Here is a 57671-nt window from a genome sequence, read left to right on the forward strand (position 1 = left end):
CGATCTGAAAAATCCATTCCGGCTGTCTCCTGTTACATTAAATACGGTAAAGCACGGTATGACGGGCACTGCCGGTCACGCCGTTGTGTTGCATTGCGGATCACAAAACCGATGTCATCCATGCTGCCTGTGCAGCCTCGCATTGCAGGGATGAGATCAATTCTGAATAAAAAAATGGCGGAACAGAGGGCGCTCCGCCATATCAAGGCTCACTCACAAGAAGCCGTTAAGACACAGGTTTCAACAACTCAGATTTTTGCGCGGATACCAAAATAAATCTGGCGACCGTTTTTATAGAACGCACGAGGCTGATCTGGTGTTGTGGCATAAGACTTGAGCATAGGATTGTTCAGATCTTTTCCTTCGAGAGTCAGGCTGATGTTATCAGTCAGGTTGTATCCCAGCGATGCCGAGATAGTACCGATAGCGTCCTGATAGATCGCAGAATTACGATCGAGACCATTCAGGAAAGCAGAGCGGTAGTTGTACTGAATACGTGCATTGAACTTGCTGTTTTCAAAATACGCACCGAGGTTGTACGAGTTTTTGGATGTGCCGACCATGCTGCAGTCACCGGTTGTCGCGCAGGCAGATCCCGGTGCTTTACCGGTTTCTTTGCCATCTGCGTAAGTGTAGTTGGCAGTCACACCAAAGCCGTTACCGAAATCCTGGGTGTAAGCAAGCTCAAGACCCTTGACTTCTGCAGTCGTGTTCAGCGCTGCACTCATCTTGTAGTCGGTATTGGCTTTCTGTGCGTAGTTATAGAAAGACTGTACGTAAGAACCATAAGTCACGTAGGAGTCCATCGACATATTGAATACACCGAGAGACAACATGGACTTAGGTGCAAAGTACCATTCAATACCGGCATCAAAGTTATTGGAACGGATTGGCTTCAGGTTAGGGTTACCACCGGAACCGGTCATCTGCGTATCGAGCAGGCTTAACGCTGCCAGCTGACCGAAGTCAGGACGCGCCATAGTACGGCTGACTGCAAAACGGCCGACCACTTTGTCAGAGATATCCACACGGAAGTTTGCGCTTGGCAGGAAATCTGTGTAGGTATTTTCTGTCACGATCGGTGCCCAGACTGCATTCTGAGAACCATTCTCGACGTGCTCTTTGGTGCTGACAACCCGTACACCGAAATTGCCGGATACCCGCTCAGCATTGAAGTTAGCCATTGCATAGGCAGCCTGCACATCTTCCTTCACACGGAATTCAGACTGATAAGCATGCGTATTGAAAGTCACATACTGATTTGCCCATGCTGTCACAGAGTCGCCCGTCAACGTCCAGGTGCCGTTCAACACATTCGGCAGGCTGGAATTGAGTGTTGTCACGCCGTTTGGCGCGCTGGATGTCAGTGTGCCGGCAGCGGCAACAGTACCAGCCAGGTTCGTCAGATTACGTTCATGGGAGGCAAAGCGCGCACCGAATTTGATACTGTGCAGCACGTCATTACCGGTCTTGAACAAACCATCAAACTGGCCGTAGGATTCTTTATCTGTCGCCGTCACATCCGAAGCCCAGCCACCGATAGGGTTATTCGGACGGAAGGTCAGCTGATTAGAACCCGGCACGATGATCTGTGCGGGCTGACTCAGGCCATACACGGAAATGCTGCCGCCAGAATAGGCATTCCAGACTTCATAACCGATATCGCGTGTATAACCGGTGCCTTTTGTCTGCCCCACTTTACCGGTGAAAGACAGATCTTTGTTTGCCTTGTAAGAGACATCCAGATTGACAAAACGGGAATCACTGTAAGAACCCGGACGAACAGCGATATCCTGTACCGTTGTGGACATCGAGGAGCAATCCAGTCCGCTCGGGCAGGTGTTCGGCAGCGTCAGCGATGTGATGGTGTTGCCAACGATAGTCCAGGCAGATGGTGCTACGCCGTTTTTACCGGACCAGCCATTCGTCATTGCCGAATAGGGCGCAAACATCATGTTGCGGTTAACATTCGATGCTTCCAGCTTGGAGTAAAAACCGCTCAGATCAAACATCAGATCCGGATTGATCTTGTACTGCAGGTCCATCATGCCACCCTTGGTTTCGCGCTCTTGCGAAAACTGGGCAGTACCGGTCAGCAGAGAGATATTCTTGCCAAGCACTTCCGGATGCGCCTGCACCCAGCCTGAGCCGTCATAGCCAGGCACCATTTTGTCCCACCACAGGAATTCCTGGCCATCGCGCAGCAGCGAACGCTTCTGGTCGAATGCCTGCACCATGATGCCCATGCTGTTATCGTCATTTTTCCAGTTCACCAGACCGCTGAGTTGCGCATTGTTTTTACCGGACAGGCTGGAACGCACACCTTCCACGGAACCCATTGCGGACAGTTGCTGCTTGAAGTCCAGCGGCTTGCGGGATTCAATGTCTACGCTACCGGCAGCACCACCTTCAATCAGATCGGCCTGAGAGGATTTATGCACCGTCACGCGGCCAATCAGTTCAGAAGGAAACAACGAGTAGCTGACGCTGCGGCCACCGCCGGAGATATTGGCCGCATACCAGTCACCACTCGATACTGTGTGGCCGTTGAAGGTAGTCAGCGTCAGTGCAGATGGCGTGCCGCGCAGGGAAACACGGTCGTTTTCACCGAATCCGCCTTCGGTACCGCCAGCAGTCGCAACGTTTACGCCGGGAATGCGCTGCAGCGAATCTGCCACATTTTTATCGGGCATCTTGCCCACGTCTTCTGCCGTAATCACCTCAACCAGCGACTCCGCATTCCGCTTCTGATTGATCGATTGTTGAAGCGAAGCACGAATACCGGTCACAACCACTTCCTGCGGCGTGGACTGATCCGCCTGCTGCGCCTGCGCCGACATGGATGCGCCCAGGACCAACAGCGCCACTGCTGACGCGATGGGCGTCAAACCAGGTTTTGAATTATGTTTCATTTACTCCCCCAAGATTTTCTAAATCAATTTCAGTCTGCTGATAACCGATTGCAGCCAACATCAGAACTGATCTCTCACCGATTAAAAAATACCAACGCTTTACCACAAAAAAAATCCACTTCAAATCCACTTTTGCTGAATATCCATGGTCTTACTTTTGCCGTCACTGACTTCCTGAGCATACTGAAAGCCAGCGGATACAACGGGTACAGGTACTGCAAAATCCCCTTCAGAGAAAAGAACATCACAGCATCAGGCAGGCTGTTTAATTATTGTCACTCCACCCTTCCCCTGTTTTCTGAAGCCCCCCTGAATCATCGTGAAACTGACCGGTGATATTCAGAAAACATCGGATGAGGCTCACTTTAAGTAGCCCAAAAGTGGTTGTCAAGCGGTATCTACGTGGTATTAACAATGCCAATATTGGTATTAATTATATGCCTCAAATAACATCAATAACCCCTTGTTTTAATTTAATTATTTTGTAAATTTTTAATTTTCATTTTCCAAGTGGTCTGTTTAGTTTTTCCAACAGATGGGTATCCATAGACATCCGCTGCATATCACCTGGCGGCATTTCTGCTGCATGTCCGGCGAACAGCAAAAACCTTGGCTGCCACACGAATAACGGTGTGCCCAAAGGTAGTATGCAAGTCGGCGGCAGAACGATTTGCGCACCGTGCCGGCAAATGTCCGGACTCATGCCATGAGAAAAATTTTGTAGTGAAAGAGGACTGCGCCACGACCCATCAGGAAAGCTTCAGAGCACCTATATGGCATTTATATTTCAAGTGGCATTAATGTGTTTTTGCAGATTCACTGCAAATCAATCTGACAGAATCTGCATCATGAATGCGCTCTCGGTTACACTGAAACTGAAACAGGACTTTTATCAGAGATAACATCATGCCCATTCACTATCTGGCGAAACTGACCTCTCCGAAACGCACCCCGCAATCCAATATGCATCTGGGCATTACGCTCGCATTTGTTGCCGGCGCCATAAACGCCGGTGGTTTTCTGGCGGTCGGACAATACACTTCCCACATGACCGGCATGCTTTCCAGTGCAGCGGACGATCTGGCACTGGGCAGGCTGATGCCGGCGTTTGCCGCCCTGTTTCTGCTGGTGACCTTTGCATGGGGTGCTGCCTGCACGGCCCTGATGGTGAATTACGCCAGACGCAACCACCTGCGCTATCTGTACACGCCGGTACTGTTGCTGGAAGCGACACTGCTGCTGGTTTTCGGTCTGGTCGGCACGCGCCTGCAGGAGCATGCTGTGGTCACCGTTTCATTCACCGCAGTCTTACTGAGCTATCTGATGGGTTTGCAAAATGCGCTGATCACTAAAATTTCCAGCGCTGAAATACGCACTACACATGTGACGGGTCTGGTAACGGATATCGGGATCGAACTTGGAAAACTGATTTACTGGAACAAGAACAAAGATGAATTTCATCCTGAGCAGGAAATCGGCGCCAATATGCAAAAGCTGCGTTTGCATCTTCGCCTGGTCATCGCCTTTTTTGCAGGCGGCGTACTGGGAGCGACCGGGTTCAAGCATCTGGGATTTATCTCCACGCTGCCATTAGCCATCGTACTGATTATTCTGTCGCTGGCACCCAGTATCAAGAAGCAGCTCTATACCTGACGCAACAAACAGGTGATCCAGCGCAGCCTCTGGTACTACGAAAAACACCCATAAAAAAACGCCTGCATCCCGGCAGGCGTTCAGTTAGTGGCGGCAGACTGATAAGCGCGTCGCCCCGCCTTCGTTTCAGAAGGAAGGTAAATCAGCCAGACGCGGACGACCATCTGCCGGTTCTAGATCCAGCCCCTGCATGCCGTCGGCATACCTTACTCCTGTGACTTTAGGTCCCAGTACAATGCCCTGATCTCCATTCAGTTTGATGATGACTTCATCACCGTTCGCAATGGTATTGAGCACTGTTCCGACATCCACTTCCTGCGGCTCATCCACCATCGCAGGCGGCATCACCTGTCCGCCTTTACTGCGCCCCCAACGTACTCTGGCAACACGTTCACCACTCTCATCAAACCGGACTGCCTCAATAAAAAATAATGCCATGATGAACCTCCTTGCCTGTTTTCAGAAAAAGTACCCAAAGCGGATTGGCATGAAATAGCCTGCTGTGAAAATATGACCAGGCTATGACATGCTGGCAGCAAAAAACTGTGCCGCACTCAATGCATAGTAGCAAAGAAAAACAAATTTTGAAGCGCATTCTATAAGCCCAGTCAGCAAGCGGCCCGCAGCGAAAAACTCCTCTGCGGGCCGCATGGAAAGCCGCAGATGCTGCGGCACATTGTCAGGGTTATGCCAGTTTTGCCGCGTGTTCCCGTGTGGCATGGAACACTACGCCGGGCCAGCGTTCCTGAGTCAGTTTCAGATTGACGCCGGACGTCGCCAGATATGCCATATTACCTGCTGCATCGTAAGCAAGATTGGCACCTGCGCTGGATTTCTCGAAGTCCGCCAGCATCTTCTTGTCATCGCAGGTGATCCAGCGTGCACTGGAAATGCTGGTGCCTTCAAACACTGCGTCGACGCCGTATTCATTTTTGAGGCGGCTGGCAACCACTTCAAACTGCAGCACGCCGACCGCTCCCAGAATCAAATCACTGCTGACCACCGGCTTGAAGACCTGCACCGCACCTTCCTCCCCCAGCTGCTGCAAGCCTTTTTGCAATTGTTTGATCTTCAGCGGATTGAGGATGCGTGCAATCCGGAAAAAATCCGGGGCAAAGTAAGGAATGCCGGTAAATTGCAGCATCTCACCTTCCGAAAAACTGTCGCCGATCTGCATGTTGCCATGATTCGGCAAACCGATAATGTCGCCTGCATACGCCTCTTCCACCTGTTCGCGGGAAGACGCCATGAACGTCACCACGGATGAGACCTTGATATCGCGGTTCAGACGCAGATGTTTCAGCTTCATGCCACGCTCAAAGCGACCGGAACAGACGCGCAGAAAGGCAATGCGGTCACGGTGCGCCGGATCCATATTGGCCTGGATTTTAAACACAAAACCAGAGAAAGCCTGCTCATTCGGCTCGACTGCCCGCACTGTCGCATCGCGGTCGCGCGGCGGCGGCGCCCAGTCCAGCAGCGCATTCAGAATTTCGCGCACACCGAAATTATTAATCGCCGATCCGAAAAATACCGGCGTCTGGACACCTGCCAAAAAATCTTCAAGACTGAACGGATGCGACGCACCATGCACCAGTTCCACTTCCATTTTCAGTTGATCCATTTCCAGCGGGAACATTTCCTGCAAGCGCGGATGATCAATCCCTTTGATGACTTCAAATTCCTGATCGGCGCGTTCGCTGCCCGGTGTGAACAGCAGGATTTCGTCTTTCAGAATGTGGTACACACCACGGAAATTTTTACCCATGCCGATCGGCCATGTCACCGGTGCGCACTGAATCTTCAGTACAGACTCCAGCTCATCGAGCAACTCCAGCGGATCGCGGGTTTCCCGGTCCATTTTGTTGACGAAAGTGATGATCGGCGTGTTACGCATGCGGCAGACGTTCAGCAGCTTGATGGTCTGCTCTTCCACGCCCTTGGCGGCATCAATCACCATCAACGCAGAGTCCACGGCAGTCAGCACGCGGTAGGTGTCTTCCGAAAAGTCCTGGTGACCCGGCGTATCGAGCAGATTCACCACGTGATCACGGTATTCAAACTGCATGACCGACGACGCAACCGAAATACCGCGCTGCTTTTCAATCTCCATCCAGTCTGATGTGGCATGACGCCCGCTTTTACGCGCTTTCACGGTTCCCGCCAGTTGAATCGCGCCAGAAAACATCAGAAGCTTTTCTGTCAGGGTGGTTTTACCCGCATCCGGGTGGGAAATAATGCCGAAAGTACGGCGTCTTGCGACCTCGCGGCGGATCAGGTCTTTCGACGGTGCATGGGAAGGCGCGGAAGGCGCAACTGTCTCCGCTGCAGATTCAGGAGTATCATCAGGAGATTCGTGAGTGGTGTTCATTGATGCCGCAAAAATGAGGAAAAAACGTGCAAGTTTAGCGTTTATTGGAAGGGAAGTCGAATTACCATTATAATAATGACATGTTCACTGGAACCAAGCCGGGAAATGTCGATCAGAACATCGCCTGTCCCTGACTCTAGCACGGCGGGTATCGTTAATGTCCATCCATCGTATTGTCATGTGGCACGGCTAACATGGTCATTTTCTCAGCTCATTACTCAATTATGAAAAAGCTTTTCATCTCCCTTGTCATGACAGCTGTTACAGCTGTGCCTCAAACCGGTTTTGCCTGGGGGGCAGACGGCCACCAGTCGGTCGGTGCGATTGCCGACACATTGTTATCCGGTACCAGAGCAGGCGCCCAGATCAGGGCGTTACTGGGTGAGCAGACACTGGAAAAAATGTCGGTCTGGGGGGATTGCGTCAAGGGGATTGCGCCGGAAAAAGATTTTTCCTACACCTCGGCTGGCCGCTATCCCGAATGCGCACCGTTTGAAACAGCAAACGGCATTGCCGCCATGGCAGATTACGTCCGGCGCAATAACACCGCATGCAATCCGGCGGCTGACGAAGAAACCTGCCACAAGCAATATCACTATGCCGACGTCGCCTTGCAGCATGAGCATTACAAAACCGGTTATGTCGGCACCAGTGACCACGATATAGTTCATGCGATCCGCGCTGCAGCGCTGGTATTGCAGGGTAAGGAAGCGCCAGCTCCGTTCTCTTTCAAGGACAAGCAGGAAGCACTGGCTTTGCTGACGCATTACATCGGCGACATTCATCAACCGCTGCACGTCGGCTCCGTGTTTCTGGACGCCAGTGGCAATCTGGTGAATCCGGATGATGCTGGTTATGACCACAGCAACAATACCGTTGGCGGCAACGCGCTGCAATGTCCATGCGGGAATCTGCACTCATTGTGGGACGACCTGCCGCTGCCATACAAACGGGGCCGGATGAACGAAGCGCTGGTCAAAAAAGCGCGTCTGGTTCCGCTGGCGCAGGGATCGCTGGAACAGTTACCGGCAGCCTGGGCCGATGATGCCATCCGTGATGCCAGAAAACTGTTTGCCGGCACGCAATTCAGCAAGAGCACGCCCAGTTCACGCGGCAGCAACTGGTCCATCGCTCTGCCGCTGGAATATGAAAAAACCATGGTCTCCATGAAAGAAGACGCACTGGCCCGCGCCGGCGCGCATCTGGCGCAGATTCTGCAGGCAATCTGGCCGGAATAATTCCGCCCGCAACCGTTTAACTCATCAAGGAAAGCTATGCGTTTCACTCCATTTCGCTGGATAGGCCAAGGTTTCAGATTTCTCTGGCACGCCCTCGATTTCAGCCGGCGGGTGTTTTTCAACCTGCTGATCCTGCTTGTACTGATTGGTCTCATCGCGGGTATGCTGACGGGCGGCACCAAAAAACTGGACGACAAGACTGCACTGATTCTAGATCTGAAAGGCACGCTGGTCGAGCAGCACTCTGGCAATGCCCGGGAAGCTCTGCTGGCAGAGGCGCAGGGTAACGCCAAGAAGACCACACAATTGCGCGATATCCTGAGCGTGCTGGAGAGCGCTGCCAAGGATAACAAGATCAACAGCGCCGTGCTGTTGCTGGATGACATGGGTGGTGCCGGTTTGCCGATGCTGCGCGAAGTGGCCGCTGCGATAGACCGTTTCAAGGCAAGCGGAAAGACAGTGGTGGCGTGGGGTTCCAGCTTTGATCAGAAACAGTATTTTCTGGCATCGCATGCCAATGAAGTTTATCTGCATCCGATGGGCAATGTGCTGCTGACCGGATTTGGCCGCTACCGGAATTACTACCGTGATGCACTCGACAAAGTCGGCGTGACGGTAAATCTGCTGAAGGTCGGCACCTACAAGAGCTTTGCAGAGCCTTACGTTGCAAACGAACCATCTGCCGCCGCGCTGGAAGCAGAGAGTTTCCTGTACAACGGTATGTGGAAAACCTACACAGACAACGTCGAAAAAGCCCGTAAACTGCCTGCCGGCAGCATCATGCAGGGCATTAACCAGTTGCCGGAACTGATGAAGGCTGCCGGTGATGACAGCGCCAGACTGGCACTCAATCTGAAGCTGGTCGACGGCCTCAAGACGCGCGATGAACTGCGCGAGCTGATGCTGAAACGTGCCGGCAGGGATGAGCCGAACAAAACCTTCCGTCAGGTGGCGTTTGACGACTATCTGGCACGCGTCAAACCACGCCTGTTTGGCGATGCAGTCGGCGTGGTGGTGGCTGCCGGTGAAATCAGCGAAGGCATTGCGCCACCTGGCTCCATCGGCGGCTTATCCACCGCCAAGCTGATCCGCAAAGCACGCGAAGATGACAATATCAAAGCCGTCGTGCTGCGGGTCGATTCGCCCGGCGGCAGCGCTTTCGGCTCGGAACTGATACGACGTGAACTGGAGCTGACGCGTCAGGCTGGCAAGCCTGTGGTGGTTTCCATGGGCGACGTTGCTGCTTCCGGCGGCTACTGGATTTCAATGTCGGCAGACGAAGTGATTGCCGACGAAGCGACAGTCACCGGCTCCATCGGCGTGTTTGCGATTTTGCCGACAGCGGAAAAAGCCATCGATAAACTGGGCATCCATACCGGCGGCACCACCACCACCTGGCTGAGCGATCCTTACAATCCTCTGCGTCCGCTGAACCCGCAATTCGGTGCGCTGGTACAAAGCAGCATCAATCATATTTATGCTGAATTCACCGGCAAAGCTGCTGCTGCCCGCAAAACAACAGCAGACAAAATCGATCAGGTGGCGCAGGGCCGCGTCTGGACCGGAGCACAGGCCAAAGAACGAAATCTGGTCGATACCGTCGGCACCTATCAGGATGCACTGAAGTCCGCCGCAACCCGGGCACATCTGGGCAACGATTACCGGGTCAGCTACATCGAGCCGGAGCCATCAAAATTTGACCGGCTGTTTGATCTGTTCGGTACGCAGGTTGCGCAGGTACTGCGCGAACAGTTTCAGGTTGCGCTGGTACCGTCCGGCATCCCGCCTGCTGCGGCGACACAGATTGCTTCCGATCTGCGATGGCTGGCAGAGTTGAATACGCAGGGCAAGGGCTATGCAGCCGTCACGCATTGTCTGTGCCGCATTAACCCTTAGTCATAGGAATCCGGTGCATCGCGCCGGTCAGCATCAAATAAAAAATGGGGAGCCGCAGCTCCCTGTTTTTATTTACCCGTCATCCATCACGCTCAGGCAGAAACCGCCTGACGCTTTCTGACTTCTTCATCGTACAGCTCTTTTTTGGACAGTTTCCCGACCGGCGTCTTAGGTAATTCTGCCCGGATTTCCATCGCCTGCGGCATCTCATGTTTACCGAGTTTATCGCGCAGAAAATCTTTCAGTTCATCAAAGCTGAAAGGCGCATGTCCGGCCTTGAGTTTGATAAACGCCTTGGCGGCCTGGCCGCGATAATTGTCGTGAATACCGATAACGCTGACCTCTGCCACTGCAGGATGCTGGTACACCGCCTCTTCGATATTCCGCGGATACACGTTATAGCCACCGGACAGGATCATGTCTTTGGTGCGGTCAACGATATAGACGAATCCATCCGCATCCATATAGCCCACGTCACCGGTGCGGAAAAAGCCTTCCTCCGTAAAGGCATCGCGCGTGGCTTCCGGCTTGTTCCAGTAGCCTTTCATGATATTCGGCCCCGACACGCAGATTTCGCCGCGCTCACCGATGCCTGCATATTTGCCTGGCTCATCGATGCTGGCAAAGCGGAAGCGGATACCCGGTGCGGGCAGGCCGCAGGAGCCGGCTTTGCGCACGCCGGATACCGGCGTGAATGTGCCGGTTGGCGAGGTTTCTGTCATGCCCCATCCTTCCAGCAAGGTGCAGCCTGTCAGGCTCTGGAATTGTTGCAGGACTTCTGCCGGTAACGGTGCGCCGCCGGAATTGCAGAATTTCAGCGCGCCCAGATCATATTGCCGGATGTCGGGATGATGAATAATCGCCGTATACATGGTCGGCACGCCGGGGAAAACCGTGATCTTTTTCGCGGCCAGATCTTTGACCACCGCATCCACATCGAAGCGGGTATGCAGCACGATTTCCGCGCCGATATGAATCCCGAACAGCATATCCACCGTCAGCGCATAGATATGGAACAGCGGCAGCACAGCGAGCAGACGCTCCTGCCCTTGCTCCAGCAAAGGCGGCACGGTATGGGTGGTTTCTATGATCTGGCTGCAGGCCGCTGTCAGGTTAGCGTGCGTCAGCATAGCGCCCTTAGGCAGACCGGTGGTGCCGCCGGTATATTGCAACACGGCGATCGTCTCTGCCGGATCGTCAACCTTCACCGCTGTATAGCTGCCATAGTTGGCGATTAATTGCGCGAACGACAGATGCTGCACGTCATCAGGAATCGTACAAAGCTGACCCGCTTTGTCCAGATTGGCACGCACGGCCTCCGGATACGGAGACATCTCTGCAATATTGCCGATAATCAGTTTCTGCAAACGGGTATGGCCGAGCATCTTTGCCATTTGCGGATACAGCATCACCATGTCGAGTGTGACCAGAAAATCGGTATGACTGTCTTCGATTTTATGTTCCAGCACTTTTTCCGCATCCAGCGGAGAGTAATTCACCACGGTGCCGCCTGCCTGCAAAATCGCAAAAAAACTGATCACGTAATGCGGTGTATTCGGCAAAAACAGACCGACATGCACGCCGGGTTTCACCCCCAGTTGCTGAAAACCCGCCGTTGCACGGTCTACCAATGATTGTAATTCGCGGTAGCAGATGCGCTTTCCCATGAATTCCAGCGCTGGCAAATCCGGCCACTGATGCACCGCGTTGTGCAGTAATTCCGGCAGAGAAGTGATGGGTAACGGCGCATCCCAACGCACGCCGGCGGGATAGGATAAGGTCCATGGTGTGTTGCTCATTTTGTCTCCTGATTTTTATGGATTTGGAAAATAAAGCGCAATGGAACAATACTGCTGTTATATATCTTAAAATATACTCAGGGGGAGTATTTTTTAAAATCTTTTGTTTAATTAGGCAATCAGCCAATTTTTCTGCATACCCCCTGTTTATTGAATAATTGATGCAATTCGCTCCTGCCTGCGGAAGCCTTCGCAGTAAAGGCGAAAAGCCGGCGATCTGCCGGCTCTCCTGTCCTGAATTGTTTTCTGTCAGACCCGGACACTTATCTGGACGGCAGGTATTTTTTCAGTTCCATCTTGCCGATCTGGTTTCTATGCACTTCATCCGGACCGTCCGCCAGACGCAGGGTGCGCGCCTGGGCATATGCATACGCCACGCCAAAATCATCGGACACCCCGCCGCCGCCGTGCGCCTGAATCGCCCAGTCGATGACCTGGCAAGCCATATTCGGCGCAGCCACCTTGATCATGGCGATTTCTTTCGCGGCAGCTTTATTGCCAACCGTATCCATCATCTGCGCCGCATTCAGCACCAGGAAGCGCGCCTGATCGATCAGAATGCGGGCATTGGCGATCCGCTCCAGCGTCACCCCCTGCTCGGCAACGCGCTTGCCAAATGCGACACGGCTCAACGAACGTTTGCACATGTCTTCCAGCGAGCGTTCGGCCAGACCGATGAGCCGCATGCAGTGATGAATCCGGCCAGGCCCCAGACGTCCCTGTGCAATTTCAAAACCACGGCCTTCACCGAGCAGCATGTTCGCAGCCGGAACCCGGACATTCTCAAACAGCACCTCACCATGTCCATGCGGCGCATCGTCATAACCGAATACCGGCAACGCGCGCAGCACGGTCACGCCCGGCGTATCACGCGGCACAATGATCATGGACTGCTGTTTGTGGCGGTTTTCATTCTGCGGATCGCTTTTGCCCATGAAGATGAACACTTTGCAGCGCGGATCATTGGCGCCGGACGACCACCATTTGCGGCCGTTGATCACATACTCATCGCCCTCCCGCACGATCGAGGCTTCGATGTTGGTCGCATCGGATGATGCCACCGCGGGCTCGGTCATCGCAAAGCAGGAGCGGATCTCGCCGTTCAGCAACGGGGTCAGCCACTGCGCCTGCTGCGCCGGCGTGCCATAGCGCGCCAGCACTTCCATATTGCCGGTATCCGGCGCGGAACAGTTAAATACTTCAGCAGACCACAGCGCACGCCCCATGATTTCACACAATGGCGCGTATTCCAGATTGGTCAGCCCGGCCCCCTGATCCGATTCCGGCAGAAACAGATTCCATAATCCGGCTTCGCGTGCCTTCGCCTTCAGCTGTTCGACGATGCGGGTCGGCTTCCAGGCGTCTCCCGCCTGACGATTAGCGGTAATCTCTCCGAAAAATGTCTTTTCGTTCGGATAAATGTGTTCATCCATAAAAGCAAGCAAACGTGCCTGCAATGCCTGGACTTTAGAGCTGTATTGAAAATCCATGATCTTTCCTTCTTGGTGAAATCCGGAACGTGAAAGCAGCGCCGGTCTGCGTGTTCAAACTCTTTCAGCTGACCAGATAACCGCCGTCAACATTGATACAGGCACCGGTGGTGTAACTGGATGCGGACGACGCCAGATACAGCACCGTGCCTGCCATTTCATCCGGTTCGGCAATGCGTTTCATTGGAATCCGGGTCAGTGCTTTTTCCAGAATCACCGGATTGTGAAACAGTGCGGAAGCAAACTTGGTATCGGTGGCGCCGGGCAGCAGCGCATTGACCCGCACGCCCATTGCAGCACACTCCTGAGCAAAGGATTTCGTCATCGCAATGACAGCCGCTTTGGTGATCGAGTAAATACCTTGCAGTGCGCCGGGAATCACGCCATTCACCGATGCCACGTTGATGATGCTGCCACCGCCGTTTTTCGCCATCAGCTTTGCACCGGCAGCGCACATGAAAAAATAACCGCGGATATTCACATCCACCGTTTTCTGGAATGCGCCGACATCGGTATCCGTGATATGACCGAAATGCGGATTGGTAGCGGCATTATTCACCAGGATATCCAGCCGGCCATGCGTAGCGATGATATCGGCAAACAGTGCGTCGATCTGCGCCATCTCACCGATGTGACAGGCGCGCGCCTCCGCCTTGCCGCCTGCTGCGGTAATCGCGCTCACCACGGCTTCGCAGGCATCGGCCTTGCGGCTTGAGACGATCACATGCGCCCCGCGTGCCGCCAGTGTTTTGGCGATGGATTCGCCAATGCCACGGCTGGCGCCGGTCACCAGGGCGATTTTTCCGCTTAAATCAAACATATCTTTCATTATTTTTCCTCTTGCCGCTGTGGCATGCTCAGACTTCGGTTAAACGTAGGTAATCGATGGCGGATGATTCAATACTTCGAGATGTGCAAAATTATTCAGGTAAGCCAGCGCCAGTCGCGCCGGTTTATCGGCCGTGGCTGGCTGCAGATGCAGGCGCGTCACCGCACTGTTGACCAGCGACCAGTTCAGCTCGGAAAATTTGGCATCGGGGTAACCCAGCACATGCTGGCAAATCGCTGAAATCGTGCCGCCGGAGGTAAAGATGGCGATATTTTTCGCCCCGTCCGCCAGCCCGATCTGGTGTTGCAGGGCACGGATGCAACGCTGCTGAAAGCGGTGCCAGGTTTCCGTATATTCGGAATCAAAGACGCCGGACATCCAGCGCGTGATTGCCTCTGAAAAGATCTCCTGAAATGCCTGCTTGCCGTTCGGGGTATGCATCAGAAAATGTTTGACTGCCGCCGGATCGTCAAAGGCCGGCACATGCCGCGCCAGCACTTCATGGTGGTTGTATTCATTGAATCCGGTGTCGGTATGCCAGTCTGCCGTCATCAGCTGATCCTCGTCCACTCCGGCACACTGCGCCATGCATGCCAGCGCACTCTGACGATGACGCTGCATCCCTCCTGTAACGACGCGCTGCATCTGCAGCCCGCGTTCCGCCCACCAGCGTCCCAGTTGTTGTGCCTGTGTCTGCCCGAGACCGGATAGCTGGTCGTAATTCTGACTGCCAAATGACGCCTGCCCATGCCGTACCAGATAAATCTGTGCCATATTTTTCCTGTTCCGCTTTCATCTTTGTCTGAAGTGTAAGACTGTGGCTATAATTGATCAAATGAATAGTTATTATCAGATATTATTAATTTCATGCATATATCAAGAGTCGATCTGAATCTGTTCACGGTATTCGAAGCCATCTACACCGAAGGCAGCGTCACCCGTGCCAGTCAGCAGCTGCATCTGACGCAGCCCGCCATCAGCCATGCATTAAACCGGCTGCGCCAGTTGTTTGATGATCCGCTGTTTATCCGGCAAGGGCAAAACATGGTTTCAACACCGCTGGCGCGCAGCATGATCGAACCGGTACGGCAGGCATTGCGCGGGCTGGAAATCACCTTGAACGAAAGCGGTAAATTTGATCCGTCGCTGGCCAGCAAGCAATTCAACCTGGCATTGCGGGATGTACTGGAATCCACCGTCCTGCCGCCGCTGCTGACGAGTATCACGAGGCAGGCGCCACAGATCAACCTGGCGGCAATCCAGGTCGAACGACGGGAGCTGGTCAGCGAACTGGCCGCCGGTACGCTGGATGTGGCGATTGATATGCTGCTCCCCTTACCCGTCGATATCCGGCGTCAGCAGATTTCGCGTTACACAACGGTCGTGCTTGCCAGGCGAGATCATCCGGTGGTGCAAGGTAAGCTTGATCTGAAAACATATCTGCAGGCGGAGCATATTCTCGCCAGCTCACGCCGCAAGGGAATGGGGCTGGAAGATTTTGAACTGAGCAGACTAGGGCTGCAAAGACGTGTACGACTGCGTTGCCAGCATTATTTTGCCGCCTGCCGGGTGGTCAGCCAGACCGATCTGCTGCTGACCATGCCAGAGGGCTACGCCCGCATTGCCAATGAGCAGTTTCACAATCAGATTCTACCGCTGCCAGTCAACATGCCTTCGTGGGATGTCTATCTGTACTGGCATCAGAATGTGGATAATGATCCTGCCAATCTCTGGTTGCGCGAACAGATCATGCAGGCATTTGACGCAGAACCGTCAGCAATACGATCAGCAGAATCATTAAGCTGAGGACGGCTGGCAATACAATGAGAAGTGAATGGAAGCGGTGTACCGCCGGTCAGGAGGTTTTCTTGTCAGGCGCGTCCGGCAGCAGGCAGGCGTCGATAATCTGCAGATTATTATCTTTGGCGAAATTCAGGACGAAATGGTAGGCCAGCGGCTCAATATCACGTATCGCCTCATTCACCACTACAGAGCGAACGCCGTTCAGCAAAATCGGCCGCACATAAGGCGAATATTGCAGATGTGAATGCCGTCCGCCATCCGGACTGAAGCAGGACATCGCGCCGCAAAGACGCTCCGCCCAATCGCTGGGACGAAACTGTTTTCCATCGTTGGTCAGCCCCTGAATGAAAAACTCTTTGACTTGCTGAGGATGCGTTTTTTTGGAATCGGCCATGTGCTCGGCTCGCTAGAAGCAACATTGAAAAAAGCAGGATGCCATTATGTGACGCCCGGCTTTCTAAATACCTTAGTATTATATCTTATAGAAGACTTACCTGAACCCTGCGGCGCAGATAAATCTCAGTCGCCTCATCGATTAGACTCACATTGTTAATACTTATCCAATATAGCGCATTTACCTGCATAGTAAAGCGCCTTCAGATTTCAAAAAAATATACTTTTAATGATATTTGAAAGAAGTTATTAACAATAAAAAGAGAAATAACAAAACCGTAGATTACAGACATCACTTCCTGCGTGGCAGCAGCATGGCCGACAACAGGCCCGATCGCCTGCTCGCCGCCCATAGCAATAGCGGCAGCGCCACTCCCAGAATCAGGCCTGCCAAGGCATTGCCGACATTCCAGTGCACGTATTTTTCCAGTAGCGTGAATACTTTCCACTCTATCCAGGAATGGAAAATCAAAATAAACAGGCTGCCCTGGCCGATATAACCAACGCCCCTGGCAATCGCCGGAAATGCAGACAAATACGCAGAGACAGAAAGAACGATGTAAATGCCGGAAGCAGCCTGTAACGTACAGATCAGCAGATTGCCATAATGGCGCAGATGCAGGTCTATCGTTTCATCAAAAAAATAATGCAGGATGATAAACAGACAGAGGGCAGCCATCAGTCTGCCAGTCTGCCAGCGGCTGCCTGAGATGGCTCCCTGACAGGCATAACCGGCCAGAATAAAGGCGGTGCTGATGCCGACCACATCAAGACTCCAGGGCAATCCCGGAAATCCGGTCTGTACATCGTTCAAGTACACATTCATGGCCGACCAGTCGCGCTGATTTAGCAGCGTCATCCACTGCAGCACTTGCCAGCCAGCCAGCAGCAACAGAATAGTCATCAGCCAGATGCCGGCAGTTTCATGACGGACGAAACGCCGTAACGACGGCAGGCGCAACAGCGCACCTGCCAGCAACAATGCCAGCAACAGATGCGGCAGATACCATAAGGGCACCCATTCAATCGTATTTCCTGTCGCATAGATCAATCCGCTGAAATAGCTCAGCCAGTCCGCCTTCCCCTGCACAATACGGGTCAGCCCCCAGATGGTCAGCACGGACAGATACGGCTTCAGGAGAGCCTCACTGCGGGAAATGGCAAAAGACCGCCATGTGCCGCGATTCTTCAGAACCACGCCTGAAAGAAAGAAAAAAAGCGGCATATGGAAGGAAAAGATCACCCGGTACAGCTCACCATGCTCGTGGGCGACCAGCCAGTTATGGCCGAGCACCACGAAGATGATGCCAAGACCTTTGGCAATATCAATCGCCAGAGAGCGCTCAGAGTGCATATCGCCCCGGCTGGCTGTTTACCGGCAACAGAAAAAGCAGCGAAGGAAAAATACCGGACAGAAAGACACGGATTGCCAGGATTTGCCTGTCATAAACAGTGCTTAAATCCATACAGCGAAGGATAGTAATAACAGCAGCAGCATCCACAACAACAGAGCGCGCCAGACCAGCCCGACGGCACTCTGCAAAGCACGCGGCGAGGCTTCTCCGCCCGGCTGACTTTCAAGGTCGAGACTGTCTACGTCCACCGCACTGGCATCGGCCTGCAAAACCATCGCTTTTTCTTCCGGTTCGCCAAGGCGTACGCCCAGTGCGCCACCACCGGCAGACAAAATAATGCCGACCGCTTCGTCACTCCAGCGATCCGCGTAATTACGCCATGAATATACGGCATCTTCAAAATTACCCACCACAGCGAAAGCGACAGCGGTCAGACGTGCAGGAATCCAGTCGATCCAGTAAAAGACTCTGGCGGCATACATGCCGAATTCCTCATTCTGCATATGCTCCGGCTCAGTCCAGGCACGGGCCAGATATTCGGCCACACGGTACATCACGGCACATGCAGGACCGACCGGCATCAGGAACCAGAAAAACACGCCAAACACATTTCTGTGCGTGGCAATCAATGCGCGTTCAACTGTCAGCCGGGAAATTTCCGACACATCCATGTCACTGGTATCGCGGTGTATCCATTCCGATAGATAGCGCCGCGCAGCATCTTCATCGCCAGAACTCAATGCCAGTTGAATGGACGTGAAATAATGACTGTAACGGCGGAAACCCAGAGTGAGGTAAACAATCAGCACATTCCAGGCAAATGCGGCAAATGGACTCAGTCTCAGGCAAAGCCAGTAAATCAGCGCAACGGGAACCGATAGCAAGCCAACCACCAGCCACCATCCCATTCTGCCGTGTTTCACTTTACCGGCATTGAACGATGCTTCAATTCTGTTTGCCAATGCCTGTATCTGCATATAGATAGGATTATCTGCACGCATTGGCTTCAGTTGTTCTATCAACAGGGCAAACAGAATAGATATAAATGTCATGATTAATCTGACGCACTTCGTTTCTGACAGTGGTCATGGAAGAATTTGCTAATGCGGCAAGTGTAAACCGATTTCCACAGATTATGAAGCTTTGTTCCAACCGACAGGGTAAGCAGAGTCCATTTCATCAACAGACAGAAGAAGTGCTGACATCTCAGGCACGCAGAAAATGGAACAGATTACGCAACATGCCCGCTGTCGCACCCCAGATAAAATACGTATCAAAAGGCATCGCATAAAATATTCGCTGACCGCTGCCATCCGGCATCTGAAATACACGGCGCTGGTGGTGGCGCCCATCCATCAGAAAAGACAGCGGCACCTCAAATACAGATGCAACCTCACCCGGATCGGTCATCACATCAAAGCCCGGCGCAACCAGAGAAACGACCGGACTAACCTCGTAGCCCGTGCCAGTACGATACTCAGGCAGCCGCCCCAGCACTTCCACATGCTTGCGCTGCAAGCCCACTTCCTCTTCAGTTTCCCGCAATGCGGTCTCTACCGGGTTCAAATCAGATAACTCAACCCGACCACCGGGAAAACTGATCTGCCCGCCATGATGCTGCAAATGTGCGGCCCGCTGCGTCAGCAATAAAGTCGGCTCATCACTTCGCATCACAATCGGAATCAGTACCGATGCCGGACGAAATATCTTATTTTTCGCCAGCAGTTCTTCGTTATTGAATTCCGGCGTCCATATCGGGGGATGAGAAAACCGCTGCCGCAAAAAATCAGGCATCAGACGCTCAGAAGCAACGGCCGGTTCATTGGCAATCGAATCAACCGGCAAAGATTCAGGATCAAAAATCAGCTTGCTCACGAATCGGGTACTCAGGTAAATAATCGAGGATCAGCAATATAAAAAAAGGGACGCCGGAGCATCCCTTTTTTGATGGCAATAACAGATATTACTCTGCTTTTGCAGCAACAACCTTGCGTGCTGGCAACTTCTCTTTAATACGAGCAGATTTACCGGAACGCTCACGCAGATAATACAGCTTAGCGCGACGTACATCACCGCGGCGCTTGACTTCGATCGAAGCGATCAGTGGAGAGTACAACTGGAATGTACGCTCAACGCCTTCGCCGGAAGAAATCTTACGGACGATGAAGTTGGAATTCAAACCACGGTTACGACGGGAGATAACAACACCTTCATAAGCCTGTGCACGTTTGCGTGTACCTTCAACAACGTTGACGTTAACAACAACTGTGTCACCTGGTGCGAATTCAGGGATATTTTTGCCGAGGCGAGCAATTTCTTCTTGCTCTAATTTTTGGATCAGATCCATTTTTATACTCCGATAACCATCTTGCCGACGCTGCAGAAATCTCTGACTGATGCCCGGTAGAGGATGGGGTTAAACATGCGTATTCCGGATCAGCCGGATACGCGCTTTAATTCCTGAATCAACAGGAAAACCTACAAACCACTTAAAAACTTCTCATCGGCACGGGTAAGCAATCCTGCTGACCGCGCCGCCTGAATCAGGTCAGGACGTTTGCGCAAGCTGGCTTCCAGTGAACGCTGCCGACGCCATTTCTGAATTTCCGCATGATTCCCACCCATCAGAACAGCCGGAACCGGCTGCCCCTCAAACACATCGGGCCGGGTATAGTGCGGACAATCCAGCAAGCCATTGACAAAACTGTCTTCCACTGCAGAAGCATCATCATGCAACACGCCAGGGATCTGCCTGATGACAGCATCCATCAGCGCCATCGCCGGCAACTCACCTCCGGAGAGGACAAAGTCCCCCAGACTGACTTCCTCATCAACACAGCTATCCAGCAAGCGCTGATCAACTGCCTCATAACGCCCGCACAACAATATCAGGCCGGACATGGCGGAAAACTCCATGATCCGCTGATGCGTCAGAGGACGTCCTTGCGGCGACAGATAAACAACTCTGGACGGACTGGCGTGACGCTGTTTTGCTGCCTGAATCGCAGCCTGTAAGGGTTTTGCCAGCATGACCATACCCGGACCGCCACCGTACGGACGATCATCTACGGTACGATGACGATCCGTTGTGAAATCACGCGGATTCCACAATTGCAGTCCGCATTTCTGCTGTTCAAATGCACGCCGCGTCACACCCGACTGGGTAATGGCAACGAACATCTCGGGAAACAGCGTGACAACATCAAACTGCATATCTGCCTTCTGACTTCACCGGCTTAATAATCAACACCCCAGTCAACCTGAATGGTGCGTGCAACCTGATCCACACGCTTCACAAAGTGATCCACAAAAGGAATCAGGATTTCATGTTTATGCAACTCGGCCTCAGGCACATCGTGAGCAGCAACACGCAGAATCGGGTGCGCACCGTTATCCATCAGATCCCGGACGACGCCGAGAGACTGGCCTTCCAGGTTTTCCACCGACAAACCCAGCAGATCAACCCAGTAAAACTCATCTTTGCCCAGAGCAGGAAAGAGTTTGCGGGAAATACTGACTACCGCCCCCTTTAATGCCTCAGCGGCATTCCTGTCAGCAACACCAACCAGGCAGGCAACAACATCTTCGCCATGATTTTTTGCTTCGAGACGCTCTATACTCCGCAATTCCGGCTTGTCGACCCACCAGTTCTTAGCGGACAACATCGCATCTGCATCACGCGAGTAGGGACGGATTTTCACCCATCCACGAACACCAAACGCTCCTGAGATATGTCCGACAAGGACTAAATCATCAGGAACAGGCAGTTCTGCCGACATCAGCGACGACGCAATTACGCTGCTGCTTTACCAGCCTGAGCAACCAGACGGGCAACTGCTGGCGACAACTGTGCGCCAACGCCTTGCCAGTAAGCCAGACGGTCTGCTGCAACACGCACTTCTTCAGCATTGCCGGAAGCGATCGGGTTGTAAAAACCGATGCGCTCAATAAAACGACCATCGCGACGATTGCGGGAATCAGTTGCAACGATATTGTAGAAAGGGCGCTTTTTTGCACCACCACGAGCTAAACGAATAACGACCATAATATTTCCAAAAAATGTTCTAAACGCGGAAAAAGCTGTAGATTATAGCCCGCTTCAGAAGAAACAAGCAAGGAATATCCCGCAGCAGTCCATAAAACGTGTGTATCTCAACACAAACACTCTGATTCAACTACAATCCCAAGACTGCTGATAGCAACGATTGAATTGAAATGACTTATAAAAATAAAACATTGGCAACATTTTTAGCCGTCATGCTGGGCAGCCTCGGCATTCACCGTTTTTACCTTGAAGGCAAGCGCGATCCGTGGGCCTGGTTACACTTCGCCAGCTTGCCGCTATCACTGTTGTGGAGCCATTATTTTTTCGGATGGCCCGTCCTGCTGACCTACAGTCCGCTGCTATTATCTTTCTTTGCAGCGCTTCTCGAAGCGTTAGTAGCCGGTCTCACGCCCGATGAAAAATGGGACCACCGTCATAATCCGGTATCCGGTCGAACCAATCATTCCTCGTGGCCGCTGGCATTGCTACTGGTACTGACAACCGGCTTGGGCGCCACGGCACTGATTGCGGTAATAGCCCGCGCTTTCGACTTGCTTTACACAGGTGGTGCTTACGGCTGAACCGCGACAGGCAACGCCTGCCTGTGAGTGATATTAAATAAAAAAATGGCCTGGCAAATTACCGGGCCATTTCACTGTATTGCAGATTCAGAACATATCTTCCGGCAAAGCCAGCACACCGGCACTGCCATCAACGATCGCAGAACGTAATCCTTGCGCAGCAGACAAGATATGGTCAGCAAAAAAACGCGCTGTCGTAATTTTTGCCTGATAAAAAGCTTTATCACCGTCGCCCGATTGCAGTTTTTGCTGTGCAATCAATGCTGCACGCGCCATCTGCCAGCCGCCCAGCACAATCCCCGCCAGCTTCAGGTAAGGCACGCTGCCGGCGAAGACGCCCTTGATGTCCTGCTTGAAATTCGCAACAACATAAGTAACGACCTCTTCCAGTGCAGCAGAACCCGCCGCCAACTGCTTCTGGATCGCCAGTAATTCAGGCTGATTTGTCGCCGCCAGTGCCACTTCTGTTTCACGGATATGGGCAATCAATGCTCTTGCCGTCGCGCCGCCATCACGCGCCGTTTTACGCCCGACCAGATCATTCGCCTGAATTGCTGTCGTCCCTTCGTAAATCGTCAGAATTTTGGCATCACGGTAATGCTGTGCCGCACCGGTTTCCTCAATGAAACCCATGCCGCCATGCACCTGCACACCTGTTGATGTCACATCCAGCGACATTTCAGTCGACCAGCCTTTCACGATAGGAACCAGATATTCGTACACAGCCTGATTTGCTTTGCGAGTCGCTTCGTCTGCATGGTGATGAGCAATATCACTCAAGCCGGCTGCCACGTACGCCAATGCGCGCGCGCCTTCGGTCTGCGCACGCATAGACATCAGCATGCGGCGCACATCCGGATGATTGATGATCGCCACAGGGCCGGCAGAGCCCGCCAGATCACGCGACTGGATACGGTCTTTGGCGTACTGTACCGCTTTTTGATAAGCACGTTCCGCCACACCGATACCTTGCATACCCACGCCGAAACGTGCCGCATTCATCATGATGAACATGTATTCCAGGCCGCGGTTTTCTTCACCGACCAGCGTGCCTATCGCACCGCCGTTATCACCAAATTGCAGTACCGCTGTCGGGCTGGCTTTGATACCCAGCTTATGCTCAATCGATACGCAGTGCGCATCATTACGCGCCCCCAGACTACCATCAGCATTGACAAGGAATTTCGGTACGATAAACAGGGAAATGCCCTTCACGCCTTCCGGCGCATCCGGTGTGCGTGCCAGCACCAGATGGACGATATTTTCTGCCATATCGTGCTCACCATAAGTGATGAAAATCTTGGTACCGAAAATTTTGTATGTGCCATCACCCTGAGGAACAGCGCGGCTGCGCACCATCGCCAGATCGGAGCCAGCTTGTGGCTCAGTCAGATTCATGGTGCCGGTCCATTTACCGGAAATCAGATTTTCCAGATAAATCGCTTTTTGTTCATCGCTGCCAGCAGTCAGCAAAGCCTCAATAGCGCCGTCGGTCAGCAATGGGCAGAGTGCGAATGAAATACTGGCCGAGTTCAGCATTTCGATACACGGTGTTGCGACCAGCTTCGGCAAACCCTGTCCGCCAAACTCCTGCGGATGCTGCACACCCTGCCAGCCTGCCTCACCGAACATCTTGAATGCTTCCTTGAAGCCTTTGGTGGTAAATACCTGCCCGTCCTGCCAGTAACTCGGTGCTTTATCGCCTTCCCAATTCAACGGCGCGACCACTTCGCCCGCAAATTTGGCATTTTCTTCCAGCACCGCCTCAACCGTTTCAGGCGTAGCGTCTTCACAACCGGGCAAAGCATTCACTTCCGACAAACCAGCGAGTTCATTGATCGCGAACAGCATATCTTTCACAGGTGCGACATAAGTCATGGCATTTCCTAAAAATAGAAAAGAAAAAGGACAGAATCAGCAATGTGTCACAACAACAAAAACACTGCTGTCAATGGCGCGACAAACCACTCATTCTGTCCAGTCAGGGCCATGTAACGGCCCGAAAATTCAATGAAATCAGCCTAATTCAGCAATCAGCTGTGGCACGATTTCAAACAGATCACCAACAATACCGTAATCAGCAACAGAGAAAATCGGTGCTTCCGGATCTTTGTTAATGGCGACGATCGTTTTGGAATCTTTCATCCCTGCCAGATGCTGAATCGCGCCTGAAATACCGACCGCGATATACAGTTGCGGAGCAACAATCTTACCAGTCTGACCGACTTGCCAGTCGTTAGGAACAAAGCCTGCATCCACCGCAGCGCGGGATGCACCCATCGCTGCGCCGAGCTTGTCTGCCAATGGCTCGAGTACTTTGAATGCATCGGCAGAACCCATACCGCGACCACCGGAAACGATGATTTTCGCAGCAGTCAGCTCAGGGCGGTCAGACTTGGCGACTTCACGGGAAACGAAAGCTGATTTACCGGAATCAGCAACGGCGGCAATTACGTCAACAGGGGCAGAACCACCCGTTGCAGCAGCAGCATCAAAACCTGTAGTACGAACAGTGATTACTTTGACTGCATCGGTAGATTGCACAGTAGCAATCGCATTGCCTGCATAAATCGGGCGCTCGAACGTGTCTGGAGAGTCGATTTTAGTGATTTCAGAAATTTGCGATACGTCGAGTTTAGCGGCGACGCGCGGCAAAATATTTTTGCCGTAAGCAGTTGCCGGTGCCAGAATGTGGCTATAACCAGCAGCCACAGCCAATACCTGTTCAGCCACGTTTTCTGCCAGGCCATCAGCAAAATGCGCTGCGTCGGCATGCAATACCTTGCTGACGCCAGCGATCTGTGCCGCTGCCGCCGCTGCCGCGCCAGCATTCGAGCCAGCAACCAGTACATGCACATCGCCGCCGCATTGGGTCGCGGCAGTAACGGTATTCAAAGTGCTGCCCTTGAGGCCAGCGTTGTCGTGTTCAGCGATGACGAGTGTAGTCATGATGTTTTCCACTTAATAAATCACCAGCTTGCGATCTGGTGAAGAAATTTGTAAATAAGATGTGATAAAGCAATCCGTCAATGAATCAGCTGCAATCAGCTAATCAACCAATGACCTTTGCTTCGTTTTTCAGTTTGGAAACCAAAGTCGCCACGTCAGGAACCACAATACCTGCGCTGCGTTTTGCTGGTTCAGTCACTTTCAATGTTTTGACGCGGGAAGCAACGTCCACATCTAAATCAGCTGGTTTGACGTTATCGAGCTGCTTCTTCTTCGCTTTCATGATGTTAGGCAGAGTCACATAGCGCGGCTCATTCAGACGCAAGTCCGTTGTCACGATCGCAGGCAAAGTCAGCGCAACGGTTTCCAGACCGCCGTCCACTTCACGCGTAACGGTTGCCTTACCGTCAGCGACAGTCACTTTCGATGCGAAAGTCGCTTGTGGCCAGCCCAGCAAGGCTGCCAGCATCTGGCCGGTCTGATTGCAGTCGTCATCAATCGCCTGCTTACCCAGAATGATCAATTGCGGCTGCTCTTTATCAGCCAGTGCCTTAAGCAATTTTGCCACCGCCAGCGGTTGCAGTTCAGCATCGGTTTCAACCAGAATGCCGCGATCTGCGCCGATCGCCATTGCAGTACGCAATGTTTCCTGGCACTGCGCCACACCACAAGACACAGCCACGACTTCCGTCACGACACCAGCTTCTTTCAGGCGTGTTGCTTCTTCCACGGCGATTTCATCGAAAGGATTCATCGACATTTTGACGTTAGCGATATCCACGCCTGTGCCATCGGATTTGACACGTACTTTGACGTTGTAATCAACTACTCGTTTGACTGGTACCAGGACTTTCATAGTTCTGCCTTTATGAGCTAATGAGGGAATACAGTAAATGTTGCGGAATATACTTCAATGTTTGTTCAATCTGTTGCGACACGCCGTCATTGTGCGCCCGACCTGATGCACCGAACCGTTTGCGCTATTCAGCTTTATCTAACCCGTCAATCAGGCAAATTCAGACCTTGTGGGTATTGTTGCGTGAATTGACGTATACGTAAATCAAAGTGATTATAAATCGAAATGAAGCGGTTTTTACACAATTTAGCACGATCGTTCCTTTTTTGTCGGTATTCTGTGTAGAACTGAATACCTAATCGACACAGCTTGCGACACACAGTACTTTGATTTTACGGGGTAAATCGCCGTCTGCTGCCGGATACACCAATAAAAAACCCGCCGGAGCGGGTTTTTTATTTTCCAGCCAAATCAGCGCCGGTCAATTCAGGAACCTTATTTGCGCTTGATGAAGTACTCAAATTCGTTACTGCTTTCGAGGTGGGACAATAACTCATTGCCCGTCTGCTTGGAAAACGCCTTGAAATCTCTGACCGAACCCGGATCGGTGGCCAGTACATGCAAAACTTCACCAGTAATCATTTCTGCCAGGGCTTTTTTGGTTTTCAGAATAGGCAATGGACAATTCAGTCCACGGGCATCCAGTTCTTTATTGAATTGCATGATTTTTCCTGTAGCAGCAGAGAGCATAAGACCGTCCGCAAAAACATCAATGCACCAATTCTACCGGAAATTTCATTAGGATGGTGCAACGCAACACACTAACAACACTTCGTTATTTTTCCGATAATTTTTTGCATAGCAATAGGGCAAAGCACCTGGTTTTCCCGCGCTCCACAGATCACTCCGCAAAACCCCAACTGATCATTTCAGGCTCCAGACCGCGGGAACGCATCCAGTCTGCCATGGCATATCCGGTTCCGGCATTCCAGGGGCGAAGTTTCTCCGGTTCAATCAGCCGATATTCCACCAACTCCTGAGACAGACGAATTTCACCATCGGCTCTGACATGATAGGCGATAATCACTTCGTTTTTTTCAATGAACTCATAAACGCCAATCAGGTTGATGTGCTGTGCATCAAGATTGGTTTCTTCTTTCAGTTCGCGTGCGATTCCCTGCTCCGGCGTTTCACCGCGCTCCATGAATCCGGTAATGAGTGCAAACGTTTTTTCTGGCCAGGCCGCATTGCGTGCCAACAGAATTCTGCCGTCAATTTCCACCAGCGCAGCAAGCACAGGCAGAGGATTATCCCAATGCGTCCAATGTCCATCAGGGCATGTCAGTCGCAGCCGGTCCATGTCGGCGTCATCCGGACGCTTAATCAGTTCCGTAGCGCAGACCGGACAAAAGCGGAATTCCATCAGCAGCCGCCCTGCTTAATCGTCGGCTGATCCGGATGCAGTCTGGCCATGGAGTATGTATCGGCAAAAACACCGTGCCGCAAAGCATGAGCGCGGTGCGTCCCCTCGATCTGGAAACCGAATTTCTGATACAGATGGATCGCTGCTGCGTTGTCACAAAAAACGATCAGCTCAATCCTGAGAATATTCAGCCACAGGTCAGCCAGCTGAATCAGCTCTTGCAACAAGGCGCTTCCGACGCCACGCCCCGCAAACGCATCGGCAACGCCCATTCCCAGCGTTGCCGCATGCGCCCGCCGCTGTTTCTGCTCCAGGTGCAAGACCGCATTACCAACAATCACGCCGTCGCACAATGCCACCAGCATGATATCTTTTGCATCCAGATTTTTCAGCCGCTCCTGCCACATCTCGACGGAAGGATGCGGCACTTGCAAGGTTCCGCCATACGTGCCGGAACTTGCATAGACCCGCTGAATCTGGGCCGCATCAGAAACTTCTGCGCGACGGATATGGATCATACCCTGCCGTGAACCCAGTCAGTCACACCGGCCAATGCCGCAGCGAGGCCGGATGGATCGGTGCCGCCAGCCTGCGCCATGTCTGGACGCCCGCCACCTTTACCGCCAACCTGCTGGGCCACAAAATTCACCAGATCGCCGGCTTTCAGACGGGAAATGCTGTCAGCGGTAACACCGGCAATCAGACTGACCTTACCATCATTGACTGCCGCCAGAACGATTGCTGCCGTTTTCAGTTTGTCTTTGAGCTTATCCATCGTCTCGCGCAACGCATTCACATCTGCACCGTCCAGCATTGCCGCCAGTACCTTGATGCCCTTGACATCAACAGCCTGAGCAAGCAACTCGTCACCCTGATTCGATGCCAGCCGGGATTTCAGTGCGGCCAGTTCTTTCTCCAGCGACTTCACGTGTTCCTGTACCTGGACAATACGCTGGGTTAACTCTTCCGGTTGCGCTTTCAGCGCTGCAGCAGCCTCATTGATGCGATTACTCTGCGTCTGAACCAGCGTCAGCGCCACTTCACCTGTCACTGCCTCTACCCGGCGGATGCCTGCTGCAACACCGCTTTCAGCCACAATTTTGAAAAGACCGATATCGCCGGTGCGGGCCACATGGGTGCCGCCGCACAGCTCGCGCGAAGAGCCGATATCCAGCACGCGGACTTCGTCGCCGTATTTTTCGCCGAACAATGCCATTGCTCCATGCTTGACCGCATCATCAAAGGCCATCAGTTGGGCAGAGGTGGCGGCATTTGCCAGAATTTCGCGATTCACGATCTGCTCTACCTGACGGATTTCACCAGCGGTCATCGGTGCCGTGTGACTAAAATCGAAACGGGTTTTATCCGCATCCACCAGCGAGCCTTTTTGAGCTACGTGGCTACCCAGCACTTCGCGCAAGGCTTTATGCATCAGATGTGTAGCAGAGTGATTGCGCATTGTTTGCGCGCGCACTTCGCCGGCGACTTCTGCTTTCACGCTTTGCACAATGGTCAGCTTGCCGGATTGCAGAACACCATGATGACCGAAAACATCGGCCTGGATTTTCTGGGTATCGCTGACCTCAAAAACTGCGCCGCCATTACCGGTCAGTACACCGGAGTCGCCGCACTGACCACCGGATTCGGCATAAAACGGGGTCGTATCCAGCACCACAATCGCATACTGGCCTGCCTGGACTTCATTTACCGGGCTGCCTTCAACATACAGGGCAACGATTTTCGCCTCATGCTGCAACTGCTCGTAGCCGACAAACCGGGTCTTGTCACCAATATATTCAATAGCCGCGGCCATCTTGAATTTTCCGCCTTCGCGTGCCTTTTTACGCTGCAATTCCATTGCAGCATTGAAGCCGGCCTCATCCAGCGACACATTGCGTTCGCGGCAGATATCTGCTGTCAGATCAAGCGGGAAACCATAGGTGTCATACAATGTAAAAGCGGTGTCGCCATCCAGATTTTTTCCGTCTTTTGCCAGCGCAGCTTCCAGGATTTTCATACCGTTTTCCAGCGTCTCGCCAAAACGCTCTTCTTCCTGACGGATGACCTGCGCAACGCGTTCTGCGGCTTCGGCCAGCTCAGGGTAAGCGCCGCCCATTTCGCGCACCAGATCAGCCACCAGCCTGTAGAAAAACGGCTGGCTCTGTCCCAGCTTATGGCCATGGCGCAATGCACGGCGGGTAATGCGGCGCAGCACATAACCACGCCCCTCATTGCCGGGAATCACACCATCCACGATCAGGAAACCTGCGCAGCGGATATGATCTGCAATTACTTTCAGTGAGTTGTTGCCCAGATCGGTGCAACCGGTTTCTCGCGCAGCCGCCTTGATCAGATTCTGGAAAGTATCGATTTCATAGTTCGAATGTACATGCTGCAGCACAGCCGACAAACGCTCCAACCCCATGCCGGTATCGACGCATGGCTTCGGCAACGGATGCAGCACGCCCGCTTCATCTTTATTGAACTGCATGAACACCAGATTCCAGATTTCGATGAAACGATCGCCATCTTCTTCTGCCGATCCCGGGGGGCCGCCCCAGATTTCCGGACCGTGATCGTAGAAAATCTCGGTACAAGGACCGCAAGGGCCGGTATCGGCCATCTGCCAGAAATTATCGGAAGCGTAGCGTGCGCCCTTGTTGTCGCCAATACGGATGATGCGTTCAACCGGCACGCCGATTTCATTTTTCCAGATATCGTAGGCTTCGTCATCCTCCTGATACACGGTAACTGTGAGTTTATCCGCCGGTAATTTATAAACCGTGGTCAGCAATTCCCATGCGTAATGGATCGCATCTTTTTTGAAATAATCACCGAACGAAAAATTACCCAGCATTTCAAAGAACGTATGGTGACGCGCGGTATAGCCGACGTTTTCCAGATCGTTATGTTTACCGCCGGCACGCACACTGCGCTGCGCCGTAGTAGCGCGGCTATACGCACGCTTATCCTGACCGAGAAATACATCTTTAAACTGCACCATGCCTGAGTTGGTGAACAGCAAGGTTGGGTCATTACCGGGAATCAGACTGGACGAACGCACGCGCGTATGACCTTTGGATTCGAAAAAGCTGAGGAATTTATCGCGGATTTCGGACGAGTTCATAGAAGAGAGATCAGAGCTTAAAAAGATAACTTCTGATTATACGGTATAAAACCTGCGCGACAGCAGCCCGCATCGAGCACGTACAGTGAATGGCGATATTGATTGCAAAAACAGCAAAATACCCTGTCGTCGCTTATCAGAAATCTGCCGGAATCAGATCCAGCCGGTCGGTACAGAACGCGTCCACACCCCAGCGCAACAGTTCCGAAGCTCTTTGCGGGTCGTTGACGGTGTAACAGAACAATCCATAACCGGCATCTTTGATCTGCCGCACCAGATCCGGCGTCAGCGATGCATGGTTCGTATGCAGGGCACGGACGCCCAGTTCCTGACACTGGCTTTTCCAGTCCGGAGTGATGCGCTCCGTCAGCCAGCCACGTGGCAATGCAGGAGCGGCGGCCTTTGCTGCCTTGAGCGCAGTGACGGAAAAGGACGACAACAGCGGCAAGCGCCCGGCATCGCTGACCGCGACATCCGCAAACAAGGATGCGCAGCAGCCGGCAACCACGCCTCCGGTCAGCGCCTCCATGCCGGGTACCGGTTTGATTTCCACATTCATCCAGATATCGTGATGCCGGCAAAATGCGACGGCATCTTCAAACAACGGCACCGGCTCTCCTGCAAATTCGGCACCAAACCAGCTGCCTGCATCCATGGCCGTCAACGCTTCTGCTGTACTGCCCGCAACACTACCGGTTCCGGCCAGCGTGCGACCAAATTCACAATCATGCATCAGCACAGGAACCTCATCCTTTGATAACATGACATCAAATTCCACAGCATGAAACCCTTGCGCCAGACCGCAACGCAGCGCCGCGATGGTATTTTCCGGCGCCAGGATGCCGCCGCCGCGGTGTGCAAGAACTTTAGGATAAGGCCACATCATGCTCTCTCTGATCGCAATTCGTCATACACAATAATTCAAAAAAGGGTTACCGAAAATGAGTACAGCAACTTCACAGAAAACTGCTTTAGGGCATCTGCGCATACTCGATCTGACGCGCGTGCTGGCAGGTCCCTGGTGCGCGCAAAATCTGGCCGATCTGGGAGCGGAAGTCATCAAAGTCGAACGCCCCGGCTGCGGCGATGACACCCGCAGTTGGGGACCACCCTACCTGCGCGATGCTGACGGTAACGATACCACGGAAGCGGCATACTATCTGGCCGCCAACCGGAATAAGCGCTCGGTCACTGTCGACATCGCAAGCCCGGAAGGGCAGCAGATTATCCGCGAACTGGCGATGCAATCCGATATCGTGCTCGAAAATTACAAAGTCGGCCAGCTCAAAAAATACGAACTGGATTACGCATCGCTGAAACAGCTGAAACCCGATCTGATTTATTGTTCGATCACCGGCTTTGGTCAGGACGGCCCCTACGCCCACCGTGCCGGCTACGACTTCATCGTGCAGGGCATGGGCGGCTTCATGTCGCTGACCGGTGAACGGGACGACCTGCCAGGTGGCGGTCCGCAGAAAGCCGGAGTAGCCATTGCCGATCTGATGACAGGCATGTATGCCACCATCGCAGTTCTGACTGCACTGACCCACCGCGACCGCACCGGCGAAGGCCAGTATATCGACATGGCACTGCTGGATGTGCAGGTTGCGATGCTGGCGAACATGAACATGAATTACTTGTGTAATGAAAAAGTGCCTGTGCGCTGGGGTAATGCACATGCCAATATCGTGCCCTACCAAACCTTCGCCACATCCGACGGTCATATCATCGTCGCTGCCGGAAATGACGGCCAATACAGAAAATTCGTACAGGCAGGCGGGCAACCTGAACTGGCCGACGATCCCCGTTTCAATACCAATCCGCAACGGGTGCAGAATCGCGACACGCTGGTACCTTTGCTGGCAGAAATGGTCAAAAAGAAAAGCAAACCGGAATGGATTGCATTATTGGAAGCAGCAGGCGTTCCCTGCGGCCCGATCAACCGCATCAACGAGGTGTTTGAAGATCCGCAGGTGCAGGCGCGCGGCATGAAAATCAAGCTGCCACATCCGGAGGCAAGCTCCGTGAATCTGGTTGCCAGCCCCATGAAATTATCCGCAACACCGGTCAGCTACCGCGACGCCCCGCCGTTGCTGGGTCAACATACAGACGAGGTATTGCATCAGCTGCTGGCTTATGATGACGCTAAACTGGACGAACTCAGATCGAAAAAAATTATCTGAGTCGCCTGCAATTGCGTGCACAAGGGCGCATCAGTGCGGCTCAGCCCTGGCAGCTCGCGCCATTTCCCGGCGGGCTGGCGACAGGATGGCGTGTTTTATCGCATCCGGCTTGGTATGGCTGTCGCAGCCCGCTACTATCCGGAGATGACTGAATTGTGGAAGTTGTCTTATGTACGGAAATACACCTTTTTTTCAACATCTGCAGGCATTTTATCTTCGGCATACCAACAGTGCCTGGAGAACCATACTCGGCGAAATGCCCCGGCTATTGCTGATTAATCAGCTGTGCGCCATCGTCATCACCCTGCTGGTTCGCACCGACGGTTCGGTGTTTGAGAATGTGGTGTTTTCCAATCTGATCGGCTTTTGCTGTTATGCACTGATACGTACTTCCCGGTATCTGATCTGGCGGGACAAAGAACCCGGTACGCTGCCCTTTTATCTGATGTGCATTGTGGTGTCGCCGTTTGGATTTATTGCTGGCGTCGCTATTTCCGCCACTATTTTTTCCTATCCGCTGAAACAGATATTTTCGCTGCGGGAAAACTATGTTATCACCTTCGTATCGATGACCTGCATCATCAGCACCATCGTCGCCTGGCTATTCTGGAACCGCGCCAAGATCAACGCCTTGCATGCTCAGGCCGAAGCAGAAAAAACCCGCTATGCCTTGATCGAACGACAGGCGATGCAGACCCAGTTACAGTTGCTGCAAGCGCAGATTGAACCGCACATGCTGTTTAACACCCTCGCCAACCTGCAAGGTCTGATTGCGATCGATGCCACTCGGGCGCAGCATATGCTGACACAGCTGATCGTGTATCTGCGCGCCACGCTGTGCACATCCCGTGCAGAAACCACCACGCTGGGACAAGAATTCACCCTGATCCGGGCTTATCTGGATTTACTGGCGATACGGATGGGTAGCCGGCTCAGTTACACACTGGATCTGCCGTCTGACCTGACGACATTTCCCCTCCCGCCGATGTTGTTGCAGCCATTGGTGGAAAATGCCATCCGGCACGGACTGGAACCAAAAATTGAAGGTGGCCACATTCTGGTGCAGGCCAGCAAAACAGCCGGTTTTCTGAACCTGAAAATTGCCGATACCGGACTCGGCCTGCCATTCGGTTATGACGAACAGCCAGCGCCCTCTGCCGACGGCCACCATGTCGGCAATGCCAATATCCGGGAACGTCTGCAAGCCATTTTCGGCGCCAGCGCTTCGCTGGCCTTAACCCCGAACCATCCCCAAGGCGTCATTGCTGAACTGACGATTCCTTACTCCGGTTATCCTGACCCAAGCTTTCACTGATGCTGATGATGAATACCCGAAAACGCGCCCTGATCGCCGAAGACGAACCGGTATTATCGCTGACCCTGCAGCACATGCTGCGCAGGCTCTGGCCGGAACTGGAACTGTGCGTCGTGGTTGAAAACGGTGTTGCGGCCATTGATGCAGCCCTCAACACCACGCCGGACATCCTGTTTCTCGATATTAAAATGCCCGGTAAATCCGGACTGGAAGTCGCTCATGAACTGGCCGAAGAGTGGCCCGAAGACAAAGCCTTTCCACTGATCGTGTATGTCACGGCTTATGATGAATTTGCGGTACAGGCTTTTGAGCATTCAGCATCGGACTATGTGCTGAAACCGGTCACTGAAGAACGCCTGCACAAGACCATACAACGTTTGCAGACGCATCTGGGTAATCAGGCGCAGCGCGCCAGTGAACTCGACCGGGTGCTGGCACAACTGCGCCAGCTGGTTCCCGGACATTTGTTGCCTGGCGTGACGATCAATCATGAAAAACTGCGTGTAATCCGCGCAGCCGTCGGCAACCATATCCGCATGATTCAGATTGACGATGTCCTGTATTTCGAGGCAACCGATAAATACGTCAACGTCGTGACCCGTGAGCATTCCTCCCTGATCCGCAGCAGCCTGCGCGATTTACTGCCGCAGCTCGACAACGATACTTTCTGGCAGATACACCGCAGCACGGTAGTGAATATCCGGCAGGTACATCTTGCCCACAAAGACGATACCGGCAAAATCACCCTCAAACTACGCGACAGCGATGAACGGCTCGCCGTCAGTAGAGTGTATGCCCACTTATTTAAACAAATGTGATTTTCAACCAGGAATTTCTATGTCAGACACCACCAGCCTGCACTGGCAATGCGCCAGTTTCGATGAACTCAGCAATTTCCAGCTGCATCAGATTTACCAGGCGCGCAACGCCGTATTTATCGTGGAGCAAAATTGCCCTTATCAGGATATCGACGGCAAAGATCCGCATTCCCATCACCTGATCGCGTGGGGCAAAGACCATCAGCTGGCCGCTTATCTACGCATTGTTCCCGCCGGCATCAGCTTTACCGAAGCCTCCCTGGGACGGGTGTTGAGTACACAGGCATGGCGCGGTACAGGGGTCGGCAAAGCCCTGATTGCCAATGGCATCGCCGCCTTGCACAGACTGTATCCGGCAGCGCCGGTACGGATTGGCGCCCAGGCTTATCTGGAAAAATTCTATGCCGGTTTCGGCTTTCAGACGGTGTCCGGTATCTATCTGGAAGACGATATACCGCACATCGAAATGCTGCTGACGTCTGTTCTGTAAAACCGCCTGGAGCGTGCACCGGACTTTTCCACTATAATGCTGACAAATCAATGACTTACTGAATTTTTACTATGCCGGTTGCAACACTCTCCCCCGAAACACCTTTCGTTAATATCTCGGCCTACAAATTTGTCACCTTCGACGATACCGCAGAAAAACGCCAGGCCTTCATCGACAAATGCAAAGAATTAAATCTGAAAGGCACAGTTCTGCTGACCCCGGAAGGCATCAATATGTTCCTCGCCGGTTTGCGCCATGAAATTGACGCTTACATGGACTGGCTGCATCAGGATCCGCGCTTTGCCGATGTGGTGGCAAAAGAAAGCTTTTCAGACCGCCAACCGTTTACCAAGCTGCTGGTCAAGCTGAAAGCAGAAATCATCACCATGCGTATGCCGCTGATCAAACCGGAAGAAGGCCGCGCGCCAGCCGTGAATGCGCAGACACTCAAACGCTGGCTGGATCAGGGGCATGACGATAACGGCAAGCCCGTCGTCATGGTCGATACCCGTAACGACTTTGAAGTCGACGTCGGCAGTTTCGACAACACGATTGACTACCGTATTGCGAAATTCACCGAGTTTCCCAAAGTGATCGAAGAACACCGCGACGAGCTCAACGACAAAACCGTAGTGACCTTCTGCACCGGCGGCATCCGCTGTGAAAAAGCAGCCATTCACATGCAGAACGTCGGCTTCCAGAGCGTCTATCAGCTCGAAGGTGGCATCCTCAAATATTTTGAGGAAGTAGGCGGCGACCACTATCACGGCGACTGCTTCGTGTTCGATTACCGCACCGCACTCAATCCACAACTCGAAGCGACCGACACCAAACAGTGTTTTGCCTGCCGCGCCGTCGTGACGCCACGCGAACAATTGTCACCGTGGTATATCCCCGGCGAATCCTGCCCGCATTGTAAGAAAAAATATTCCGCGCATACAGAATCTGTCTGAATTGCGGATGTATAAATATCTGCAACGCAAACCAAGCCAGATCGACATTGAGACGGATACACACTCTTCCAGTATTTTTTATATCCGATTGCAATTATTTCTGGTTTTCTACAAAAAAAATACCGCAAAAAAAATGCGGTATTTTTTTGACTCAATGCACAGTCTTTTGCCAAAGACGGATGACCCGGCAAAAGCGATGACAATGAATCAGCGGAATTTCTGCGCCACTTCAGCAATACGTTTGCCAAACAGTTTGGCCGTTTCCAGATCGCCGGGCAGCGGGCCTTCTTCCGGTGTGGAATCGGAAGGAGACTGCGTCATCAGGCCGCTGAAACTGCCGACGTAGTTGATGTCGTTGCGCTGAGCTGCCTTGCTGTTGGCTGGCATCAGGCCAGTGCCGACCCAGATCATAGAATGCTGCTGGGACAGGGTGAACAGGTAATGCAGGGTGGACAGCTTGTCGCCGTTCATGGTGGCCGAGTTGGTGAAACCAGCCGCGATTTTGTCTTTCCATTGCTGGCTGAACCAGGGTTTGGAAGACGCATCGGCAAATTTTTTGAATTGCCAGGAAACCGTTCCCATGTAGGTCGGTGAACCGAATACGATGGCATCGGCGGCAGCCAGGCTGGCCCACTGCGCATCGCTGATATTGCCTTCTGCGTTGATCGCGATCAACTCTGTTGCGGCGCCGGCTGCTGCTGCACCGGCCTGCACTGCTTCTGCCGCCTTGGTGGTATGACCATAACCAGAGTGGTACACAATTGCTACTGTTGTCATTTCATGCTCCTAGTTGAAAAGCGGACTCGCCGCCATTAGTAAGGTAAATCAAAAACCAGCACTTCTGCCTGCTTGCCTGCAGACAAGTGCAAACTGCTTTCATCCTGCAATTTAACGGCGTCGCCTTCCTGCAATGGCACGCCGTTGACACTCAGTGCGCCGCGCGCCAGATGCACATAGGTCAGCCGTTGCGGCGACAAACGGATGTCTGCCTGCTGATCGCCATCGAACAGACCGATATAGAGCCGTGCATTCTGGCGGATAGCTACAGAATCCTGCTCACCATCGGGCGAAGCCACCAGCCGCAACTGTCCGTTTTTCTCAGCGGCGCTGAAGGTTTTTTCGTTGTAACGCGGCGCCTTGCCCAGCACATCCGGCTCAATCCAGATTTGCAGCAGACGGGTATGCTCTGATGGGGAAGGGTTAAACTCCGAATGGCGCACTCCGGTGCCTGCGCTCATGTATTGCACGTTACCGGGCCGGATGGTGCTGCCGTTGCCCATGCTGTCCTGATGCGCAATCGCTCCTTCCAGCACGTAGGTGATGATTTCCATATTCTGGTGCGGATGAGTGCCGAATCCCATGCCCGGCGCAATCCAGTCATCGTTAATCACCCGCAGAGGGCCAAAACCCATGTGCTGCGGATCGTAATAATCGGCAAATGAAAAACTGTGATACGACTTCAGCCAGCCATGTTCGGCATAACCGCGTTCGTGGGCACGTCTGACACTGATCATAATGAAATCCATTCAAAAAATTTGACATATTGATCTCAATATATACAATCACATCAAGCAATATAAGGTGATTTTTTACAATAACTCATTCAAATTTATTGAATACATGAACCTGACACTGGAAGCATTGCAAATTCTGGATGCGATTGACCGCAAAGGCAGCTTTGCAGGTGCGGCGGCGGCGCTGGATAAAGTGCCATCAGCCATCACTTACAGCATCCGCAAGCTGGAAGAAGATCTGGATGTGCTGCTGTATGACCGTCGCGGTCACAAGGCCAAGCTGACGATTGCCGGCGAAGAGCTGCTGATGCAGGGCAGGCATCTGCTGAGCGCTGCGCAGGAACTGGAAAATCACGTCAAGCGTGCTGCCAGCGGGTGGGAAGCGGAACTCAGGATCGTACTGGATGGCGTGATCCGTTTTGATGATCTCATTCCGCTGATCCAGGAATTTGAACAACATGGCTGCGGCACCCGCATCCGGATCTCGCAAGAGGTATTGTCAGGCGTCTGGGAAAGCATGGTGTCAGGCCGGGCCGACCTCGCCATCGGCGCTGCCCATGACGGCCCTGATGCTATCCGCATGCGTGGCGATTTTCAGTCACGGGTATTGGGCAATATCGACTGGGTATTTGCCGTCGCACCACAGCACCCGCTCGCCAGCGCAGCCGAGCCGTTGACGCCCACCCTGCTGCAGGCGCACCGTGCTGTCGCGGTCGGTGATACCGGACTAACCCTGCCCAGCATGACCGCCGGCCTGCTGACCGGGCAGGATACACTGACGGTACCATCGATACAGGCCAAACTGTCGGCACAGCTGGCGGGGCTTGGTTGCGGACATCTGCCGCGCCGCATTGCACAGCCGTATCTGGAGGCCGGAACGCTGATCGAAAAGCAGACCACCAACAGCCGGCCAGCCGGCAATAACCGCATCGTCTGGCGTACAGGCGACAAGGGAAAAGCGCTGAAATGGTTTGTACAGAAACTCAGCGACCCGATGGTGCAGAAAATGCTGCTCGGCGCATAAGAGCCGGGCTGCTTCACGAACGTTGAACAGTTTGATACGGATGCAGGCAACCAATCATTTTTCCCGAGCGGCAAACTACACCGGCCGGTTTGCCCCTTCGCCAACCGGCCCTTTGCACATGGGCTCGCTGGTGGCGGCAATGGCCAGTTATCTGGATGCACAAGCGCAGCACGGACACTGGCTGGTGCGGATCGAGGATCTGGATTTTGACCGCAACGTCCCCGGGGCCGATCAGCAGATATTGCATTCGCTGCAGCGTTGCGGCATGCAGTGGGATGGCGAGGTGGTCTGGCAAAGCCGGCGTCAGGCATTGTATGCCACAGCACTGCAGCAACTCGGCACGCAAGTCTATCCCTGCGCCTGCTCACGCAAGGAAATTGCCGACTCCCTCCTGCGCAGCGGTGCAACGACAGGAACCGCCGCCAGCCAGATTTATCCGGGCACGTGCCGCCACGGCCTGGCTGCCGGAAAAACTCCGCGTGCCTGGCGTCTGCGCGTACCGGATGGCGATGCCGCCGTATTTCGCTTTACCGACCGGCTATGCGGACCGCAAGTGCAGAATCTGGCCACCGAGGTCGGTGATTTTGTCCTGAAGCGCGCCGATGGCTTCTGGGCGTATCAGCTTGCGGTGGTGGTGGACGATGCTGCGCAGGGCATGACGCATGTGGTGCGCGGTGCAGACCTGCTGGATTCAACGGCACGCCAGATGTATCTGCAGCAACTGCTGGGGTTGCCGGTTCCCCGCTATTTGCATGTACCGGTGGTCACCAATGCCGACGGTGAGAAGCTGTCGAAACAAACCGGTGCTCTGGCCTTTGACCGCGGCGATAACGATCTGCTGCACGAAGCGCTGATACCGGCAGCACGTTTTCTGGGCTTAATCATTGGCGACAACATCACCACCATTCCGGCGTTCTGGCATGCTGCGATCTCCGCCTGGCAACGCAAGCTGGCGCAGGCCGGACAACAGGCAGACCCGCAGCTCACGTCGCACGGGTCTGGCTAATAGGGTCAATTCAGTGCCCGTTGTGATGCTGTGGTTTGACGACCTGCACTTCCACGGCCGGATGCTGATGCATTTCATGCCCGGCATGATGTGACTGCGCATCAGGAGCAGCGGCGCTGTCTGCACGTACCGGCTCGCCGGGATCACCGCTGTACTCATAAGCCGCCGTTCCTGCAGGCTGGCGATACCAGCCCGGGTCCCGGTAATCGCCCGGCTTCTGATTTTTCCGAACTTTCATCACACTGAACATGCCTCCCATTTCAAGACTGCCGAACGGTCCCTCGCCAGTCATCATCGGCAGAGTATTTTCCGGCAACGGCATGGACATCATGCCCATTTCTGCCATCCCGTTTTGCCCCATCGCCATGTAAGAAGGAATCAGTTTACTGATTTTTTCTGCCAGATTCTGTTGCTGCACACCAAGCATGGTTGGCACACTATGGCCCATCGCATTCATGGTGTGATGGCTCTTATGGCAGTGCAGCGCCCAGTCGCCCTCCTCGTCGGCGATCAGTTCGATCTGGCGCATCTGGCCGACGCCGATATCGGTCGTCACTTCCGGCCAGCGGGCCGCTTTCGGTATGGCGCCGCCATCGGTTCCGGTGACCATGAATTCATGACCGTGCAGGTGAATCGGATGATTGGTCATCGTCAGATTGCCGACCCGGATCCGGACCCGGTCGTTTTGCCGCACGTTCAGACTGTCGATACCTGGAAAAACGCGGCTATTCCACGACCACAGATTGAATTCGGTCATGGTGGCGATATTCGGCCGGGAAGCGCCCGGTTCAATATCGTAGGCATTGATCAGGAAGGCGAAATCACGATCCACCTCGGCAATCAGGGGGTGCCGGCCTTTTGGATGGGTGATCCACAAGCCCATCATCCCCATCGCCATCTGCGTCATTTCATCAGCGTGCGGGTGATACATGAAGGTGCCGGGACGGCGCGCCACGAATTCATAGACATAGGTTTTTCCCGGCGCTACCGGCGGCTGGGTCAGACCGGACACACCATCCATGCCATTCGGCAGGCGCTGACCGTGCCAATGCATGCTGGTATGTTCCGGCAGCCGGTTGGTCAGAAAAATTCTGACCCGGTCGCCCTCGACCACCTCGATCGTCGGCCCCGGACTCTGGCCGTTATATCCCCACAGGTGGGCAATCATGCCGGGAGCCATCTCGCGTGCGACGGGTTCGGCCATCAGATGAAACTCCTTCACCCCCTGTCGCATGCGCCACGGCAGCGTCCAGCCATTCAAGGTCACGACCGGCTGATAAGGCCGCCCGGTCTGCGGCATCAGCGGCGGCATGGTATCCGGGCTTTGCCGGGTTACAGCCTCCGGTAATGCTGCCAGCGCCACCCGGCTCACTGCACTGGCCGCCAGTGCACCGCCTGCAATGCCAGCGGTCTTAAAAAAATCTCGTCTTGAGTTCATCATTATCTTTCCTGTATCGGCATCTGCTGCGCCGGAACCATCAATGTGTGTTGTTTGTTGCTACAGCCGTAACGGCGGCACTCACCGTCAGATTGGCCGGTGTGCCGGTCAGCTCTGCCTGCAGCGTGGCGTCGTCCAGCCAGAACTGTTGTTCGGTATTGATAGCCGCAATGACGCTGGCAATCTGTTCCCGGGCTTCGCCCAGCAGCTCAAACACGCCAATCAGCATGCCGTTGTAACGCAGCTGATTTTCGTCAGCAATACGCTGTCGCAACGGCAGGATTTCCCGGTGATAGTGCTGCGCAATATCGTAGCTGCGCAGATAGGCGGAATACGCTTCGCGCAGGCTGGATGCAGCATTGCGGGTGATTTGCTCCAGCCGGTAACTGGCCGCCAGCGTTTGTGCATTCATCGCTTCGCGCTGCAATTGTCCGGTATCAAAAACCGGCAGACGCACAGCTACTTCCACCCCGCGCCGGGCTTCACTGCCAGCAGATGAAGCCGCAAATACAGTGTCGCGTTTGACTGTCAGCTCCAGGTCGGTCAGGCTGGTGATGCTGTTTAAGCCTTGCTGCCGCATGGCGTTTTCAAACTGTGCCTGCGCCAGCCGCACATCGAGCCGGGTCTGCGACGCCGTTGCTGCTAATTGCCCGGCAGCCACTGGTGCGGCGGGCAATTCGGGTAAATGCGATGGTAAACGCAATTGTTGTTGCTGCTTCTCGTCCAGTCCCAGCAAGCGCACCAGCACTTCCCTTGCAGCAAATTGCCGATGCCGGGCAGCAGCCAGCTGGGTAGCGGCATCAGCGTGAAATGCCTGCTGTCTGGCTGCCTGCAAGGTGCTGAAATTGCCTGTCTTGCGCATACGCTGCGCCAGCTCGGCACCGGCCTCTGCCAGTTCGCTGACTTGCTGCGCGTACAGCAAAGCCTGCTGCGCGGCGACGGCCTTCACCCAGGCAGCGCGAACCTGCGCCAGCCGGTCCACCACATCCATGCTGAGTTGCAGCCGGGTTTGCTGCAAACGGCTTTGTGCTATCGATTTTCGCTGCGGCAGGGTCAGCAGATCAAGAAGACCAACGCTGATCGCTCTGGCGATATCAAGCTCGTCCGGCAAACGGCTGCGTTCAAAGCGAAACCAGAGATTCACCGGATTGCCGCTCTGAACCGCGGCAGCACCATCGGCCCAGTATTGCGCCAGCATGGCCTGCATGGCAGGGCTGTTTGCCAGCGCCACCGACACCGCTGCCGGCTGCGTCAGCTCCTGTTGCAGCAATTCGTCTGCGCTGGCACGCAATTGCGCCATCTGGCCGGGATATTGCGCCAGCCGGAGCCGGGATTGCGTCATCGCAGCCAGATCCTGATTGATCTGGCCGATCGCCTGTTCAGGCTGGAAACTGCTGCAGGCCGTCAGTAGCCAGGCAGCAGGAAGAAACCACAAGGCAGAACGCCGGGTTAATGAAAACATACATCCTCGTCATAGAAAAATTCGATCTGCCCTGGGCAGATCATTGAGATACTGTGTAACGTGTCACGTTGCCACACGCCACCGCATTCCGCCGCTGCGGAATGCGGTCAGAGAAGAATGATTGTCAGTCTGGGCGGACGCTCTGGCAGCCGTACCAGAGCCGGGGAAAATGCGGAGAATGCCGCACCATTCATCGCTGCCGTCAGCGAGTGCTGCGACATGAAAAGGGGAGCGCTCGTCATTGCCAGTCCGGTACAGCAGGCAGAAGACAGATCTTTGCAATGATCTGACAAACCGGATTTCTGATGATGCCCTAACCCGCCTGACGGGAGATCACCAAAAACCGGCTGGCGGTCAGATGCAGCGACGGGATGAAATGCTCCGGCGGTCTGGAATGCTTCTGCACAATGCGCTTCCGCCGCGACTGACAAGCTGCCAACAGGAAACGACATACCGATTGCAGCAAAGCCACGCGCGGGCAGCAGCAGTATCAGCACAATCAGCAGGAATCGCCATGGTTCTCGTTTCATGCGACGAAACTTACCATAAATCGGCATCCCATTCCATGCACCGGATCAAACGGCAGCGCATGGTCTGCGCAGCCTCAGGCAGCCACTAATCCCCAGGCCAGCATCAACATAATGCCGCCGATCAGGCTGTCCAGTACGCGCCAGGCCCGGGGTCTGGCAAATACGGGAGCCAGCAGGCGCGCCCCGAAACCCAGTGCTGTAAACCAGATGACCGCGTTGGCGATCGCACCGCCGGCAAACCAGTATTTACCCGAACCCGGCATCTGGCCGCCGATCGCGCCCAACAAAATGACCGTATCCAGATACACATGGGGATTCAGTAATGTCACCGCCAACACCGATCCGGCAGCCTGACGCCCGGTCAGCGCAATACCGCCCCGCTCTGCCCGGAGGCTTTCCCCACGCCAAGCCGCCTGCCAGGAGCGAAGCCCATACCAGCTGAGAAACAACGCACCACCCCAGCGGGCTGCTGTCAGCAATACCGGGCTGGCTGCCACCAGTCGTCCCATTCCGGCCACGCCCGTCAGTATCAGCAATGCTTCACAGGCAATACAGATCAACACTGTCAGCGCCACATGCTCACGGCGCAGCCCCATCCGCAGCACATGGGCATTTTGGGAGCCGATGGAGACGATCATGCCTGCGCTGAGGCTCAGGCCCTTCATGAAAAAAGTTAACACCCCTGGATTCCTTTCCCCTCTCATGGGGAGATGTTTGTCAGGCGCACATTGTGGTGTCGCGATCGTCAAATTTGAAGTAAATTTAAAATATTTTCAGACCCATTAATTTTTCTTAATATAAATACCGATGAACTCTCTTCCCCGGCTTGACAGCAAACAATGCGAAGCTTTTCTGACTGTCATTGACTGCGGCAGCTTTGAGCAAGCCGCACTGACACTGCATCTGACTGCCTCTGCGGTTTCGCAACGGGTGAAAGCATTGGAAATACAGTCGGGTACCACACTGCTGGTGCGCAGCCGCCCCTGCCGCGCCACACCGGCAGGCCAGAAATTACTGCAGCATCTGCGCCGCATTGCGGAAATGGAACGCGATCTGCAGCTCGAGCTGCGCGGTGCGAGCCATGCTCCGGTCAGCATCGCGCTGGCCGTGAATGCCGACAGTCTCGACAGCTGGACACTTCCAGCCCTGTCGGATTTATTAACCGGGGAACAGATTCTGCTCGACCTGACGATTGATGACCAGGAGCATACCGATGAATTGCTCTCCAGCGGCATGGTGCTGGGCTGCATTTCCGCCAAAAACGATGCCATGCGTGGCTGCATCGCAGAGCCACTGGGTGTGATGCGTTATCACGCAGTAGCGACGCGGACATTCTGCGATCGCTGGTTCCCGCAGGGCATGACACGCAGTGCAGCCTGCGATGCGCCGGTACTGAATTTCAATCGCAAAGACCGGCTGCAAGCCGATTTTCTGATGCAGCACTTTGGCCTGCATGAAACCGCCTGCACGGCACATTTCATTCCGGCGACCAGCGCCTATCTTCGTGCGGTTTGTCTGGGTCTGGGCTGGGGGATGATCCCCGATCTGATGCTGGATCAGCTGCCTGCGGGAACAACGCTGGTCCAACTGATGCCGGCGCACCCGGTCGATGTGGCGCTGTACTGGCATCACTGGAAAATACAGACGCCTCGCCTCGCCCGTCTTTCTGCGGCGTTGGTGAACCACGCGCGGGAAATATTATTGCAGCGATAACCGCCTGCATCATGTCAGACTGTCAGCTCGCAATGATCGTTGCTGCTGAATGATCTGCCGCCGGCTGCACCTGATTGCGGCCATGATGCTTGGCAAAATACAGCCATTCATCCGCACGTTGTATCAACATCTCCGGCGTATCATTCTGTGCTTTTTCGGCAACGCCAAAACTGGCTGTGATATTCAGCACGCGACCATCGGCGATCTGGATTTTCAAATGCTGCTCCACCTGCAGACGCATCCGTTCCGCGGCTTCAATCGCGGCGGTCAAACTTGTCTCCGGCAGCACCACGATGAATTCCTCGCCGCCGTAGCGTACCAGCCAGTCCACATCGGCGCGCAGTTCCGACTGCAAGCATTCCGCAAAGGCCACCAGCACCTGATCTCCGGCGGTGTGCCCGTACAGATCATTGACCGATTTAAAAAAATCGATATCGCAAAAAATCAGCGCCAGCGCCCGTTCATAACGTACAGCCCGTTGCATTTCTCCCGGCATCCTTTCGTTGAGCATCATCCGGTTGTAACAACCGGTCAAGCCATCCGTCATCGACAGCTGGCGCAGCTTTGCCATAGCACGCTCCAGTCTCCGTGTGCGATCAGCCACCACGGCATCCTGATTGTCGATATGCTTCTGTATGCTGTCCTGCATGATACGAAAACCGTCGACCACCAGATCAATCTCGTTATACCGGTGACCCGGCGGCATGGTTAATTCCAGTCGGGTTGACAAGCGATTGGCCTGTAGGTTTTTCACAAAATCAGCCAGCTGGCGCATCGGTTTTTCGAGCTCCCGACGCAATATCGAAATCAGCGCCACCAGGATAAAAATTGCCAGCAATACCACCTCAATCAGGACGATCAGAAAACTCCGGATCAGCTCACCGCGCAGCTCAGCGCGATTAATCACCAACTCCATGGTGCCGACTTGACGCCCGTCACCAGCGGGGGACGGAATCGAAAACAACAGGCGCTCGCTGCTCGTTTCAGGTATGACCGTACCGGCGGCAAACTGCTGGCCAGTACTGGCCCTGATCTGCACATGGGCGATATGCGGATTCTGCACCAGCAAAGCCATTTGCTTGCGTATCGTTTCCGGCTCAATATCCCAGATCGCCAGCGCCAGCAAAGGCAAATGCGTATGCGCGACATCCTGAATGGTCATGTTGAAATTACGCTCGATTGCGCTGTAATTCAACCAGGCCTGCAAGCTGCTGAAACCGAAAATACAAAGAATCACCCATTTGAAAACACTGCGGACAAGCTGACTGGCGATCGGCTGAAAAAGTCGGGGTTTCATTTTCGGGAAACGGCCTGAGGTGTCTGTATGAGCAATTGCCGGAAACTGAAATCATACTTTTTCAGCAAAGGATTGAGTACCTTGCTGAATTTCCTGAAATTGACTTTATCGAAATTCATTTGTCCGAACAGCATCTGAAAATGCCGGGCTTCCTCTTTGTTGAACAAGATGAACATCGGACGGTTCAGCTCCAGCCCTTCATCAATGAAGTCGCGTCCGTAGTGATAGTCATACAGCATCACCAGACCGAATGCGCCGGCAATAAAATGACCGCCAGCCAGTGCCGTCATGCTGCCATCTTCTATCGCTGTCATCGCTTCCTGTGACGTGTTGATACCGCTGAACAGTGCATCGGTTCCCGGTTTTCCACCCTGCGCACGCCAGCTGTCCATTGCACCAAACGCCATCAGGTCATTTCCCGCCCAGATCAGCCGCGCCTGCGGATGGCGCTTATACAACCATTCGCTCTGCTCCCTGGCTTTGGCGCGATTCCATTCGCCGTAGACTTCCTGATCGATCACGACATTTTTTTCCTCAGCCACAGCCTGCCGCATTCCTTCATTGCGACGTAATGAGGTCGGCGTGGAGCGGTCTCCGGCAATCACCAGCATATGCAGTTTGCCGTCAGGCGCTGTCAGATGTTCTGCCATCCCCCGTTCAAACAAGGCACGTGCAGTCAGATAGCCGGCATCGGTGGCACGTGGTTCCAGCGAACCGAGCCAGCCCTTGAATTGCTGTCGGGGTTGCGGCATCGGCACCTTGCCGGTAGTATCATGCAGGCCGCTGAATGCGAGGAAAGTCTTGATATTCGCCGTGTCCAGCGTGCGGATCACCTCCAGACCGGTCGAGTAATCGTTCGAGAAAATCACATAGTCAGGCCGCTGCGCCGCCGGTCTGGCAGCGATTTGCCGTGCAAATTCCAGTGCCCGCAGATGATTGCGTTCGATGTACATGATTTCCAGGTCGATGTCGAGATTTTTAGCTGCGGCCGACATGCTATTGGCCGCGGTCTGCCAGTAGATTTCATCATGCTTTCCCGGATTCAGAAAAATCACGGACATCGCCATGACCCGCAGCGGCAGCAGCATGGCAATCAGCATCAGAACAAGCGTTGACAAACGCATTCGGGACAACATCTGGCACTCCTCCTGATCCGGTCATTCCCGGTAAACAATGGCGGTGTAAGCACAGCGCTGTAAGGTGCGTTGTTCCGCAACACCGTGATTGGATTCAATATTTCCTGTCAGCCAGCCTCCTCAAGCCACTCCGGAAGCGGTGCAAAAAGCAGGACGTTCAGTTTATACCGATATTTTCCCTGTTTTTCCGGCAATAAAACCTTGCTTCACAAAAACTCACATTGTGTGCTCGAGATCAAACAGTTTTTCTATTGATACGGATGATTTTTTTATTCATACGACGATGGAAATATTATTACAGCCATCAGAACCATGATCGGCAAAACATGCAACGTCACTGCCACGAATATGCCAAAAGGTATGCAAAAAAATAGGAAAAGAGATATTCGCCAGCCGATGTGCCAGCGGAATCAGTCGGCACCAGGACGCACTGCACCAAACAGGGCAGCCTGTTGCTGTGATTGCTGCGACAGTTTATCGCAGGCCAGTGTGCATAAAACATACACCGAACTATCCATGGCTTGATAATAAACAGTGTTGCCACGCGCTTCACGCCTCAGCATACCGTGCTGAGTCAGCGCATGCAGGTGTCGCGAAATGTTTGCCTGCGAACAATGGCACTGTTGTGCCAGCGCACCGACATTTAACTCCTGGTCACGCAGCAGGTACAGAATACGCAGGCGGGTCGGCTCTGCCAGCATGGCGAAATGCTTTGCTAAGGCGACATAAGCCAGGTCGGAATCATCCTGTACAGAACGACACATTTTCAGATCGGCCATCGCTCAGGACTTTTTAAAAATTTATGAAGATCAGCATTACCGTAAAAAACATAAAATATATATTTGCGCATTCATGCAAATAACTATATAATGATTTTACTTTAAGTGCAATCTTATTCTTGCAACCCGCCATTCAGGAGATCCGATCATGACCCGCACTGCCATTCGCCTTGCTGCATTGACGTTTGCAGGCACTTTGCTGAGCCACCTCCCGCTTGCCCAGGCGGCAGGTCTTGTCGTAGAGCCAGTGCGTTCCAGTCAGGAAGGGCAACGCTATCAGGCAGACGGTGTTGTCGAGGCCGTACGGCAAAGTGTGATTTCGGCGCAAATTTCCGGCGCCATCGTGCAATTGCCGGTGAAAGCCGGCGATGCCGTGAAAGCCGGGCAGGTTCTGGTGCGGATTGATGCCCGCGCCGCCAATCAGGAAGCCAGCGCCAGCCGCGCTCAGGTAGATGCGGCACGGGCTGCATTGCAGGTGGCAAGCAAGGATTTTGAACGCCAGAAACAGCTGTTTACCAAAAACTACATCAGTCAGGCGCAGTTAGACCGCGCCGAATCACAGTACCAGAGCGCCAGTGCCCAAGCCAATGCGCAACTGGCACAGGCAGCTGCCGTACAGACTCAATCCGGCTTCTACACGCTCACCGCACCTTACAGCGGCCTGCTGAGCGACGTCCCCATCACAATGGGCGATATGGCAATGCCAGGGCGCCCATTGATGACTGTCTACGATCCGTCAGCGATGCGGGTCAGCGTCACTGTGCCACAGGAAAAAGCTGCCCAGCTGGCGACAGGTCAGACAGTGCGGGTTGCCGTCACTGGTTTGCCTGAAGCGCAGCGCTGGATCAGCGCGACCAAAGTCACTGTTTTACCCGCTGCCGACGCAGCAACCCATACCGTGCAGGTCAGGCTGGACTTACCGGCCAGTCTGCCCGGACTGACGCCCGGCATGTTTGCCCGCGCCAGCCTGCCGGTGAATGCGCCGCTCAACACCAGGGAAGCAGCCCGCCTGTTCGTTCCTGCCAAAGCCGTTTTCCGGCGCGCTGAACTGTATGCCGTATATGTCGTCAATGCGCAGGGCAAGCCCTTGCTGCGCCAAGTAAGACCCGGTGCCGTCAATGGCGGTGAACAGGAAATCCTGAGCGGAGTGGTTGCCGGCGAACAGGTCGCCACCGACCCGCTGGCTGCTGCCGCTGTTTCTGCCGGAAAATAAGGAGCCGCCAATGAAAACCACTCTGGGTATTTCCGGTCGGATCGCTGCATTCTTCCAGTCGGCGCAGATCACACCGCTGCTGGCGCTGGTGGCCTTTTTACTGGGTCTGTTTGCAATACTCGTCACGCCACGCGAAGAAGAGCCTCAGATCAACGTCACGATGGCGAATGTGCTGATTCCATTTCCCGGTGCCTCGGTTGCCGATGTGGAGCAGATGGTCAGCATTCCTGCCGAACAGGTATTAAGTCAGATTAACAATGTCGAGCATGTGACCTCGGTATCCCGCCCCGGACTGGCGATCATCACGGTGCAGTTTGAAGTCGGCGTTCCCCGCACCGAGGCGCTGGTGCGCCTGTATAACACGGTACACAGCAACCGTGACTGGCTGCCCGCCAATCTGGGGACGCAAGAACCGCTGATCAAACCCAAAGGTATTGACGATGTACCCATCGTTTCACTCACGCTGTGGAGTAAAAACCCGCAGACCGGCGCGTTTGACCTGGAGCAGATCGCCCACAGTATCGAAGCCGATCTGAAACGGGTGCCCGGCACACGCGAAGTCATGACGACCGGCGGCCCCGGGCGCGCCATCAACATTGAAATCGACCCGCAGCGACTGGCTGCCAGCGGCCTGACCGTCAGCGACCTGCGCAACAGCCTGCAGGCCGCCAATCTGGGCTTGCCAGCCGGCGAGCTGCTGGCGGGGAATCAGTCGGTCTCCATTGAATCCGGCCCTTTCCTGAGTAACGCGCAGCAGGTCGGTGAACTGGTGGTGGGCGTCAGCGCAGGCAAGCCCGTATTCCTGCAGGATGTCGCCGCAGTCAGTGATGGTGCCTTACCGGCTGCACGCTATGTCTGGCACGGCACAGCCGGAAAAACCGGCGCCGAGTATCCGGCCGTCACTATCGCTGTTACCAAAAAGCCGGGCCAGAATGCCGTTGATGTCGCCAATGCCGTCATCGCACGTGCCGACAATCTGCGCAATAGCGTGATTCCGGCCGGCGTGGAAGTCAGCACCACCCGCAACTACGGCCAGACCGCTGACGACAAGGCCAAAAAGCTGATTCAGAAATTGCTGTTTGCCACCGCTTCGGTAGTTGCACTGGTGTTTTTGGCGCTGGGCCGGCGCGAGGCAGCCATCGTCGGTACAGCCGTCATCCTGACATTGACTGTGACGCTGTTTGCATCCTGGGCATGGGGCTTTACCCTGAACCGGGTATCCCTGTTTGCGCTGATTTTTTCGATCGGTATTCTGGTGGATGACGCGATTGTCGTCGTCGAAAATATCCATCGGCATCAGGCGCTGTTTTCTGAAAAAACGCTGCGGCAGATCATTCCCGGTGCGGTCGATGAAGTCGGCGGTCCGACCATTCTGGCAACGCTGACCGTCATCGCTGCCCTGCTGCCGATGGCATTTGTCAGCGGCCTCATGGGCCCATACATGAGCCCGATTCCGATCAATGCCAGCATGGGTATGCTGCTGTCGCTCGCGATTGCCTTCATCGTCACCCCCTGGCTTGCCAGCCTGTGGATGAAAGAAGGTCATCATGCAGCTGGTGGCATGGCTGACAAACTGCGCCCGCTGTTTACCCGCGTATTCCGGCCGTTTCTGGATGAGCGTACCGGCACCGGTAACCGCCGCAAGCTGGGACTGGGCGTCGCCGTGCTGATTGCACTGTCTGTCGCACTACCGGTCATCGGACTGGTGCAGTTAAAGATGCTGCCGTTTGACAATAAATCTGAATTTCAGGTCATGGTCGATATGCCAGCAGGAACGCCGGTTGAACAAACGGCTGCCGTACTGCATGAGCTCGGCGTCTATCTGCAGACCGTGCCGGAAGTCAGTGACTATCAGGCATATGCCGGCACCTCCGGTCCGATTAATTTCAACGGACTGGTACGTCAGTACTATCTGCGTGCCGGCGGTGAAGTCGGTGACATTCAGGTGAATCTGGTCGACAAGCATCATCGCAGCGAGCAAAGCCACGCGATTGCCACCAGAGTGCGTCCGGCCTTGCAGAAAATTGCCCGCGCTTATGCCGCGAATGTAAAAATCGTCGAAGTGCCGCCTGGTCCGCCAGTGCTGTCGCCGATTGTGGCAGAAATTTACGGTCCAACGCCGGAAGGCCGCCGCCAGCTTGCCAAGTCAGTACGGGGAGTGTTTGAAAAAACTGCCGGTATTGTCGATGTGGACGACAACAGCATTGCCAATGCTCCGCGCAAGATACTGCTGGTCGATCGTCGCAAAGCAGCGCAGCTCGGCATTTCCCAGGCAGCGATTGTCAGCACGCTGCGTGCCGGACTGGCAGGTGAAGCCGCCAGTTATCTGCATGACGAAACCAAGTATCCGGCATCGCTGAATCTGCATCTGCCCCCCGCACAACAAGGCAGTCTGGACACGCTGCTAGCGCTCGGCGTCAGAAATGCCAAAGGCGGGATTGTCCCTATCCGCGAACTGGTCAGCATCAGCGACGAATTACGTGAGCAGCCCCGTTACCATAAAGACGGACTGGGCGTGAACTTTGTGGTTGCCGACATGGCAGGAAAAATCGACAGCCCCTTGTACGGCATGTTTGGCATGCGTCATGCAATCGGTCAGCTGACCGCCCCTGACGGTGGCCGTATTGAAGAATACTTCATCCATCAGCCAGTCGACCCATATCGTGGATTCAGTCTGAAATGGGATGGCGAATGGCAGGTCACCTATGAAACATTCCGCGACATGGGGGCCGCCTATGGCGTCGGCCTGATCCTGATTTATCTGCTGGTGGTGGCGCAGTTCGGCTCCTATCTGACACCGCTGATTATCATGGCGCCGATTCCGCTGACCATCATCGGCGTGATGCCCGGCCACGCCCTGCTCGGCGCGCAATACACCGCCACCAGCATGATCGGCATGATTGCGCTGGCCGGCATCATCGTGCGCAATTCGATTCTGCTGGTTGACTTCATTCATGTGCAGCTTGCCGAAGGCATGGCGTTCAAAGACGCGGTGGTGAATTCCGCGATCACCCGCGCCCAGCCAATCGCCCTGACCGGTCTGGCCGCAATGATGGGGGCCTTTTTTATTCTCGATGATCCGATCTTCAACGGTCTCGCGATTTCGCTGATTTTCGGGATTTTTGTTTCCACCCTGCTGACACTGGTGGTGATTCCGCTGCTGTATTACGCCGCGTATCAGCGCCGTTACAGCACGCCGGTTTAAACGTTTTTATCGCTGCTTGATGTTTGTTATTTGTATGTTTTACATGTTTTTTTAACCGTTTGTTTGACACTGAAGGAGTCTGATCATGACCAGCTGGCAAGTCGTCCGTATCGTTGCAGGATTTTTTATCTTACTGAGCCTGGCGCTCGGCATTCCGGAAAGCCCGGTTTTTGTCAATCAGTGGTGGCTGGGTTTCACCGCATTTGTCGGCATCAATCTGTTCCAGAGCGGCTTCACCAAGTGGTGCCTGATGGAAAATATCCTGCGCAAACTCGGCATCCGTCCCGGCTGCTGATGTTCATTCTGAGTCTCTGAGTCCCACATAAGAAGGAGCGATCATGCACCTCGTCTGCCCGCATTGCACAGCCACCAACCGGATTCCTGATGAACGTCTGTCCGATCAGCCCGTCTGCGGTCAGTGCGGGCACGCACTGATGGCCGCCAAACCGGTCGCCATCAGCGATCAGGCGCTGCCCAAATTCCTGGCAAAAACCGAGTTGCCGGTGCTGATCGACTTCTGGGCTGAATGGTGCGGCCCCTGCCGCGCCATGGCCCCCCAATTTGCCGAAGCCGCACGCCAGATGCCCGGAATCCGTTTCGTCAAAGTCGATAGCGACGCCGCCCCTGCCGCCAGCCAGCAGTTTGCTATCCGCAGCATCCCGACGCTGGTGCTGATGCACCACGGCCGCGAACTGGGTCGCCAGAGTGGCGCCATGCCAGCCTCGCAACTGCTGGCATGGGCACGCCAGTTGCTGGGGCAATAACCCCCAAATTCCCGTCCGCCACCGGCACAGGCGCATGAACAATGCGCCCTGTTCACTCACGCACAAAGCTATTTCAAAAAAGAAAATTCAAAAAAGTAAAGCGACATCACCTTCACAATGGCAACGCAACGCTCTAATTCTTTGATTTTTAAAACTATTTTCAAATTCTTCACTTTTCTTTCTTGAAAAGCAGCTACCCCGCCCATATAATTAGCACTCGTTGGGATAGAGTGCTAACAACGCCATTCCCCACCTCTGAATAAACATTTTAGCAATTACTCGCAAATTTAAAGGAGCTTGTATGAACCTTCGTCCTCTGCACGATCGTCTGATCGTTAAACGTCTGGATCAGGAAACTAAAACCGCTTCCGGTATCGTTCTGCCTGACGCTGCAGCTGAGAAACCAGACCAGGGTGAAGTATTGGCCGTTGGTGCTGGCAAACAATTGGATAACGGCACAGTACGTGCGCTGGAAGTAAAAGTCGGCGACCGCGTATTGTTCGGAAAATATTCCGGTCAGGCAGTCAAAGTTGACGGTCAGGAAGTTCTGGTCATGCGTGAAGAAGACATCTTCGCGATCGTACAGAAATAATTTACATTCCTAAGCACTTAGATATCCTCAAGATTCTGGAGAAAATAACATGGCAGCTAAACAAGTGGTATTTGGCGATGACGCACGCGCGAAGATCGTCAATGGCGTAAACGTTCTGGCAAATGCAGTAAAAGTCACTCTGGGCCCTAAAGGCCGTAACGTGGTTCTGGAACGCTCTTTCGGCGCGCCGACAGTCACTAAAGACGGTGTATCCGTTGCGAAAGAAATCGAACTGAAAGACAAACTGGAAAACATGGGCGCGCAGCTCGTGAAAGAAGTGGCTTCCAAAACGTCTGACAACGCTGGTGACGGCACGACAACAGCAACTGTACTGGCACAAGCGATCGTCCGCGAAGGCTTCAAATACGTTGCAGCAGGTTACAACCCAACTGACCTGAAGCGCGGTATCGACAAGGCAGTGACTGCTTTGGTTGCAGAAGTCAAAACTCTGTCCCGCCCAACGACAACCAACAAAGAAATCGCTCAGGTTGGTTCTATCTCTGCGAACTCTGATGCAGATATCGGCGACATCATTGCCAACGCAATGGACAAAGTCGGTAAAGAAGGCGTGATCACCGTTGAAGATGGAAAATCTCTGAACAACGAACTCGACATCGTTGAAGGTATGCAGTTCGACCGCGGCTACCTGTCGCCATACTTCATCAACAACCCGGAAAAACAAGCTGTTATTCTGGAAAATCCATTCATCCTGCTGTTCGACAAAAAAATCTCGAACATCCGCGATCTGCTGCCAGTACTGGAGCAAGTTGCTAAGTCCGGCCGTCCACTGCTGATCATCGCTGAAGACGTCGATGGCGAAGCACTGGCAACTCTGGTGGTCAACAACATTCGCGGTATCCTGAAAACAGCGGCGGTGAAAGCACCTGGCTTCGGTGATCGTCGTAAAGCGATGCTGGAAGACATCGCTATTCTGACTGGCGGTAACGTGATCGCTGAAGAAGTTGGTCTGACACTGGAAAAAGCAACGCTGACAGATCTGGGTCAGGCTAAACGCGTAGAAATCGGTAAAGAAAACACCACCGTGATCGACGGCGCTGGTCAGGCTATCAACATCGAAGCACGCGTTAAACAAATCCGCGCGCAAATCGAAGAAGCGACTTCTGACTACGACCGCGAAAAACTGCAAGAACGCGTTGCCAAACTGGCAGGCGGCGTTGCAGTGATCAAGGTTGGTGCAGCCACCGAAGTTGAAATGAAAGAGAAAAAAGCCCGCGTTGAAGACGCTCTGCACGCAACCCGTGCAGCCGTTGAAGAAGGCGTGGTTCCTGGCGGTGGCGTTGCCCTGTTGCGCGCACGCTCTGCGGCTGGCGAAATCAAAGGCGACAACCATGATCAGGACGCCGGCATCAAGCTGGTCTTGAAAGCAATCGAAGCGCCACTGCGCGAAATCGTAGCGAACGCCGGCGGCGAGCCAAGCGTTGTAGTCAACGCAGTAGTGAACGGTTCCGGCAACTACGGCTTCAACGCAGCAAACGACACCTATGGCGATATGATCGAAATGGGTATTCTGGATCCAGCCAAGGTCACACGTTCCGCTCTGCAAAACGCGGCTTCCGTTGCAAGTCTGATCCTGACAACTGATGCACTGGTTGCTGAACTGGCAGAAGACAAGCCAGCAGCGGGTGGCATGGGCGATATGGGTGGTATGGGCGGCATGGGTGGTATGGGCGGCATGATGTAATACCCCCTTGTACGCGCAGTTTTCCTGCGTCGCACAAAAAAAGCCTTGCATGTATTTGCAAGGCTTTTTTATTTTCCGCCTCCCGTCTTTGAGATCCAGCACATCATCTTGATATCGTTCTCACCAGCGCAGAGCGATTGATTATTTTCTGTACTGACACAGCAAATCCAACGAAAATGCGGATTTCAAGCCCGCCACCTTGACACTGTCTGGCAGGGCTTGGATACTGCCGCACCTGAACAGAATTTCAGGCTTGATGAATCTGCTTGCGGCCCGTCTGACCCGGACTCCCCGCCAACAGATGTATCCGATATTTTCTCTGGAGACGCAATGGCGCTGCAACAATTATCCGAACAGCAGATCCGCACCTGGACCCGCTCCCAAAAGGACGAGTGGTGGTTTAACAATATCTATCGCGGTAACATGGCGCAGCTCACTTTGCGCTCTGCACTGACAGGCTTTCTGCTCGGTGGCATACTCGCTGCCACGGCTTTATATATCGGCGGCAAAACCGGTGTCGCCATTGGTGTGAATCTGATCAGCGTTATTCTCGCTTTTGCCATCTTCAGAGCGCTGCACAATGCCGGTATTGCCAAAGACTTTACCATTCTTGAAAATAACTGCACACAGTCCATCGCCACTTCGGCTGGCTATATGATCACCCCGCTGATTGCCAGTCTGCCGGCTTATATGCTGGTCACCGGCGTCATTATTCCCTGGTGGCAGATGCTGATCTGGATCGTGATCACATCGATACTCGGCGTGCTGGTCGCGTTCCCGATGAAGCGGCGTTTTATCAATGAAGATCAATTGCCGTTTCCGGAAGGTGGCGCTTGCGGCGTGGTGCTCGATGCACTGTATTCTTCCGACGGCAAACAAGGCATGTTCCAGGCCAAACAACTGGCGGTCACTGGTTTGCTGAGCGCAGCCTACCAATTGCTGATCAGCGACGGCTGGATGAAGCTGATACAGATCCGCCTGCTCGCCATGGACAAACGGGCCGGCCTGAAAGAAGCCTGGACCATACGCGAGCGCTTCGATGATTACTACTATGCAGCGATGGTTCAGTACGATCTCTGGGTACCGAAAATCCTGGGCGTCGATTTCCGCACGCTGGGGCTGCGCTTTACGATTGACACCGCCATGCTGGGTGTGGGCGGACTGATGGGCATACGTGTCGCCAGCAGTGTTCTGCTTGGCAACCTGCTCAATTTCGCGATTCTGGCACCGTGGATGATACAGCGTGGCGATATCGTCGAACGGATATCAACTGCCGGCAAAACCGTCCCCGTCTCACGCATTGAAATCCTGAACCAGTGGGGTTTATGGTGGGCCGTTGCGATGATGGTTGCAGGCTCTCTGGTCGGATTACTGGCCAAGCCGGAAATTTTTACCAATGTATTCAAAAACTTCGGTCGCAAAAAAAGCGCTGAAGAAAAAGTCGATCTGCTGGCGGATATCGAAGTACCTCTGTGGATTTCCTATGTCGGCGTACCGATATTCAGCGTACTGGCAGCGTGGAGCACGCATGCCTTCTTCGGTGTTCCGTGGCTGCTCGCCTTTATTTCGTTACCGATGATTTTTGTGCTGACCGTGATCTGTACCAACGCGATGGCGCTCACTTCCTGGATGCCGACTGGCGCCTTATCGAAAATCACCCAGTTCACTATCGGCGCCATCGATCGCAGCAATCCGGCCAGCAATCTGCTGCCGGCAGCGATCACAGCCGAAGTGTCGCAAAACGCTTCGAGCCTGCTGTCCGACATTAAACCGGGTTATATGCTGGGTGCCCGCCCGCGCCAGCAGGCGATCGGCCATCTGATCGGCATCATCTCTGGGGCACTGGCGTGCATTCCACTGTATTTCCTGCTGTTTCT

54 protein-coding genes (1 of these 54 running past the window's edge) are annotated in these 57671 nt (G+C 53.9%); 22 read left to right on the forward strand and 32 right to left on the reverse strand.

The features are described 5' to 3' along the window. Positions 1-276, forward strand: a 276-nt coding sequence (locus tag HV832_RS17155; protein ID WP_218131970.1) for a hypothetical protein, incomplete at its 5' end; no start/stop codon positions are given. On the opposite strand, the gene HV832_RS05325 is transcribed toward HV832_RS17155, so the two are convergent. Then, positions 249-2912 (reverse strand): TonB-dependent receptor, encoded by a 2664-nt coding sequence (locus HV832_RS05325; protein WP_176802539.1) that lies wholly within the window; start codon positions 2910-2912, stop codon positions 249-251. The two genes, HV832_RS17155 and HV832_RS05325, sit on opposite strands and share 28 nt — an antisense overlap. Here HV832_RS05325 and HV832_RS05330 point away from each other — a divergent pair. Next, positions 2904-3248, forward strand: coding sequence for a hypothetical protein (locus HV832_RS05330; RefSeq protein ID WP_176802540.1), 345 nt, complete (start codon positions 2904-2906; stop codon positions 3246-3248). The two genes, HV832_RS05325 and HV832_RS05330, sit on opposite strands and share 9 nt — an antisense overlap. A 570-nt stretch (positions 3249-3818) precedes the next feature. Beyond that, positions 3819-4565, forward strand: a complete 747-nt coding sequence (locus HV832_RS05335) for a YoaK family protein (protein WP_176802541.1) — start codon at positions 3819-3821, stop codon at positions 4563-4565. Positions 4566-4691: 126 nt separating this feature from the next. Here HV832_RS05335 and HV832_RS05340 read toward each other — a convergent pair whose 3' ends face one another. Both HV832_RS05340 and HV832_RS05345 read right to left on the reverse strand, forming a co-directional pair. Then, positions 4692-5003 (reverse strand): hypothetical protein, encoded by a 312-nt coding sequence (locus HV832_RS05340; RefSeq protein WP_176802542.1) that lies wholly within the window; start codon positions 5001-5003, stop codon positions 4692-4694. Positions 5004-5250: 247 nt separating this feature from the next. After that, positions 5251-6936, reverse strand: a complete 1686-nt coding sequence (locus HV832_RS05345) for a peptide chain release factor 3 (RefSeq protein ID WP_176802543.1) — start codon at positions 6934-6936, stop codon at positions 5251-5253. A gap of 251 nt (positions 6937-7187) precedes the next feature. Here HV832_RS05345 and HV832_RS05350 point away from each other — a divergent pair, with 251 nt between their 5' ends. Next, a complete protein-coding gene (locus HV832_RS05350) occupies positions 7188-8174 on the forward strand; it encodes a S1/P1 nuclease (protein WP_176802544.1) in 987 nt (328 codons plus the stop codon). Positions 8175-8210: 36 nt separating this feature from the next. Continuing rightward, positions 8211-10070, forward strand: a complete 1860-nt coding sequence (gene sppA / locus HV832_RS05355; protein ID WP_176802545.1) for a signal peptide peptidase SppA — start codon at positions 8211-8213, stop codon at positions 10068-10070. Between the two features lie 92 nt (positions 10071-10162). Here sppA and HV832_RS05360 read toward each other — a convergent pair whose 3' ends face one another. The 4 genes from HV832_RS05360 to HV832_RS05375 all read right to left on the reverse strand — a co-directional run bounded on the left by HV832_RS05360 (position 10163) and on the right by HV832_RS05375 (position 14962). Beyond that, positions 10163-11869: a long-chain-fatty-acid--CoA ligase gene (locus tag HV832_RS05360; RefSeq protein ID WP_176802546.1), complete on the reverse strand. Its 1707-nt coding sequence runs from the start codon at positions 11867-11869 to the stop codon at positions 10163-10165. Positions 11870-12132: 263 nt separating this feature from the next. Next, positions 12133-13359 carry an acyl-CoA dehydrogenase family protein gene (locus HV832_RS05365; RefSeq protein WP_176802547.1) on the reverse strand — a complete coding sequence of 409 codons (1227 nt, stop codon included), beginning with the start codon at positions 13357-13359 and terminating at the stop codon, positions 12133-12135. A 64-nt stretch (positions 13360-13423) separates the two neighbouring features. After that, a complete protein-coding gene (locus HV832_RS05370; protein ID WP_317889311.1) occupies positions 13424-14191 on the reverse strand; it encodes an SDR family oxidoreductase in 768 nt (255 codons plus the stop codon). 36 nt (positions 14192-14227) lie between these two features. Next, a complete protein-coding gene (locus HV832_RS05375; protein WP_176802549.1) occupies positions 14228-14962 on the reverse strand; it encodes a histidine phosphatase family protein in 735 nt (244 codons plus the stop codon). Positions 14963-15055: 93 nt separating this feature from the next. On the opposite strand from HV832_RS05375, the gene HV832_RS05380 reads away from it, so the two are divergent. After that, positions 15056-15994 (forward strand): LysR family transcriptional regulator, encoded by a 939-nt coding sequence (locus HV832_RS05380; RefSeq protein ID WP_176802550.1) that lies wholly within the window; start codon positions 15056-15058, stop codon positions 15992-15994. A gap of 49 nt (positions 15995-16043) precedes the next feature. Here HV832_RS05380 and HV832_RS05385 read toward each other — a convergent pair whose 3' ends face one another. The 8 genes from HV832_RS05385 to rpsP form a co-directional block, all read right to left on the reverse strand. Then, positions 16044-16385: a DUF3579 domain-containing protein gene (locus HV832_RS05385; protein WP_176802551.1), complete on the reverse strand. Its 342-nt coding sequence runs from the start codon at positions 16383-16385 to the stop codon at positions 16044-16046. A gap of 291 nt (positions 16386-16676) precedes the next feature. Then, complete coding sequence (locus HV832_RS05390) at positions 16677-17738, reverse strand: acyltransferase family protein (protein WP_176802552.1); 1062 nt, start codon at positions 17736-17738, stop codon at positions 16677-16679. Positions 17739-17840: 102 nt separating this feature from the next. Continuing rightward, positions 17841-18791 (reverse strand): CobD/CbiB family protein, encoded by a 951-nt coding sequence (locus HV832_RS05395; protein ID WP_176802553.1) that lies wholly within the window; start codon positions 18789-18791, stop codon positions 17841-17843. A gap of 154 nt (positions 18792-18945) precedes the next feature. Continuing rightward, the gene (locus HV832_RS05400) at positions 18946-19614 is read right to left on the reverse strand and encodes a CoA pyrophosphatase (protein WP_176802554.1); all 669 of its coding nucleotides are present in this window, start codon (positions 19612-19614) and stop codon (positions 18946-18948) included. 88 nt (positions 19615-19702) lie between these two features. Further along, a complete protein-coding gene (rplS, locus tag HV832_RS05405; RefSeq protein WP_176802555.1) occupies positions 19703-20086 on the reverse strand; it encodes a 50S ribosomal protein L19 in 384 nt (127 codons plus the stop codon). A gap of 131 nt (positions 20087-20217) precedes the next feature. Beyond that, positions 20218-20952 (reverse strand): tRNA (guanosine(37)-N1)-methyltransferase TrmD, encoded by a 735-nt coding sequence (gene trmD / locus HV832_RS05410; protein WP_176802556.1) that lies wholly within the window; start codon positions 20950-20952, stop codon positions 20218-20220. A 23-nt stretch (positions 20953-20975) separates the two neighbouring features. Beyond that, positions 20976-21518 carry a ribosome maturation factor RimM gene (gene rimM / locus HV832_RS05415; RefSeq protein WP_176802557.1) on the reverse strand — a complete coding sequence of 181 codons (543 nt, stop codon included), beginning with the start codon at positions 21516-21518 and terminating at the stop codon, positions 20976-20978. A 14-nt stretch (positions 21519-21532) separates the two neighbouring features. Then, a complete protein-coding gene (rpsP, locus tag HV832_RS05420; protein ID WP_176802558.1) occupies positions 21533-21784 on the reverse strand; it encodes a 30S ribosomal protein S16 in 252 nt (83 codons plus the stop codon). Positions 21785-21954: 170 nt separating this feature from the next. Here rpsP and HV832_RS05425 point away from each other — a divergent pair, with 170 nt between their 5' ends. Further along, on the forward strand, positions 21955-22365 hold the full coding sequence (locus tag HV832_RS05425) for an NINE protein (protein ID WP_176802559.1): 411 nt from the start codon (positions 21955-21957) through the stop codon (positions 22363-22365). A gap of 87 nt (positions 22366-22452) precedes the next feature. Here HV832_RS05425 and HV832_RS05430 read toward each other — a convergent pair whose 3' ends face one another. From HV832_RS05430 to ugpQ, 8 genes are all read right to left on the reverse strand, one after another. Further along, the gene (locus HV832_RS05430) at positions 22453-24243 is read right to left on the reverse strand and encodes an acyl-CoA dehydrogenase (RefSeq protein WP_176802560.1); all 1791 of its coding nucleotides are present in this window, start codon (positions 24241-24243) and stop codon (positions 22453-22455) included. Positions 24244-24381: 138 nt separating this feature from the next. Next, positions 24382-25314 (reverse strand): electron transfer flavoprotein subunit alpha/FixB family protein, encoded by a 933-nt coding sequence (locus tag HV832_RS05435; RefSeq protein WP_176802561.1) that lies wholly within the window; start codon positions 25312-25314, stop codon positions 24382-24384. A gap of 103 nt (positions 25315-25417) precedes the next feature. Further along, entirely contained in the window at positions 25418-26170 is a 753-nt protein-coding gene (locus tag HV832_RS05440; protein WP_176802562.1) for an electron transfer flavoprotein subunit beta/FixA family protein, read from the reverse strand. Positions 26171-26605: 435 nt separating this feature from the next. Continuing rightward, positions 26606-26833 (reverse strand): sulfurtransferase TusA family protein, encoded by a 228-nt coding sequence (locus tag HV832_RS05445; RefSeq protein ID WP_176802563.1) that lies wholly within the window; start codon positions 26831-26833, stop codon positions 26606-26608. A 178-nt stretch (positions 26834-27011) separates the two neighbouring features. Beyond that, positions 27012-27536: an NUDIX domain-containing protein gene (locus HV832_RS05450; protein ID WP_176802895.1), complete on the reverse strand. Its 525-nt coding sequence runs from the start codon at positions 27534-27536 to the stop codon at positions 27012-27014. Then, a complete protein-coding gene (locus tag HV832_RS05455; RefSeq protein WP_176802564.1) occupies positions 27533-28051 on the reverse strand; it encodes a GNAT family N-acetyltransferase in 519 nt (172 codons plus the stop codon). Before HV832_RS05455 ends, HV832_RS05450 begins: the two co-directional genes overlap by 4 nt. Then, the gene (gene alaS / locus HV832_RS05460) at positions 28048-30660 is read right to left on the reverse strand and encodes an alanine--tRNA ligase (RefSeq protein WP_176802565.1); all 2613 of its coding nucleotides are present in this window, start codon (positions 30658-30660) and stop codon (positions 28048-28050) included. The genes HV832_RS05455 and alaS overlap by 4 nt, the downstream gene beginning before the upstream one ends. A 136-nt stretch (positions 30661-30796) precedes the next feature. Next, complete coding sequence (gene ugpQ / locus HV832_RS05465) at positions 30797-31543, reverse strand: glycerophosphodiester phosphodiesterase (protein WP_176802896.1); 747 nt, start codon at positions 31541-31543, stop codon at positions 30797-30799. Between the two features lie 58 nt (positions 31544-31601). Between ugpQ and HV832_RS05470 the strand changes: the two genes are divergently transcribed. The 5 genes from HV832_RS05470 to HV832_RS05490 all read left to right on the forward strand — a co-directional run bounded on the left by HV832_RS05470 (position 31602) and on the right by HV832_RS05490 (position 36419). Next, positions 31602-32843, forward strand: coding sequence for a CaiB/BaiF CoA transferase family protein (locus HV832_RS05470; RefSeq protein WP_176802566.1), 1242 nt, complete (start codon positions 31602-31604; stop codon positions 32841-32843). A 169-nt stretch (positions 32844-33012) separates the two neighbouring features. Next, positions 33013-34158 (forward strand): sensor histidine kinase, encoded by a 1146-nt coding sequence (locus HV832_RS05475; protein ID WP_176802567.1) that lies wholly within the window; start codon positions 33013-33015, stop codon positions 34156-34158. A 5-nt stretch (positions 34159-34163) separates the two neighbouring features. Continuing rightward, positions 34164-34976 (forward strand): LytR/AlgR family response regulator transcription factor, encoded by an 813-nt coding sequence (locus tag HV832_RS05480; protein ID WP_176802568.1) that lies wholly within the window; start codon positions 34164-34166, stop codon positions 34974-34976. Positions 34977-34995: 19 nt separating this feature from the next. After that, the gene (locus HV832_RS05485; RefSeq protein WP_176802569.1) at positions 34996-35466 is read left to right on the forward strand and encodes a GNAT family N-acetyltransferase; all 471 of its coding nucleotides are present in this window, start codon (positions 34996-34998) and stop codon (positions 35464-35466) included. A gap of 71 nt (positions 35467-35537) precedes the next feature. Further along, positions 35538-36419: a sulfurtransferase gene (locus HV832_RS05490; RefSeq protein WP_176802570.1), complete on the forward strand. Its 882-nt coding sequence runs from the start codon at positions 35538-35540 to the stop codon at positions 36417-36419. A gap of 207 nt (positions 36420-36626) precedes the next feature. Here the strand turns inward: HV832_RS05490 and HV832_RS05495 are convergent, their stop codons facing one another. Both HV832_RS05495 and HV832_RS05500 read right to left on the reverse strand, forming a co-directional pair. Further along, positions 36627-37196 (reverse strand): flavodoxin family protein, encoded by a 570-nt coding sequence (locus tag HV832_RS05495; protein ID WP_176802571.1) that lies wholly within the window; start codon positions 37194-37196, stop codon positions 36627-36629. Between the two features lie 35 nt (positions 37197-37231). Further along, positions 37232-37933: a pirin family protein gene (locus HV832_RS05500; protein WP_176802572.1), complete on the reverse strand. Its 702-nt coding sequence runs from the start codon at positions 37931-37933 to the stop codon at positions 37232-37234. A gap of 106 nt (positions 37934-38039) precedes the next feature. Here HV832_RS05500 and HV832_RS05505 point away from each other — a divergent pair, with 106 nt between their 5' ends. Together HV832_RS05505 and gluQRS are read left to right on the forward strand one after the other, a co-directional pair. Continuing rightward, on the forward strand, positions 38040-38957 hold the full coding sequence (locus HV832_RS05505) for a LysR family transcriptional regulator (RefSeq protein ID WP_176802573.1): 918 nt from the start codon (positions 38040-38042) through the stop codon (positions 38955-38957). 40 nt (positions 38958-38997) lie between these two features. Further along, complete coding sequence (gene gluQRS / locus HV832_RS05510; protein WP_176802574.1) at positions 38998-39963, forward strand: tRNA glutamyl-Q(34) synthetase GluQRS; 966 nt, start codon at positions 38998-39000, stop codon at positions 39961-39963. A 10-nt stretch (positions 39964-39973) separates the two neighbouring features. On the opposite strand, the gene HV832_RS05515 is transcribed toward gluQRS, so the two are convergent. The 4 genes from HV832_RS05515 to HV832_RS05530 form a co-directional block, all read right to left on the reverse strand. Continuing rightward, entirely contained in the window at positions 39974-41401 is a 1428-nt protein-coding gene (locus HV832_RS05515; protein WP_176802897.1) for a multicopper oxidase family protein, read from the reverse strand. 40 nt (positions 41402-41441) lie between these two features. Next, the gene (locus tag HV832_RS05520; protein WP_176802575.1) at positions 41442-42863 is read right to left on the reverse strand and encodes a TolC family protein; all 1422 of its coding nucleotides are present in this window, start codon (positions 42861-42863) and stop codon (positions 41442-41444) included. Between the two features lie 107 nt (positions 42864-42970). Next, positions 42971-43393: a hypothetical protein gene (locus HV832_RS05525; RefSeq protein WP_176802576.1), complete on the reverse strand. Its 423-nt coding sequence runs from the start codon at positions 43391-43393 to the stop codon at positions 42971-42973. A 74-nt stretch (positions 43394-43467) separates the two neighbouring features. Then, positions 43468-44073, reverse strand: coding sequence for a LysE/ArgO family amino acid transporter (locus tag HV832_RS05530; protein WP_399310307.1), 606 nt, complete (start codon positions 44071-44073; stop codon positions 43468-43470). A gap of 127 nt (positions 44074-44200) precedes the next feature. On the opposite strand from HV832_RS05530, the gene argP reads away from it, so the two are divergent. Further along, the gene (argP, locus tag HV832_RS05535; protein WP_176802578.1) at positions 44201-45106 is read left to right on the forward strand and encodes an HTH-type transcriptional regulator ArgP; all 906 of its coding nucleotides are present in this window, start codon (positions 44201-44203) and stop codon (positions 45104-45106) included. A 22-nt stretch (positions 45107-45128) separates the two neighbouring features. Here the strand turns inward: argP and HV832_RS05540 are convergent, their stop codons facing one another. The 3 genes from HV832_RS05540 to HV832_RS05550 all read right to left on the reverse strand — a co-directional run bounded on the left by HV832_RS05540 (position 45129) and on the right by HV832_RS05550 (position 48303). Next, positions 45129-46403 (reverse strand): sensor domain-containing diguanylate cyclase, encoded by a 1275-nt coding sequence (locus tag HV832_RS05540; RefSeq protein WP_176802579.1) that lies wholly within the window; start codon positions 46401-46403, stop codon positions 45129-45131. Beyond that, on the reverse strand, positions 46400-47539 hold the full coding sequence (locus HV832_RS05545) for an ABC transporter substrate-binding protein (RefSeq protein ID WP_223827199.1): 1140 nt from the start codon (positions 47537-47539) through the stop codon (positions 46400-46402). The genes HV832_RS05540 and HV832_RS05545 overlap by 4 nt, the downstream gene beginning before the upstream one ends. Before the next feature lie 410 nt (positions 47540-47949). Next, positions 47950-48303 carry an ArsR/SmtB family transcription factor gene (locus HV832_RS05550; RefSeq protein WP_176802580.1) on the reverse strand — a complete coding sequence of 118 codons (354 nt, stop codon included), beginning with the start codon at positions 48301-48303 and terminating at the stop codon, positions 47950-47952. Positions 48304-48466: 163 nt separating this feature from the next. Between HV832_RS05550 and HV832_RS05555 the strand changes: the two genes are divergently transcribed. The 7 genes from HV832_RS05555 to HV832_RS05585 all read left to right on the forward strand — a co-directional run. After that, positions 48467-49531, forward strand: coding sequence for an efflux RND transporter periplasmic adaptor subunit (locus HV832_RS05555; protein ID WP_176802581.1), 1065 nt, complete (start codon positions 48467-48469; stop codon positions 49529-49531). Positions 49532-49541: 10 nt separating this feature from the next. After that, positions 49542-52736 carry an efflux RND transporter permease subunit gene (locus HV832_RS05560; RefSeq protein ID WP_176802582.1) on the forward strand — a complete coding sequence of 1065 codons (3195 nt, stop codon included), beginning with the start codon at positions 49542-49544 and terminating at the stop codon, positions 52734-52736. 85 nt (positions 52737-52821) lie between these two features. Beyond that, entirely contained in the window at positions 52822-53031 is a 210-nt protein-coding gene (locus HV832_RS05565) for a YgaP family membrane protein (RefSeq protein ID WP_176802583.1), read from the forward strand. Positions 53032-53074: 43 nt separating this feature from the next. Beyond that, entirely contained in the window at positions 53075-53500 is a 426-nt protein-coding gene (gene trxC / locus HV832_RS05570; RefSeq protein WP_176802584.1) for a thioredoxin TrxC, read from the forward strand. A 301-nt stretch (positions 53501-53801) separates the two neighbouring features. Beyond that, positions 53802-54092 (forward strand): co-chaperone GroES, encoded by a 291-nt coding sequence (gene groES / locus HV832_RS05575; protein ID WP_176802585.1) that lies wholly within the window; start codon positions 53802-53804, stop codon positions 54090-54092. A gap of 49 nt (positions 54093-54141) precedes the next feature. Next, entirely contained in the window at positions 54142-55794 is a 1653-nt protein-coding gene (gene groL / locus HV832_RS05580; protein WP_176802586.1) for a chaperonin GroEL, read from the forward strand. Between the two features lie 330 nt (positions 55795-56124). Continuing rightward, positions 56125-57671, forward strand: the 5' portion of a protein-coding gene (locus tag HV832_RS05585; RefSeq protein WP_176802587.1) for an OPT family oligopeptide transporter. The gene runs 436 nt beyond the window's last position; only the first 1547 of its 1983 coding nucleotides appear in the window; it begins with the start codon at positions 56125-56127; its stop codon lies beyond the right edge, outside the window.

It is taken from the genome of Cognatundibacterium oligocarboniphilum, from assembly GCF_013377855.1.
Classification (GTDB): domain Bacteria; phylum Pseudomonadota; class Gammaproteobacteria; order Burkholderiales; family Burkholderiaceae_D; genus Undibacterium; species Undibacterium oligocarboniphilum.

Excerpts from the sequence above, each read along its gene's own strand:
- HV832_RS05425 (WP_176802559.1), top strand. The coding sequence starts at position 21,955 with ATGACTTATAAAAATAAAACATTGGCAACATTTTTAGCCGTCATGCTG.
- HV832_RS05490 (WP_176802570.1), top strand. The coding sequence starts at position 35,538 with ATGCCGGTTGCAACACTCTCCCCCGAAACACCTTTCGTTAATATCTCG.
- HV832_RS05515 (WP_176802897.1), bottom strand. The coding sequence starts at position 41,401 with ATGAACTCAAGACGAGATTTTTTTAAGACCGCTGGCATTGCAGGCGGT.
- HV832_RS05385 (WP_176802551.1), bottom strand. The coding sequence starts at position 16,385 with ATGGCCGATTCCAAAAAAACGCATCCTCAGCAAGTCAAAGAGTTTTTC.
- HV832_RS05340 (WP_176802542.1), bottom strand. The coding sequence starts at position 5,003 with ATGGCATTATTTTTTATTGAGGCAGTCCGGTTTGATGAGAGTGGTGAA.
- HV832_RS05470 (WP_176802566.1), top strand. The coding sequence starts at position 31,602 with ATGAGTACAGCAACTTCACAGAAAACTGCTTTAGGGCATCTGCGCATA.
- ugpQ (WP_176802896.1), bottom strand. The coding sequence starts at position 31,543 with ATGTGGCCTTATCCTAAAGTTCTTGCACACCGCGGCGGCGGCATCCTG.
- rimM (WP_176802557.1), bottom strand. The coding sequence starts at position 21,518 with ATGTCGGCAGAACTGCCTGTTCCTGATGATTTAGTCCTTGTCGGACAT.
- HV832_RS05440 (WP_176802562.1), bottom strand. The coding sequence starts at position 26,170 with ATGAAAGTCCTGGTACCAGTCAAACGAGTAGTTGATTACAACGTCAAA.
- HV832_RS05330 (WP_176802540.1), top strand. The coding sequence starts at position 2,904 with ATGTTTCATTTACTCCCCCAAGATTTTCTAAATCAATTTCAGTCTGCT.
- HV832_RS05335 (WP_176802541.1), top strand. The coding sequence starts at position 3,819 with ATGCCCATTCACTATCTGGCGAAACTGACCTCTCCGAAACGCACCCCG.
- groES (WP_176802585.1), top strand. The coding sequence starts at position 53,802 with ATGAACCTTCGTCCTCTGCACGATCGTCTGATCGTTAAACGTCTGGAT.
- HV832_RS05380 (WP_176802550.1), top strand. The coding sequence starts at position 15,056 with ATGCATATATCAAGAGTCGATCTGAATCTGTTCACGGTATTCGAAGCC.
- HV832_RS05445 (WP_176802563.1), bottom strand. The coding sequence starts at position 26,833 with ATGCAATTCAATAAAGAACTGGATGCCCGTGGACTGAATTGTCCATTG.
- HV832_RS05345 (WP_176802543.1), bottom strand. The coding sequence starts at position 6,936 with ATGAACACCACTCACGAATCTCCTGATGATACTCCTGAATCTGCAGCG.
- HV832_RS05520 (WP_176802575.1), bottom strand. The coding sequence starts at position 42,863 with ATGTTTTCATTAACCCGGCGTTCTGCCTTGTGGTTTCTTCCTGCTGCC.
- HV832_RS05375 (WP_176802549.1), bottom strand. The coding sequence starts at position 14,962 with ATGGCACAGATTTATCTGGTACGGCATGGGCAGGCGTCATTTGGCAGT.
- trxC (WP_176802584.1), top strand. The coding sequence starts at position 53,075 with ATGCACCTCGTCTGCCCGCATTGCACAGCCACCAACCGGATTCCTGAT.
- HV832_RS05475 (WP_176802567.1), top strand. The coding sequence starts at position 33,013 with ATGTACGGAAATACACCTTTTTTTCAACATCTGCAGGCATTTTATCTT.
- groL (WP_176802586.1), top strand. The coding sequence starts at position 54,142 with ATGGCAGCTAAACAAGTGGTATTTGGCGATGACGCACGCGCGAAGATC.
- HV832_RS05555 (WP_176802581.1), top strand. The coding sequence starts at position 48,467 with ATGACCCGCACTGCCATTCGCCTTGCTGCATTGACGTTTGCAGGCACT.
- rplS (WP_176802555.1), bottom strand. The coding sequence starts at position 20,086 with ATGGATCTGATCCAAAAATTAGAGCAAGAAGAAATTGCTCGCCTCGGC.
- HV832_RS05455 (WP_176802564.1), bottom strand. The coding sequence starts at position 28,051 with ATGATCCATATCCGTCGCGCAGAAGTTTCTGATGCGGCCCAGATTCAG.
- HV832_RS05505 (WP_176802573.1), top strand. The coding sequence starts at position 38,040 with ATGAACCTGACACTGGAAGCATTGCAAATTCTGGATGCGATTGACCGC.
- HV832_RS05565 (WP_176802583.1), top strand. The coding sequence starts at position 52,822 with ATGACCAGCTGGCAAGTCGTCCGTATCGTTGCAGGATTTTTTATCTTA.
- HV832_RS05430 (WP_176802560.1), bottom strand. The coding sequence starts at position 24,243 with ATGACTTATGTCGCACCTGTGAAAGATATGCTGTTCGCGATCAATGAA.
- trmD (WP_176802556.1), bottom strand. The coding sequence starts at position 20,952 with ATGCAGTTTGATGTTGTCACGCTGTTTCCCGAGATGTTCGTTGCCATT.
- HV832_RS05495 (WP_176802571.1), bottom strand. The coding sequence starts at position 37,196 with ATGACAACAGTAGCAATTGTGTACCACTCTGGTTATGGTCATACCACC.
- rpsP (WP_176802558.1), bottom strand. The coding sequence starts at position 21,784 with ATGGTCGTTATTCGTTTAGCTCGTGGTGGTGCAAAAAAGCGCCCTTTC.
- HV832_RS05540 (WP_176802579.1), bottom strand. The coding sequence starts at position 46,403 with ATGAAACCCCGACTTTTTCAGCCGATCGCCAGTCAGCTTGTCCGCAGT.
- HV832_RS05390 (WP_176802552.1), bottom strand. The coding sequence starts at position 17,738 with ATGCACTCTGAGCGCTCTCTGGCGATTGATATTGCCAAAGGTCTTGGC.
- HV832_RS05550 (WP_176802580.1), bottom strand. The coding sequence starts at position 48,303 with ATGTGTCGTTCTGTACAGGATGATTCCGACCTGGCTTATGTCGCCTTA.
- HV832_RS05525 (WP_176802576.1), bottom strand. The coding sequence starts at position 43,393 with ATGAAACGAGAACCATGGCGATTCCTGCTGATTGTGCTGATACTGCTG.
- sppA (WP_176802545.1), top strand. The coding sequence starts at position 8,211 with ATGCGTTTCACTCCATTTCGCTGGATAGGCCAAGGTTTCAGATTTCTC.
- gluQRS (WP_176802574.1), top strand. The coding sequence starts at position 38,998 with ATGCAGGCAACCAATCATTTTTCCCGAGCGGCAAACTACACCGGCCGG.
- HV832_RS05325 (WP_176802539.1), bottom strand. The coding sequence starts at position 2,912 with ATGAAACATAATTCAAAACCTGGTTTGACGCCCATCGCGTCAGCAGTG.
- alaS (WP_176802565.1), bottom strand. The coding sequence starts at position 30,660 with ATGAACTCGTCCGAAATCCGCGATAAATTCCTCAGCTTTTTCGAATCC.
- HV832_RS05395 (WP_176802553.1), bottom strand. The coding sequence starts at position 18,791 with ATGACATTTATATCTATTCTGTTTGCCCTGTTGATAGAACAACTGAAG.
- HV832_RS05480 (WP_176802568.1), top strand. The coding sequence starts at position 34,164 with ATGATGAATACCCGAAAACGCGCCCTGATCGCCGAAGACGAACCGGTA.
- argP (WP_176802578.1), top strand. The coding sequence starts at position 44,201 with ATGAACTCTCTTCCCCGGCTTGACAGCAAACAATGCGAAGCTTTTCTG.
- HV832_RS05560 (WP_176802582.1), top strand. The coding sequence starts at position 49,542 with ATGAAAACCACTCTGGGTATTTCCGGTCGGATCGCTGCATTCTTCCAG.
- HV832_RS05545 (WP_223827199.1), bottom strand. The coding sequence starts at position 47,539 with ATGTTGTCCCGAATGCGTTTGTCAACGCTTGTTCTGATGCTGATTGCC.
- HV832_RS05435 (WP_176802561.1), bottom strand. The coding sequence starts at position 25,314 with ATGACTACACTCGTCATCGCTGAACACGACAACGCTGGCCTCAAGGGC.
- HV832_RS05365 (WP_176802547.1), bottom strand. The coding sequence starts at position 13,359 with ATGGATTTTCAATACAGCTCTAAAGTCCAGGCATTGCAGGCACGTTTG.
- HV832_RS05485 (WP_176802569.1), top strand. The coding sequence starts at position 34,996 with ATGTCAGACACCACCAGCCTGCACTGGCAATGCGCCAGTTTCGATGAA.
- HV832_RS05360 (WP_176802546.1), bottom strand. The coding sequence starts at position 11,869 with ATGAGCAACACACCATGGACCTTATCCTATCCCGCCGGCGTGCGTTGG.
- HV832_RS05350 (WP_176802544.1), top strand. The coding sequence starts at position 7,188 with ATGACAGCTGTTACAGCTGTGCCTCAAACCGGTTTTGCCTGGGGGGCA.
- HV832_RS05500 (WP_176802572.1), bottom strand. The coding sequence starts at position 37,933 with ATGATCAGTGTCAGACGTGCCCACGAACGCGGTTATGCCGAACATGGC.